This window comes from Nocardiopsis oceani (assembly GCF_054777395.1).
Window position 1 is genome coordinate 1 of sequence record NZ_BAAHAR010000007.1, and the last position, 57,671, is coordinate 57,671.

At 69.7% G+C, this 57,671-nt stretch carries 47 protein-coding genes and 2 pseudogenes (1 of these 49 running past the window's edge); 21 read left to right on the top strand and 28 right to left on the bottom strand.

Annotation, left to right across the window (positions count from 1 at the left end):
• The first annotated feature begins 292 nt into the window (after window positions 1–292).
• Window positions 293–475: a hypothetical protein gene (locus ACYVDG_RS05135; RefSeq protein WP_460747137.1), complete on the top strand. Its 183-nt coding sequence runs from the start codon at window positions 293–295 to the stop codon at window positions 473–475.
• Window positions 476–591: 116 nt separating this feature from the next.
• On the opposite strand, the gene ACYVDG_RS05140 is transcribed toward ACYVDG_RS05135, so the two are convergent.
• The 5 genes from ACYVDG_RS05140 to ACYVDG_RS05160 form a co-directional block, all read right to left on the bottom strand.
• Window positions 592–1,890, bottom strand: coding sequence for a purple acid phosphatase family protein (locus tag ACYVDG_RS05140; protein WP_460747138.1), 1,299 nt, complete (start codon window positions 1,888–1,890; stop codon window positions 592–594).
• 198 nt (window positions 1,891–2,088) lie between these two features.
• Window positions 2,089–2,718: a hypothetical protein gene (locus tag ACYVDG_RS05145; RefSeq protein WP_460747140.1), complete on the bottom strand. Its 630-nt coding sequence runs from the start codon at window positions 2,716–2,718 to the stop codon at window positions 2,089–2,091.
• A 395-nt stretch (window positions 2,719–3,113) separates the two neighbouring features.
• Window positions 3,114–3,377 (bottom strand): hypothetical protein, encoded by a 264-nt coding sequence (locus ACYVDG_RS05150; RefSeq protein WP_460747142.1) that lies wholly within the window; start codon window positions 3,375–3,377, stop codon window positions 3,114–3,116.
• Window positions 3,378–3,569: 192 nt separating this feature from the next.
• On the bottom strand, window positions 3,570–4,301 hold the full coding sequence (locus ACYVDG_RS05155; RefSeq protein ID WP_460747143.1) for a class I SAM-dependent methyltransferase: 732 nt from the start codon (window positions 4,299–4,301) through the stop codon (window positions 3,570–3,572).
• A 599-nt stretch (window positions 4,302–4,900) separates the two neighbouring features.
• Window positions 4,901–5,965, bottom strand: coding sequence for a hypothetical protein (locus tag ACYVDG_RS05160; RefSeq protein WP_460747145.1), 1,065 nt, complete (start codon window positions 5,963–5,965; stop codon window positions 4,901–4,903).
• A gap of 234 nt (window positions 5,966–6,199) precedes the next feature.
• Here ACYVDG_RS05160 and ACYVDG_RS05165 point away from each other — a divergent pair, with 234 nt between their 5' ends.
• Window positions 6,200–6,415: a hypothetical protein gene (locus ACYVDG_RS05165; RefSeq protein WP_460747146.1), complete on the top strand. Its 216-nt coding sequence runs from the start codon at window positions 6,200–6,202 to the stop codon at window positions 6,413–6,415.
• Window positions 6,416–6,519: 104 nt separating this feature from the next.
• Here the strand turns inward: ACYVDG_RS05165 and ACYVDG_RS05170 are convergent, their stop codons facing one another.
• Window positions 6,520–7,767: a metal-dependent hydrolase family protein gene (locus ACYVDG_RS05170; RefSeq protein ID WP_460747148.1), complete on the bottom strand. Its 1,248-nt coding sequence runs from the start codon at window positions 7,765–7,767 to the stop codon at window positions 6,520–6,522.
• Between the two features lie 152 nt (window positions 7,768–7,919).
• Between ACYVDG_RS05170 and ACYVDG_RS05175 the strand changes: the two genes are divergently transcribed.
• On the top strand, window positions 7,920–8,753 hold the full coding sequence (locus ACYVDG_RS05175; RefSeq protein WP_460747149.1) for a MurR/RpiR family transcriptional regulator: 834 nt from the start codon (window positions 7,920–7,922) through the stop codon (window positions 8,751–8,753).
• Between the two features lie 219 nt (window positions 8,754–8,972).
• On the top strand, window positions 8,973–10,418 hold the full coding sequence (locus tag ACYVDG_RS05180; RefSeq protein WP_460747150.1) for a sodium:solute symporter family protein: 1,446 nt from the start codon (window positions 8,973–8,975) through the stop codon (window positions 10,416–10,418).
• A 39-nt stretch (window positions 10,419–10,457) separates the two neighbouring features.
• Here the strand turns inward: ACYVDG_RS05180 and ACYVDG_RS05185 are convergent, their stop codons facing one another.
• The 3 genes from ACYVDG_RS05185 to ACYVDG_RS05195 form a co-directional block, all read right to left on the bottom strand.
• Entirely contained in the window at window positions 10,458–11,447 is a 990-nt protein-coding gene (locus tag ACYVDG_RS05185; protein ID WP_460747152.1) for a TerC/Alx family metal homeostasis membrane protein, read from the bottom strand.
• Window positions 11,448–12,025: 578 nt separating this feature from the next.
• Window positions 12,026–14,014, bottom strand: a complete 1,989-nt coding sequence (locus ACYVDG_RS05190; RefSeq protein WP_460747153.1) for a sigma factor-like helix-turn-helix DNA-binding protein — start codon at window positions 14,012–14,014, stop codon at window positions 12,026–12,028.
• Between the two features lie 80 nt (window positions 14,015–14,094).
• The gene (locus ACYVDG_RS05195) at window positions 14,095–14,628 is read right to left on the bottom strand and encodes an NUDIX domain-containing protein (protein ID WP_460747154.1); all 534 of its coding nucleotides are present in this window, start codon (window positions 14,626–14,628) and stop codon (window positions 14,095–14,097) included.
• Window positions 14,629–14,730: 102 nt separating this feature from the next.
• Between ACYVDG_RS05195 and ACYVDG_RS05200 the strand changes: the two genes are divergently transcribed.
• Window positions 14,731–15,147, top strand: coding sequence for a YchJ family protein (locus ACYVDG_RS05200; protein WP_460747156.1), 417 nt, complete (start codon window positions 14,731–14,733; stop codon window positions 15,145–15,147).
• 421 nt (window positions 15,148–15,568) lie between these two features.
• On the top strand, window positions 15,569–17,257 hold the full coding sequence (locus tag ACYVDG_RS05205; protein WP_460747158.1) for a hypothetical protein: 1,689 nt from the start codon (window positions 15,569–15,571) through the stop codon (window positions 17,255–17,257).
• Window positions 17,258–17,334: 77 nt separating this feature from the next.
• Here the strand turns inward: ACYVDG_RS05205 and ACYVDG_RS05210 are convergent, their stop codons facing one another.
• Entirely contained in the window at window positions 17,335–18,723 is a 1,389-nt protein-coding gene (locus ACYVDG_RS05210; protein ID WP_460747159.1) for a hypothetical protein, read from the bottom strand.
• A 216-nt stretch (window positions 18,724–18,939) separates the two neighbouring features.
• Here ACYVDG_RS05210 and ACYVDG_RS05215 point away from each other — a divergent pair, with 216 nt between their 5' ends.
• A complete protein-coding gene (locus ACYVDG_RS05215; RefSeq protein WP_460747160.1) occupies window positions 18,940–20,751 on the top strand; it encodes a serine/threonine-protein kinase in 1,812 nt (603 codons plus the stop codon).
• Window positions 20,752–21,212: 461 nt separating this feature from the next.
• On the top strand, window positions 21,213–22,688 hold the full coding sequence (locus ACYVDG_RS05220; RefSeq protein WP_460747161.1) for a sodium/glutamate symporter: 1,476 nt from the start codon (window positions 21,213–21,215) through the stop codon (window positions 22,686–22,688).
• Between the two features lie 215 nt (window positions 22,689–22,903).
• On the opposite strand, the gene ACYVDG_RS05225 is transcribed toward ACYVDG_RS05220, so the two are convergent.
• Both ACYVDG_RS05225 and ACYVDG_RS05230 read right to left on the bottom strand, forming a co-directional pair.
• On the bottom strand, window positions 22,904–24,286 hold the full coding sequence (locus ACYVDG_RS05225) for a hypothetical protein (protein ID WP_460747163.1): 1,383 nt from the start codon (window positions 24,284–24,286) through the stop codon (window positions 22,904–22,906).
• 274 nt (window positions 24,287–24,560) lie between these two features.
• A complete protein-coding gene (locus ACYVDG_RS05230; RefSeq protein ID WP_460747164.1) occupies window positions 24,561–26,717 on the bottom strand; it encodes an N-6 DNA methylase in 2,157 nt (718 codons plus the stop codon).
• Between the two features lie 227 nt (window positions 26,718–26,944).
• On the opposite strand from ACYVDG_RS05230, the gene ACYVDG_RS05235 reads away from it, so the two are divergent.
• Complete coding sequence (locus ACYVDG_RS05235) at window positions 26,945–27,574, top strand: DUF4352 domain-containing protein (protein WP_460747165.1); 630 nt, start codon at window positions 26,945–26,947, stop codon at window positions 27,572–27,574.
• Window positions 27,575–27,910: 336 nt separating this feature from the next.
• Here the strand turns inward: ACYVDG_RS05235 and ACYVDG_RS05240 are convergent, their stop codons facing one another.
• The gene (locus ACYVDG_RS05240) at window positions 27,911–29,029 is read right to left on the bottom strand and encodes a DUF418 domain-containing protein (RefSeq protein ID WP_460747166.1); all 1,119 of its coding nucleotides are present in this window, start codon (window positions 29,027–29,029) and stop codon (window positions 27,911–27,913) included.
• Between the two features lie 310 nt (window positions 29,030–29,339).
• Here ACYVDG_RS05240 and ACYVDG_RS05245 point away from each other — a divergent pair, with 310 nt between their 5' ends.
• Window positions 29,340–30,311, top strand: a complete 972-nt coding sequence (locus tag ACYVDG_RS05245) for a TetR/AcrR family transcriptional regulator C-terminal domain-containing protein (RefSeq protein WP_460747167.1) — start codon at window positions 29,340–29,342, stop codon at window positions 30,309–30,311.
• A 10-nt stretch (window positions 30,312–30,321) separates the two neighbouring features.
• On the opposite strand, the gene ACYVDG_RS05250 is transcribed toward ACYVDG_RS05245, so the two are convergent.
• Window positions 30,322–31,059: an SDR family NAD(P)-dependent oxidoreductase gene (locus ACYVDG_RS05250; RefSeq protein WP_460747168.1), complete on the bottom strand. Its 738-nt coding sequence runs from the start codon at window positions 31,057–31,059 to the stop codon at window positions 30,322–30,324.
• Between the two features lie 344 nt (window positions 31,060–31,403).
• Here ACYVDG_RS05250 and ACYVDG_RS05255 point away from each other — a divergent pair, with 344 nt between their 5' ends.
• From ACYVDG_RS05255 to ACYVDG_RS05275, 5 genes and pseudogenes are all read left to right on the top strand, one after another.
• On the top strand, window positions 31,404–32,309 hold the full coding sequence (locus tag ACYVDG_RS05255; RefSeq protein ID WP_460747169.1) for a hypothetical protein: 906 nt from the start codon (window positions 31,404–31,406) through the stop codon (window positions 32,307–32,309).
• Window positions 32,310–32,382: 73 nt separating this feature from the next.
• Window positions 32,383–32,582: pseudogene (locus ACYVDG_RS05260) on the top strand (hypothetical protein); the annotation flags it as partial.
• A gap of 328 nt (window positions 32,583–32,910) precedes the next feature.
• Window positions 32,911–33,093, top strand: a complete 183-nt coding sequence (locus ACYVDG_RS05265; protein ID WP_460747288.1) for a hypothetical protein — start codon at window positions 32,911–32,913, stop codon at window positions 33,091–33,093.
• 316 nt (window positions 33,094–33,409) lie between these two features.
• Window positions 33,410–34,630, top strand: coding sequence for a chymotrypsin family serine protease (locus ACYVDG_RS05270; RefSeq protein ID WP_460747170.1), 1,221 nt, complete (start codon window positions 33,410–33,412; stop codon window positions 34,628–34,630).
• 19 nt (window positions 34,631–34,649) lie between these two features.
• The gene (locus ACYVDG_RS05275) at window positions 34,650–35,084 is read left to right on the top strand and encodes a hypothetical protein (RefSeq protein WP_460747171.1); all 435 of its coding nucleotides are present in this window, start codon (window positions 34,650–34,652) and stop codon (window positions 35,082–35,084) included.
• Window positions 35,085–35,167: 83 nt separating this feature from the next.
• Here ACYVDG_RS05275 and ACYVDG_RS05280 read toward each other — a convergent pair whose 3' ends face one another.
• The 8 genes from ACYVDG_RS05280 to fdh form a co-directional block, all read right to left on the bottom strand.
• Window positions 35,168–36,436 (bottom strand): Gfo/Idh/MocA family protein, encoded by a 1,269-nt coding sequence (locus tag ACYVDG_RS05280; RefSeq protein ID WP_460747172.1) that lies wholly within the window; start codon window positions 36,434–36,436, stop codon window positions 35,168–35,170.
• Between the two features lie 66 nt (window positions 36,437–36,502).
• Window positions 36,503–37,483 (bottom strand): ABC transporter permease, encoded by a 981-nt coding sequence (locus tag ACYVDG_RS05285; protein WP_460747173.1) that lies wholly within the window; start codon window positions 37,481–37,483, stop codon window positions 36,503–36,505.
• Window positions 37,480–38,496 carry an ABC transporter permease gene (locus ACYVDG_RS05290; protein WP_460747175.1) on the bottom strand — a complete coding sequence of 339 codons (1,017 nt, stop codon included), beginning with the start codon at window positions 38,494–38,496 and terminating at the stop codon, window positions 37,480–37,482. The genes ACYVDG_RS05285 and ACYVDG_RS05290 overlap by 4 nt, the downstream gene beginning before the upstream one ends.
• On the bottom strand, window positions 38,493–40,175 hold the full coding sequence (locus ACYVDG_RS05295; RefSeq protein ID WP_460747177.1) for a sugar ABC transporter ATP-binding protein: 1,683 nt from the start codon (window positions 40,173–40,175) through the stop codon (window positions 38,493–38,495). Before ACYVDG_RS05295 ends, ACYVDG_RS05290 begins: the two co-directional genes overlap by 4 nt.
• Before the next feature lie 93 nt (window positions 40,176–40,268).
• Window positions 40,269–41,375, bottom strand: coding sequence for a substrate-binding domain-containing protein (locus ACYVDG_RS05300; RefSeq protein WP_460747178.1), 1,107 nt, complete (start codon window positions 41,373–41,375; stop codon window positions 40,269–40,271).
• A 298-nt stretch (window positions 41,376–41,673) separates the two neighbouring features.
• A complete protein-coding gene (gene nrfD / locus ACYVDG_RS05305) occupies window positions 41,674–42,714 on the bottom strand; it encodes an NrfD/PsrC family molybdoenzyme membrane anchor subunit (protein WP_460747179.1) in 1,041 nt (346 codons plus the stop codon).
• Window positions 42,711–43,634 carry a 4Fe-4S dicluster domain-containing protein gene (locus tag ACYVDG_RS05310; RefSeq protein ID WP_460747180.1) on the bottom strand — a complete coding sequence of 308 codons (924 nt, stop codon included), beginning with the start codon at window positions 43,632–43,634 and terminating at the stop codon, window positions 42,711–42,713. The genes nrfD and ACYVDG_RS05310 overlap by 4 nt, the downstream gene beginning before the upstream one ends.
• Before the next feature lie 2 nt (window positions 43,635–43,636).
• Window positions 43,637–46,891 (bottom strand): formate dehydrogenase, encoded by a 3,255-nt coding sequence (gene fdh / locus ACYVDG_RS05315; RefSeq protein ID WP_460747181.1) that lies wholly within the window; start codon window positions 46,889–46,891, stop codon window positions 43,637–43,639.
• Window positions 46,892–47,106: 215 nt separating this feature from the next.
• Between fdh and ACYVDG_RS05320 the strand changes: the two genes are divergently transcribed.
• Together ACYVDG_RS05320 and ACYVDG_RS05325 are read left to right on the top strand one after the other, a co-directional pair.
• Window positions 47,107–47,523, top strand: a complete 417-nt coding sequence (locus ACYVDG_RS05320; protein ID WP_460747182.1) for a ChaB family protein — start codon at window positions 47,107–47,109, stop codon at window positions 47,521–47,523.
• A gap of 54 nt (window positions 47,524–47,577) precedes the next feature.
• On the top strand, window positions 47,578–49,386 hold the full coding sequence (locus ACYVDG_RS05325) for a thiamine pyrophosphate-requiring protein (RefSeq protein WP_460747183.1): 1,809 nt from the start codon (window positions 47,578–47,580) through the stop codon (window positions 49,384–49,386).
• Between the two features lie 71 nt (window positions 49,387–49,457).
• Here ACYVDG_RS05325 and ACYVDG_RS05330 read toward each other — a convergent pair whose 3' ends face one another.
• The 3 genes and pseudogenes from ACYVDG_RS05330 to ACYVDG_RS05340 form a co-directional block, all read right to left on the bottom strand.
• On the bottom strand, window positions 49,458–50,312 hold the full coding sequence (locus ACYVDG_RS05330) for an SDR family oxidoreductase (RefSeq protein ID WP_460747184.1): 855 nt from the start codon (window positions 50,310–50,312) through the stop codon (window positions 49,458–49,460).
• Window positions 50,313–50,464: 152 nt separating this feature from the next.
• Window positions 50,465–51,316, bottom strand: coding sequence for an MFS transporter (locus ACYVDG_RS05335; protein WP_460747186.1), 852 nt, complete (start codon window positions 51,314–51,316; stop codon window positions 50,465–50,467).
• 40 nt (window positions 51,317–51,356) lie between these two features.
• A pseudogene (locus ACYVDG_RS05340) lies at window positions 51,357–51,782 on the bottom strand (hypothetical protein); the annotation flags it as partial.
• Between ACYVDG_RS05340 and ACYVDG_RS05345 the strand changes: the two are divergent.
• Window positions 51,781–52,749: a LysR family transcriptional regulator gene (locus ACYVDG_RS05345; RefSeq protein ID WP_460747187.1), complete on the top strand. Its 969-nt coding sequence runs from the start codon at window positions 51,781–51,783 to the stop codon at window positions 52,747–52,749. The pseudogene ACYVDG_RS05340 and the gene ACYVDG_RS05345 sit on opposite strands and share 2 nt — an antisense overlap.
• A gap of 76 nt (window positions 52,750–52,825) precedes the next feature.
• The gene (locus ACYVDG_RS05350) at window positions 52,826–53,218 is read left to right on the top strand and encodes a VOC family protein (RefSeq protein WP_460747188.1); all 393 of its coding nucleotides are present in this window, start codon (window positions 52,826–52,828) and stop codon (window positions 53,216–53,218) included.
• A gap of 24 nt (window positions 53,219–53,242) precedes the next feature.
• On the opposite strand, the gene ACYVDG_RS05355 is transcribed toward ACYVDG_RS05350, so the two are convergent.
• Together ACYVDG_RS05355 and ACYVDG_RS05360 are read right to left on the bottom strand one after the other, a co-directional pair.
• Complete coding sequence (locus ACYVDG_RS05355; RefSeq protein WP_460747189.1) at window positions 53,243–53,905, bottom strand: GntR family transcriptional regulator; 663 nt, start codon at window positions 53,903–53,905, stop codon at window positions 53,243–53,245.
• A 48-nt stretch (window positions 53,906–53,953) separates the two neighbouring features.
• On the bottom strand, window positions 53,954–54,532 hold the full coding sequence (locus tag ACYVDG_RS05360; RefSeq protein WP_460747191.1) for a hypothetical protein: 579 nt from the start codon (window positions 54,530–54,532) through the stop codon (window positions 53,954–53,956).
• A 301-nt stretch (window positions 54,533–54,833) separates the two neighbouring features.
• Between ACYVDG_RS05360 and ACYVDG_RS05365 the strand changes: the two genes are divergently transcribed.
• Together ACYVDG_RS05365 and ACYVDG_RS05370 are read left to right on the top strand one after the other, a co-directional pair.
• The gene (locus ACYVDG_RS05365) at window positions 54,834–56,081 is read left to right on the top strand and encodes a CoA transferase (RefSeq protein ID WP_460747192.1); all 1,248 of its coding nucleotides are present in this window, start codon (window positions 54,834–54,836) and stop codon (window positions 56,079–56,081) included.
• Window positions 56,082–56,121: 40 nt separating this feature from the next.
• On the top strand, window positions 56,122–57,276 hold the full coding sequence (locus ACYVDG_RS05370; RefSeq protein WP_460747193.1) for an acyl-CoA dehydrogenase family protein: 1,155 nt from the start codon (window positions 56,122–56,124) through the stop codon (window positions 57,274–57,276).
• Window positions 57,277–57,323: 47 nt separating this feature from the next.
• Here ACYVDG_RS05370 and ACYVDG_RS05375 read toward each other — a convergent pair whose 3' ends face one another.
• Window positions 57,324–57,671: the final stretch of an MFS transporter gene (locus ACYVDG_RS05375; protein WP_460747194.1), read on the bottom strand. Its footprint extends 993 nt past the window's final position; the window shows 348 of its 1,341 coding nt (coding positions 994–1,341); its start codon lies beyond the right edge, outside the window; the stop codon is at window positions 57,324–57,326.

Below are 57,671 nucleotides of genomic sequence, written 5' to 3' on the forward strand. Positions count from 1 at the left end.
GCTCCTATGTAGCGACCGCGGCCAAGCACGGCATCGGTATGTTCGACGCCCTGGTCCACCTGGCCGAGGGCCGGTGCTGGATGCCCGAAACCGTCTGATCCTTCTCCGGGACACCTGAACAGTCACCAGTACCCCTGCTGACATTTTCTGGCCGGAGCCGGACGCATTCCTGAGGGGGAACTGATCAATCCTTATACTCCTTTTTCATGGTGCGGTGATCGCACCATTGACCATGATTCCCTATCAGGTCGCCCTCAAGAACGCGCCCTCAAGGGTGCAGAGAGGAATACGCGTGGAGAGAACGAGTTCTCTGTCCCGTATCGCAAAGACGGTCGCCGTTGGCGTCGCAACCCTCGCTGGTGTCGCCGTGCTGGCGCTCCCGGCCCAGGCCTCCGAGCTGAGCACTCCGAACGCCGACTCGGACGGTGTCACCGTGCTGGCCGGACCCGGGGTCCACGGCGGCTTCGCCCTCTGATCCGGACGAAGCCCTGAACGGCGGGCCGCGGAGTCCGCCCCCCAGCGCGATCCGCGGCCCGCCATGGCGTTGGGGGCGGCATCGGTCCGCCCCCAACACGTGCGTTCCGGCAGAACCTAGCGCTGGTCGTTCTGCTCGGTCACCAGCTTCCCGCCGTCGTCCTTGGTGATGGTGAAGGCGTCGACAGTCTCGCCTGCGGCGGTGGTGGCCTCGTATTCCAGCGTGGATCCGTCCACCGAGACCGTCTGGTAGGTCTGGGTGTCGGTCACCTGGACCCGGGCCTCGGCGCCGTTGTCGGTCCAGTTCTCGTCGGTGGCGTCGTACATCTTGGGGCCGGCCACCGAGACCACGTAGACCGGGCCGGTGTGGGCATCGGGGTTCTCAGTGCGGTTCTCGACCAGGTTGCCGCGGCTGTAGGAGTGGTCGTGGCCCTGCAGCACCAGGTCGACGTCGTAGTCCTCAAGGGTGTCCAGCCAGGCGTCGCGCAGCGGCTCGTTGTCGCGTCCGGGGCTGTTGGAGAAGAGGGGGTGGTGGAAGGTGACCACGGTCCACTCGTGGGGGTTGTCCTCCAGGGTCTGGGCGAGCCAGTCCTGCTGGAGCTCCAGCCACGCGTCGGTGTCGTCGATGTCGGCGTCACGGTAGTTGGAGCTGAGGCTGATGTAGCGCACACCCTGGTAGTCCGTGGAGTACACGGTCTCGTTCAGGTCGGTTCCCTCCTCGGGGCCGTTGCCCGCGCCCGGGAACTGCAGGGGCCAGTGCCCGCTGAGGGCGTTGTCGGCGTACTCGTGGTTGCCCGCTGCGGCCACGTGGTTGATGCCGCCGGTGGCCTCCGGGCCGAAGGCGTCGTACCACTCGCCCCATTCGGAGTCGTCGTTGGCGTGGTCGATGAGATCGCCGGCGTGTACGGCCAGCTCCGCGCCGGGCTCGGCCTCCAAAGCGGCTTGGACGACGGGGGCGGCGTGCTCGGTGATGTCGTTCTGGATGTCGCCGAAGTAGAGGAAGTCGTAGGGCGCGGCTTCGGTGTCGGCGGTGGTGAAGGTCTGCCAGGGACTCGGCTCGCCCTCGCTGGGGACGATCCGGTACCGGTACTCGGTGTCGGCCTCCAGCTCGGTGAGGGTGACACGGTAGTAGTGGTGGTCCGCGGCCTCCCCGGTGGACTCGGCCGGGATCTGCTCGACCTCGTCCGTGCCACCCGCCGGGGAGATCTCCAGCTGGGCGTCCTCGTCAGCGTCGGCGGAACGCCACGTCACGTGCTGGGACGCGGCGGGGTCGTCGGTGGGGGAGAGCAGGATGCGCTCGGGGCCGGACTCCGCCAGAGCGGGAGTGGGCAGAGTCAGGGCGGGGGCCGCGGCGAGAGCGCCGAGGGCCAGGAAGGTGAGGCTGCGGTGTGCCGTGGAACGGGCGGTGACCGACATGGCCGATCTGCTTTCCGTGTGAGGTTCGGGGCACGGCGAACCTAACCAAGGCAAAACAACGCGCTGTGAATGCACCATAGCCGGGGGTGTGTGGCTGGTGAACGTGGGAGTAAGCGGGGCAGGACCCTGGGAACGCGCTGGGGCGCCTACTTGGGGAGTGCCTGGGTGCGCATCTGGGGCGGGACCTACGGGGCGGGGTCAGGAGTCGGGTTCCGCGTGGATCCTGGAGACCTTGCGTGCTTCCTTCTGGGCGGCGGCCACGGAGTCCGTGACCTCGGGAGGGAGATGGGCGCTGTCGGCGGGCAGGTCGACCGTGATCGGACGGTGCTCAGCCGCGCGGTTCCACCGGTCCAGCAGGCCTTGGGCGTGCTCGACCCGTTCGGCGTAGGCGTGGAGCGCGGCGGCCTGTTCCTCGGCCCGGCCCCTGATCCGCTGAAAGACCTCCGCCGCCTGCTCGTACGCCCTCCGGTCCAGATCGCCCCCGGTGTAGGGGAGGGCCGTCTGAGCGAGGTCCCGCTCAGCCGCCGAAACGCGGTACAGGTCGCAGGCGATCCGCCACTCGAGCCCGCACAGCAGTGACGTGTTCCGCGTGGCCTTCATCAGGTGGCCGGAGCGGTGCAGCGGAGTTCCGAGGATGGTGTCGACCGCGTGCTGGGCGCGGCGCAGTGTGGGGCGGTCCCGGGGTGCGAGCATGTCCACCGTGATGTAGTCCCGGCCGCAGGAATCCCGGAGGATCTCCATGTGCCTCCAATGTTTCTGCTCCCTGGAGTCCAGCGTGAGGTAGTAGGTGAACACCGTCGCGAAAACGATGACGGCAGCTGGAACCACCGCCGCCGAGATCGTGGGGCCGACCAGGAGACTGACGAAAAGGAAGAATATTCCCGCAGCCGCGAAGCACCCCGCGGAGGGCCTGGACCTCTCTCGCGGCCCCAGGCCCTCAGTACTGGGCTGGACCTGCGGTCTCGGAACAACGAACCCTGGTCGTGCAGTCTCGCGGTCGGGCATGGGACCCCTTCGGGTGTTTCTTCCCAGCTCGGCTGGAGCGGCAGCTTTCGCTAAACTACTCCCGGGCAATTTGCGGCATGCATCTGAAGTGGACATTATTCCGGACTGCCGCGCCCAGCGAATAAAGTGCGAGTTTGATTCTCGCAATTGATAGTTTTGCTGGTTTTTGGCCAGGATTTCTTGACCGCTCTTCGGTCGGCTGGGCCCAGCCCAGTGCTCTACTCCGCGCCCTCGTACCCCTGGTTCTCGGTGAGGAGCTTGCCGCGCGTGTAGCCCCCGTGGAGGGCGTAGAACAGGTGGAACCGGCAGACCACGAACCCGCCCACGTTGGACGCGCCGCAGTGCAGCTCCACACCGTCCGTCACACGAGCGACCACGGCGTCGCACTCGTCGTTTCCCAGCTCATCCCGGGGTATCGCCCGGCACTCCGAGCGATCCGGGGCCGGTCCGTGGATGAGGTCCTCGACCTCTTGGTGGGTCATTTCGCTCCTGGACTGGGGCGCGACGGTGGGGCTTCCGGCTGCGGCGCGGGAGAACGCCGTCGGACACCCCCAGCCTAGAAAGTGCCGACCTTCGATGTGCGCGTTTTGCGGAATTCCGGCCGCGGTGACGTGCGGTGTCCCCGCTGCCGGTGCCCCTGTGCCGAAAGCAGGGGCACCGGGGCCGGCGTCGGGTCACCCGGGTTTGCGGAGTTGGGTGACGCAGTCGCGGTACTTGTCGACGGTGTACTGGTCCTCGGAACCCCACGACGTGCGCTGGTTCACCACCTGGAGGCCCGCTGCGCCGACCCAGCGGGCGAAGGCCTCGGGAGAGACGTCGGAGCGGTTGCCGTCGTCGCGCCAGCGGCGCTGGCTCAGCCACCGTTGGGCGACCTTGCCGACCCGGCCGGTGCGCCGGGTGAGCGGGGAGAGCCGCAGTGTCCAGTCCGGTTTGCCCGCGTGGTGGATGACCGCGGTGGCGCCGGGAGCCATGACCCGGCTCATCTCGCTGAGGTAGCCGCAGATGACGTCCGGGTCCAAGTGCACGAAGACGTCGAAGGACCAGACGAACTCGATCGAGGAATCCTGGACCGGGTCCATCGAGTATCCGTGGGTGTGGTGGATGTTGAGCTCCGGCCGGTCGGCGAAGCGCTCGCGGCACCGGTCGAGGCAGCTCTCGTTGACGTCCACGATCCAGACCTTGGGGGAGTGCTCCAGGAGGTGCTCGGTCCAGCGGCCGTGGCCCGGGCCGATCTCGAGGGTGTCGCCCCGGGCGGCCCAGGGAGCCAGCAATGTGTCGACGAGGGACCCCTTCCACTCCGGGTAGGGCTGACGGCAGTGTGCGGCCATGAAGGCCCATTCGTCACCGCTCTGCTCCCAGGAGTGCGTTTTCCCCCAGGTTTTCCGGTTCCACTCGACAGTGGGCATTTCTCCACATCCTCCTGAATAAAGGCGCTTTCTGGGTCCTGTCCGGGATGGCGAAGGGCCAGATGAAAGCCTATCCCGACACGAGTGACCTGCCGTTTTCGGGGCGGGTGAAATGCGATTTCTGTGCAGTTTATCTATCTGGTCCGCCAGTGGTCGTGCGGCGCCAGGTGTGCGGGCTGCTCGCCGGTGCGTCATCGCTCCAGGTCGTCGTGCACAGTGACTGCGGCGATACTGAGCGTCGCGCGGCCGAGACCGTCCGGTTCCGTCCTGTAGTCCTGTGTGCTCGGGACGTTCGGGGGTAATTCCGTCAATATTCCCACTCGGAGTTCTTCCGAAACCCGCGCAATAACGACGACCAGGTGAAGAATTCCAATGCGAATATCGGCTTGCGAAATGTGGACCTTTGTGGATATCTTGTCCGAGGAGGGTGGGCCGTGCAGTAGGTCGGGAGCCCGCCCGGGGAAGGGAAGCATGGACAACGGCGAGTACTAGGCGGCCATGTGCGGGGCGCCCGGGGCGTGTGGCACCCCGGGCGCGTACTGCGGACTCTAACCGTCGTTTTCCATGACCGTACTTTCGTTGCCGTCCGAATATGGGATTCAGGCTTCGCTTGGCCAGATCCACGAGATTCCGTACCGCAGGCTCGGCGTGATGTGCTCATGCTCGAAGATGCGGTAGAGGTACCGTCCCTCGTCCAGTAGCTGCAGGTGGCGACCTTCGTGGGCCGGTGGCTCGATCTCACCCTCGACATCCCGGGATGACTGGAACCACCAGGCCCTGGCCGGCTTATGAGAGTCGTGAAACCTGAGATGGAACTCGATTCTCCTCGTGAAACCCGACCTCGGCCTCCATGTGACCACCGGTCTACACCGGGTGTCACTGTTGATGGACACCCGTGTAGCGAAAGCGTAGATACCGTCTGCCGGATCAAGATCACGGTGGATGCGGAGTTTCGCGATGAAGTCGCCGCTCACCGTTTCGGCCTGCGAATCCACAAGGCAACCATACAGGCTCTCGACGCGGATCAACCCGGATTTGTTCTCGTTGAAATAACGGTGTGTCACGGTGAGCTCGGGGTTTGTCACGGATGATGTCGCCCTCACCCATCTGTGCACGTCCTGGGAGGTCATGACCCCGGTCGGGGAGAAGCTGCACGTCTGTGAGATGGCCTCCACCGCGAGTTCGCCCTGGGGTGCGATCGGGCGGAGCGGCCAATCCCGTTGGGGGGCCTCGGACGTGGTGTCCCGGTGTTCGTCCAGGTAGCGCGCTACCAGGGCGATCGCGCGGTTCTCTCGCCGCTCCATCGTGCGGGCGCTGTCGACGTGGAGCTGGCGTAGTTCCGGGTCGTGGGCGTGTTTCAGGTCCTCGTTGTAGTTCCTTCGACGGTCCGTCAGCGCGCGCTGCTGGTAGCGCAGGTCCAGTCGGAGTGCGACCAGCAGGGAGTCCCGGTACTTGGGGTCATTGATGGCCTCGATCAGGTTCGTGATCTCCATGATGATGAGATCATCGGTCACCTTTTCGCCCTTGGACTCGACTCTTCGTCTCATAATGCGGTCGAGTTGAGCATTCTCGGCCAACCGGTCCACGGTGCACCCGATACCCCGCCTGAGTTCACGGAAAGCCCGAACGTACTCTCGCTGTGCCTGGGGGGCTTCGTCGTTCACCAGGTGTACCCTCCGCGTCCCCTGGGTCCCCTGAACGTCCACTGAAAGTCCTCAAATTGGACATTTCCAAGAGGAAATCCAGATTCTAACCTGAGGATGGGCCGCGGGAGAAGGCCCGGCGCAGAACGTTTCTTTCGTCGCTGAGGCGAGAGACTGGCAAGTTTCGGATGAGATATCGTCGGGCTCCGCCAGCGGGCGGGCCCGGCAGACGAAGGATCATCGGAGGTCGGTGCCGTGAACGCCACCATCATCCTGGTCGTCGCGACCGCCATCACGTTCTTCCTGGTCGGAACGGTGATCGTCGCCATCTTCGCGATGGCTGCCCTGTCCTACAACCAGAACCGCATGCAGCGGAAGCTGCGCCACTGGCAGGACGAAGTGGTCCGCCTCAACCGCGAACCCCAGGGCGGGCAGGACCAGTGGTCCCGCTTGTTCGAGCCGGCTGACTGATGCAGACCGGGGCGGATGCGTGCGTTCGCGGGGGCGCGCACATCCGCCCCTCCGGGATTGAGCAGCCCTACGTGGCGCGGGCGCGTCACGAATTCGGGCGCCCGCTACACCCCGGCTCGCTGGTGCCGGACGGCACCGCCGCGCAGGACCGTGCGCACGGCCCGCTCCGGCTCCGCGAGCAGCGACAGGTCGGTAAGCGGATCCCCGTCGACCACGATGAGGTCCGCACGCGCCCCCTCGCGCAACGTGCCCGCCCTACCCTCCAGGCCAAGGAGGCGGGCCGCCTCAGACGTGGCGGAGCGGATCACGTCGGCGGTGGGCTGCACCTGCCCGCGAATGGCGAACTCCGCACTCTGGTGTTCCTGCATACCGCCGAGGAGATCGGTCCCGAACACCAGTCGCACACCGCCCTCGTGGGCCATGCGCAGCGCGTCCAAGCCCCGGTCGAGCACGGTGTCCACCTTTGCCTGGCTCTCCGCGGGCAGACCGTTGCGGGCACCCTGCCGGGAAAGCTCCCGGTAGGTCACCAAGGTGGGGACCAGGAACGCGTCGTGTTCGCGGAAGAGCTCGACACTGCTTTCGTCGATGAGGTTTCCGTGCTCGATGCAGCGCACGCCCAACCGCAGTCCTCGGTTGACGGCGCGGGCCGTGTAGGCGTGTCCGGTGACGTACCGGTTGGCGGCCTCCGCCTCCTCCACCACGGCGCTCAGCTCGTCCACCGAGGACTGGGTGGAGTCGATCCGGTCGGTGGGCGAGGCCACCCCGCCGGAGAGCATCACCTTGACGTGGTGGGCGCCGGTCCGGAGCTGCTCGCGCGCGGCCCGGCGGAACTCGACCGGGCCGTCGCAGACCAGTCCCGCGCCTGGGCAACAGCCGTGCTGGTCGGTGCCGTGGCGCCCGCGCGGGCGGAAGTCGCCGTGCCCGCCGGTCTGGGAGAGGGCCTTGCCGCCGAAGATCAGTTCGGGGCCGTCCAGGAGGCCCTCGTCGACGGCCTGGGCCAGGCCCCAGTCGGCCCCGCCCACGTCCCGCACGGTCGTGAAGCCTCGGGTGAGCATGGCTGACAGGGAGTTGGCGGCGAAAGCGGTGATGTACGAGGGGGAGTGGTCTGCTGCGGCGCCGAGGTCGGCGCTGAAGGCGGTCACGTGGACGTGGGCGTCGATGAGTCCCGGCATGAGTGTGGCACCGGCGAGGTCGACGGTCTCGGCCGCGCTGTCGGCGGGCGGCGCTCCGCTGCCCCGGGCCGCGATCTCCCCGTCACGGACGAGGAGCCAGGAGTCCGGGGTGGAGGTGCCGGTCTCCGGGTCGAGGAGCCGGGCGCCGGTGAAGCGGACGGGTCGGGCGGGCTGGGTCATGGGGATCCTCCGAAGGGTCCGGGGCGAGGACGGTCCGCACCCCACGTGTGCAATATATGTTGCATATCAGTTCCGCTCACGGAGCGGGGGTGGTATCGCTGAGAGGGGCGGGGCGGGTGGTCCGGCGCGCTCGGACGGAGACGGAGGCGCGGATGTCCGACTGGATCGAGGAGGCCTTGGCGGGAGGGCGCCTGGGCAAGGCGTCCGAACGGGTGGTCCGCGTCCTGCGCGATGAGCCGCGATTCTCCTCCTACGCCTCCACCGCCGAAGTCGCCGAGCGCGCCGAGGTGAACGTCGCCACCGTCGTGCGCGTCGCGCAGCAGCTGGGGTACTCGGGCTGGCCCGCGCTGCGTGTGGAGCTCCGCTCCCGCTACCTGGCCTCCCTCAGTGCCGGGGAGGTCCTGGCCGAACACGCCGGGTCCGACGCCGACCCGGTGAGCGCCGCGGTGCGCTCGGACCGCGAGAGCCTGAGGCTGCTGGAGCAGACCCTCGACACGGAGCGGGTCCGGGCGGTGGCGGCCGCGATCCACTCCGCGGGCCGCACCCTGGTTCTGGGGTCGGGGACCTTCGCTGCCCCGGGGATCCAGCTCTCGCACGCCGCCGGGACCATGGGCTACGACGTGCGGGTGCGTGACACCGACGGAACGGCGCTCACCAACGAGCTCGCCCGGATGGGGCCGGACGACCTCGTGGTGGTGTGCGACCTGTGGATGCTGCCGCTGGCGCTGCGGCGTGCCGCCGGCATCGCGGCCCAGCGGGCGGTGCCGATCGCCGTCATCACCGACCGCCGGGACTCCCCGCTGGTGGACCTGGCGTCGGAGGTGGTGGTCGTGCCCAGCGAGGGGGTGGGGATGTTCCCGTCCCTGGCCGCGGCGATGACGGTGGTACACGCTGTGCTGGCCGATCTGGCCAGGGTGGGGGGCGAGCGGGCCCTGGATGCGGTGCACGAGGCCGAGCGGCTCTGGCGGTCCGCAGAGCTGTTCTGACCGGGGAGTCGGAGCGGCCCTTGTGGCGGGATCCGGGCTCTGCGCTGGGGCCGACGGTGCGGTCGATGGAGTGATCGGCGCCGTGCGGCAGGTTGTGCGACGAGTTTTTGGAGTGATCTGGATCACTTGATGCAATAGATATTGCATTTTCTGTCGGGTGGCTGCTTTCATCTGTGCCCAGGCCCTTGCCACCCCACTACGTCCCTGCTGAGGCGGCCCATGCAAACGACCCACCTCGTCATTCTCGGTCTCTACCTGCTGGCCATGGTCGGGATCGGCCTGTACTTCTCGCGCTCCGCCAAGGTGCGCAGCGGCGACGACTTCCTCTTCGCCGGCCGTAGCCTGCCCACCCCGGTCATGATCGCGACCCTTCTGGTCACCTGGGTCGGATCGGGCACCATCATCGGCGGCGCGAACTTCGCCTACACCTACGGCCCGATCGCCGGAATGGTGTTCTTCGCGGGCACACCCCTGGGCATCCTGGTCCTGCTGTTCGCGGCCAGGCGCATCCGCCGGGCCGCGCGGCACACCATCCCCGAACTGCTGGAGGTCCGCTTCGGAACGGGGGTGCGCACGGTCGCCGCGGTCGTCACCACCATCGCCTACGTCGGCCTGGTCGCATCCCAGTTCGTCGGAGGCGGTTACGTCGTCGCGCTCACCACGCCCCTGACCCCCACGCAGGGAACGCTGCTCGTCGCGCTGGTAGTGACCGTGCTGACCGTGACCGGAGGTCTCTTCTCGGTGGCCTACACCGACTTCGTCTCCGCGATCCTCATCCTCGGCGCGCTCATCGTGTCCGTGCCGATCGTGTTCGCCGCCATCGGCGGACCCACCGCCTACTGGGAAGGGCTGCCCGAGGTGGCCACCACCCCGTCAGGCGGACTCAGCCCCCTGCAGCTGCTCGGCTTCTTCCTGCCGCTGTTCCTGCTCCTGCTGGCCGACCAGAACCTCTACCAGCGCCTGGCCGCGGCCAAGGACGAACGCAGCGCCCGCATGTCGACACTCGGCATGCTGGTCTCCTGCTTCTTCGTCTTCGTCCCCGTGATCCTGCTGGCCACCGCCGCGGCCGTCATCATGCCCGGAATCAACGGCGACGAGTCCGTGCTGCGGTTGGCTTCGGAGGGGCACCTTCCGTCGGCACTCGGCGGGCTGCTCCTGGCCGGAGCGGTCGCGTTCGTCATCACCACGGGGTCCTCGTTCATGCTCTCCGCGGCTTCCAACGTCGCCTTCGACCTCTTCGCGCGCTTCGGCCGCGGAAGAGGTGTGGACGGAGGGACCGGGCAAGGCGCCGAACCGGGCGGCGACCGGGGCACACTCGTCGTGCAGCGCGTTGCCGTCGTGGCCATCGCGTTCATCGCCGTCGGCCTGGGGCTGTACTTCCCCACCGTCCTCGACCTGCAGATGTACTCCTACACGATCTACGGGGCGGCGATCACCCCGGCCGTGTTCGCGGTGCTGTTCTGGCGGCGGGCCACCACCGCCGGGGCGGTCGCCGCACTGGTCGTCGGTGCGGCGTTCACCATCGGCTGGGAGATGATCGGTGCCCCCGGTGACCTGAACGGGGTCATCGTGGCCCTGCCCGCCGCCGTTCTGGCCCTGGTCGTCGCGAGCCTGCTCACCAAGGCGCCGGACCCCCGGACCCTGGAGGCGGTCGGCGTGGACTGACACCGCACCGAGCGGCCCCCGGAGGTCCGCGGAGAAGCCCTACCGGGGGTCCGGTTCGGGGTCGTGGGAGGGCTCGTGCTGCTGGCCGCCGCGGCTGACCACCAAGCTGGCGACGGTGACCACGACCAGAATGCCCAGGACGATACCCAGGGACACCAACTCGGGCGGGGAGCTCACCGGAAGGTCGGTGGTGTACTCCATGGCGTGCAGGATCAGGGTTACCCCGATGTACGACAGGATCAGCGCCAGGCCCTTGTTCAGGTACACCAGGCGGTCGAGCAGGCCGCCGATGAGGAAGTACAGCTGGCGCAGGCCCATCAGGGCGAAGGCGTTGGCGGTGAAGACCAGGTACGGCTCCTGGGTGATACCGAAGATCGCCGGGATGGAGTCCAGGGCGAAGACGATGTCGGCCATGCCGATGGCGATGACCACCAGCAGCATCGGGGTGATGTAGCGCTTGCCCTCCAACCGGACGGTCATCCGGGCGCCGTGGTAGCGATCGGTGGTGGGCAGCACACGCCGCACCCTGCGCACCAGCGCGTTCTCCTTGTACTCGGCGTGGCCGACATCGTGGTCGGAGGAGACCAACAGCTTGATCGCGGTGATGAGCAGGATGGCGCCGAACAGGTAGAAGACGCCGACATAGGCCTCGACCGCCGCCGCGCCCGCCACGATGAACAGGGCGCGGAAGAACAGTGCCAGGCCGATCCCGATGAGCAGGACCCTCTGCTGGTGCTCCGGCGGCACCTGGAACGAGCCGATGATCAGGATCAGGACGAACAGGTTGTCGATACTCAGCGAGTACTCGACGACCCAACCGGTGTAGAACGCGATGCTGTGTTCGGCCCCCGCGGTGAAGGCCAGGGCGGCGCCGAACGCCACGGCCAGCACCGCGTAGAAGCTGACCCACAGTGCAGCCTCACGGGTCGAGGGCTTGCGTGGATTGCGTGCCACGATCACGAAGTCGACGCAGATGAGGGTGACGATCACGACGACGGTCGTGATCCACAGCCACAGAGGGACGTTCACGGGGCTGTACTCCTTGTGAGGGTGCTTGGTTGGGGGACCAGGAGGCCCCGGGGGTCGCTCGGGTGGTGGGGGTGGGTGGGGAACGAGCGGGGAAGGAGAGGACCGCACGACTCTGGTGCGACGACTGCTCCCCCCCCACGGAACCCTCTCCCGTAACGCCTAGCAACTCGGCGTCCCACCACGCCACCCGTGTGCCACAAGTGGCCACCGGTATCACTGTGGTCCGCGCCGCTGACCGGTTTCGCCAGTTCGCGGGCTGCCAGACCGAAAACTCGCCGGTTTCGCGTTTCGTCCCCAACGGGATTCTGGGTACGAATCCTGTGGATGGAGATCGCAGCCCCATACGGAAAGGCCCTGCCAATCCCTCGCCCGCGTCCCGCACCCGATGACGGTCCGCCTCCCCGGTGGCTTCCGCCACCAGGACCGCGGCGTCCGGGACGTGCGGCCTGAGAACCGCGTGCCCCTGAACCGGATACCGGTGCCGTAACGGTCGAACGGCCGCGTTGGATCCCCTCGTCCGACGCGGTCGGTCGTGCGCTGTGGCGGTGCCCAGTCCGGTACGGCGGGGCGGGGCGGGCTCAGCCATGCCCGGCGTCGGTGCCCAGGACGGCCAGGATATCGCCGTCGCCGCGGTCGGTGAGGTGCCGCTGGACCTGTGTGCGAGAGGACTGGGAAGCCAGGCCGACCGCATCGGCCAGGGCGGCGAGCGGATCGGGCGTGGGGTCGGCGATCCCGGCCAAACGCAGGGCACGGCCCAAGACCCCGTCCGTGGCCGGCTCGGCGGGGGACAGGACCCGGCAGCGCACCTCGCCCTCGGTGATGGTGAGGAAGGCGAGGTCGCCCTGCGCGGCGTTCTCACGTAGGAGCAGGGCCCGGATCGAACTCATGAGCGGCTGGTTCTTCCAGGTCACGGTGGTCTCGCGCCCGTCGATCCGCACCGGCATCCGCACGCCCGGGTACATGCCCACGTTGGCGGCGAAACCGCTGGGGACGGGGAATCCCGACCCGCGCAGGTGTTCGGCGTTCAGGTCAAGGCGCAGCCACCAGGTGCCCTCGCTGTCGCGGAAGCACCGGCGGGTCCGCTCCACCCCGCGACGGGGGCGGTACGAGGTGTTGGTGGCTGGATCCGGGCCGTCGAGGACCGCGACCCAGCCGGTGCGCGGCCGGTCGAACTCGCTGCCCGCCGCCAGGGAGCGCACGGAACCCTCGGTCACCTCGAACCGGCCGGAGATGAGCTCGGCGAGTTCGGTCACGCGCATCTCACCGCCTGCCCGCTCGAGTTCGCGGCGCATCGTCGCCTCGACGCCCAGGTACTCCTCGCCGCCCCAAGAACGCAGCCCGAACACGCGGCGGTCCCGCCGCATGAGCCGGGCGTCGTTGTGGATCCGGTCGCGGAAACCGGCCTCGTTGAAGTCCCCGCCGATGTGCGAGACCAGTTCGTCGACGTGCAGAGGGCGTTCCAAGGCGGACAGGACCGCGTAGGCCTTGTCGGGGAGGCTGCGCCCCCAGTGGACGAGGCTGTCCGCCACGACGTGGGCGTGCGGCTGGGACTCCAGCCAGGCACGGGCGTGCCGGGGGACGACCCCGCACTCGCGGGCCAGTTCCAGGGCCTCGGAGAGAGGGAGTGCGGTCTTGGACTCCAACAGGTCCGTCAACCGTTCGGCGAGGTCGTGGACGTCCCCGGTCAGCAGCCAGTCCTCGTTCACGCGGTGCTCGGGGAGCAGAGCGAGGACGATCTGACCGAGGGGGACGCCGAGGGAGGGCACGGCAACGGAGTGTTCGGGGTGCGAGGACCAGAAGGTCTCCACCGGTGCGGCGGCGCCGAGTCCCTCGGCGACGGCGGCGACGTGGCCCCCCAGTCGCGCACCGGAGGGTGACTCGGACCAGGCGTGCAGGTCCTGCACGACCTGGCGGTGGATCTGGCGGATCCGCTCCCGGGTCACCCCGAAGTCCGCGCCGATCGTGTCCAGGGTGTCGGGGGAGTCGGTGAAGACCCGGCGGGAGGAGACGGCCCGGCGCCGCTCGCCGAGGTCGGCGAACCAGGCGTCGACCGAGGAGAGGAGAAGATCGCGACCGGATCGACCGTCACCCGCCGCCGAGTACTCCCGGTGCCCGGGGCTTTCCAGGTCGAGGGCTGTGGCCGGAAGGGACGGCGCGGGAGGTTCGTGCGGATGCTCCTGGGGGATCCTGCCCAGGGCGGTGCGGAAGGCGTCCCGGATCCGTCCCAGGGCGGGGCCGTCGCCGAGATCGTCGGCGAGTGACCCCAGCGGGGCCGCCAGGAAAAGGTGTCCCGCCGAGCCCTCCTCGCCGCCCTCGGACCCCGATACGTACAGGGCGGGCATGACCTCGCCGAGCGCCTGCCCCGACCAGCGCGCGAGCGCGAGGTCGGCCAGCCCGGAGGCGATGTGGTCGGCGCCGACCCGGCCCAGGGCGAGGGGCAGGCGCAGCTTGCGCCACCACTCGTCCGGCAGTATCGGGTGGGCGAGTGCTCCGGCGGCCAGGTCGTCACAGGTCCGGTCGAGGGCGGGGACGAGTTCGGTGAGCCGGAAGTCGACAGGCCGGGGCACGGAGGGGCCTCCCACGTTGTGGAACGGGATCGGTTCCCACGTTAGAGGTGGTCGCTGACAGTTCGCCTTCGTTTTTCGGTTCAGGTTCGGTTGCGGTGAACACCGGTGTGGTCGAGGTGGAGTACGTGCTCCCGGATCCGGTCCCGGTCTTCGGGGAACGCGCCGTCCCAGGGGGCCGCTAGCGGAAACCACGCGGTCGGCTGTCCGGACTCTCCGGACAGGGGGAGTGAGCGGTCGACGATCGTGGTGTAGGCCAGTCCCAGAGTGGGATCCCAGTCCGCGCGGTAGGAGCGCACGCACGCTACCGCCGGTAAGGTCGACGGCTCCGCGGGCAGGCCGGTCTCCTCGTGGAACTCCCGGGCGGCCGCTTCGCGCGGAGTCTCCCCGGGGTCGACGGAGCCGCCGGGACAGACCCAGCCGCGCCAGCGGTGCCGGACCAGCAGCACGTGTTCGAGGTCGCGGTCCAACGCCCAGACCTCCGCTGAAACCGGGTTGAGGGTGCCCTCGAGAGCCCTGACCAGCCACGTGCGCGCGTCGTCGAACTCTCTCCGTGCCTGGCCCGTTGCGGCCAGTACCGCATCGGCGGAGCGCTGTGCCAGGGGGTCGCGTCGCATACGCGGCACCCTATCCCGGTGGGTGACTCTGGCTCTGGGCTGGTTTCCCCTCTTTCCCCTCACCCGGACCGTGGGGTGGCGGACAGCCGCCACAATGGTGGGATGTCGAAGCACAGCCCGCGTACCCGGCCGTCCCGTTCCAGCGCCGCGTCCTGTCCCTGCGGCAGGCCGAAGGGGTTCGATGACTGCTGCGGCCGACTGCACGACGGTTCCGCCAAGGCGGTCACCGCCGAGGACCTGATGCGTTCGCGCTACAGCGCCTTCGCGGTAGGTGACGAGGCCTACCTCCTCCGCTCCTGGCACCCCTCGACGCGGCCAGCCGATGTGGGCTTGGACCCCGCGACGGAGTGGGTGCGCCTGGAGATCGAGCGCACGAGTGAAGGCACGCCTTTCCACAACGAGGGAACGGTCGAGTTCCGCGCGGTCTTCCGTGAACGGGGCCGCGAAGGTGAACTCCGCGAGCACAGCCGGTTCCTGCGCCACGAGGGTGCCTGGACCTACCTTGACGCACTCGACTAGCGAACCGGTGCCCGGCCACCGCCGGGGCTGACAGCGGGGGTCGGACCGCTCTGTTCCCGTGGCCGGGGACAGGTGGTGTGCCGGGCGCGGGCACACTCGAATCGGGCGAAGGGGACCATCGGGAATCTACGTCGTAAAGATGCGCGGTTGAATCTCATGCAACAGTTTCATCGCCGACCCGTCGAGAACACGTCAAGGGACCACCGGATCGTTCGGAACGGGCCCAGGAGCGGGGAAAACTGGGCCCCACAACCAACATGCCACGAACGCCGCGATCCCGCTGAAGGCCTGTGGACAACCCGCCGCGGCGGTGTTCGGGGCCGGTCGCCGGGATGTCCCGTGGTCTACCGGGTACTGACGGTCCGCTGAACCCGGTAGGAAGGACTCGGGAACACCGCCGAACGGACACGGAGCCACCCATATGGACCCCCGCAACCTCAGCCCCATGGAACAGGGCGAGTGCATCCAGGACCTCGCCCGGTCCCTGGTATCGGCTGTACCGGAGGGCTGGCAGCAGCTCACGTATCTGGCCCGGCCGATCGGCGCCCTCGACGACGGCATGCTGGCAGTGCAGGGGGCGGACGGCCAGGTCCGGCAGATCCAGGTGCCAGACGACGTCCCCGGCAAGGTGGACGTCCTCAAGCAGGCGGGCTTTCAAGAGGGCAAGGGCACCTGGCTCTCGATGCTCGTCTCGGTCCACCACTCCGGCCAGATGAACGTCGAGTACAACCACGACACCCAGCCCGAGATCTCGCCCGAGCCGAACCCGCTGGTCTACCTGCAGGAGATGCGGCGCTTCCCCCGCGCGGACGACCAGATCCCGGACTGGATGCGCTCCCGGTTGCACCAGGCCCAGCAGATGGACGAGGGGAGGATGGCCGCGGACTTCGGTGCCGCGCTGGTGGAGGCCTGCGCCCGCGAGGGCCTGCACGCCGAGTACCTCCGGCCGACCGGACTGCGGGTGTCCGTCCCCGGTGCTGGCGTCCTTCTGGAGAGCGGCCTAGCCGAGACCTTCGACAACGCGATCGTCTCCCCGGAGGACCGGCGGCAAGGGCTTGCCGCCCACTTCGCGGGTTTCATGGCCCGCAACGCCCGGGAGCGCGGCCTCCTGGGGGGAACCCCGGGTGCCCAACCCCAGGGCGGTCAGGGCCAGCCGTCCCCCGAGCCCCAAGCTCAGGGTGGTGCGGGCCAGCAGATCTCCGGCACCCAGGGGCCGGAGGGCCCCGGTGACCCCGTGGCCCACGCCCTGGTGGCGGCCTTCCGGGAGGCCGGGGTCGAGGCCGCGTTCCAGGACGCGAACACCCTCGTCATCCAGCTCACCGACGGCAACAGCGCCAGCACGGATATCAGCGGCTTCCGCTCCGCGCTGGACGCAGCCACCCCCGAACAGATCGCCCAGCACGCGTCAGGTTTCTCCCGTTCTGCCCTGGATCAGCTCGCGCAGGCCACACAGGACAGCGCGGCCCAGCCCGCCGGGCAGCTCAGGGTCCGGCTCTACCCCGTCAACGCCTTCCCCGAGGGCGTGATGGAACAGCTGGTGACCCGGGAGGTCGCCCCGGGGCTGTGGCAGACCGTGGTCATCGACAGCCCCGACTCACTCCAGCCCCTGCCGCGCGCGGCCCACGAGCAGTCGGGGCGCCCTGACGGCCAGGTCTTCGCCGAGGCAGTGAGCGGCGCGCTGAGCGAGCCCGTGGAGGTGAGCGAACACGAGTACAACGGCGCCAAGGTCATGCACATCGGCGGTCAGCACCCCTACGTGGCTGCCCACGCCCACGCCCTGGACCGCTACCTGGGCGAGTCGCCCTACGGTGCCATCGTGGCCTTTCCCGTGCCCGAAGTGATTCTCGCCCACCCGCTCGGCCAGGGGCACCCGGTCGCGGCGATGGACCATATGCAGCAGGTCGCCGAGCGCTTCGCAGCCGACGCCGAGAAGCCGATCAGTGCTCAGCTGTACTGGTGGCACCCGAACTCGCGCGGGCGCGGCCAAGGGGAGCCGCTGGACCTGCGTGCCGTGGGCGTCACGCTCGACCACGAGGCCAAGTCGGTCTCGCTGCACACCGCGGACGAGGAGTTCGGCCCGATGCTGACTTCCCTGGCCCAGCGCGGCTGAGCACGGGATCCAGCGCGGCTGACCGGGGCGCATCCCGGCGCGGTCGGGTGCGGGCCGCCCGACGCGGTCAGCTGCGCTCAGGACTCGTGGCGCAGCCGTGCGGCCAGATCGCGCGCCTTGGCGGCGGTGGCGGGATCGGGGTGCTGCCGACCCAGGGCATCCAGGACGGGTAGGGCGTCGGGGTGGGTGCGCAGCCGGAGGTGGTCGGGGGCGTCCAGAACGGTCTGTTCGACGTCGGGGGTGCCCTCCGAGGAGAGGAAGTCGGCCAGGTCGGCGTTGTCCGGGGCCATCCCCGCGGCGACCATGTCGATGACCACCCAGGGGCCGTGTTCGCTGAGGAGCCGGTCGATGCCGCGTTGGCTGAGCATCCCGGAGGAGAGCAGGACGACCGCCGCCATGCTGGCCACGGCGGGCAGGGGCGAGTGCAGCAGGGAACGCAGGTCCGGTTCGAGTTCGGAACTGGTCGTGTTGAGGACCTGGGCGCCCACCCAGCGGCGCAGGGCCAGGCCCGGGCCGGAGACCACCGCGGAGATCTGGCGTAGGGCCTCGGGGGGACCGCGCAGGTCGAGCCACGGGCCGGCCTCGGCGAGCCGTTCCTCGAAGGGGAGGACGGACAGGGCGTCCAGGAAACGGGCGGCGCCGGTCTCGGCGAGGGTGTCCACGAGCGGGGCGTGGATCCCCACTTCGAGGAGGAGCCTGCGGACCCCGTAGCGGCCCAGTGCGGTGAGCTCGGCGGTGCAGCGGTCGTGGCCGTCCCGCGCCGGTGTGCTGGACGGGTGGTGGTCCAGGGCGACGGCGCCGGTGTCGGAGAGCTGCCACAGCACGTGCAGCAGATAGTCGGTGACGCGGGGTGCGGCTGGGTCGGGTGAGGTGAGGGCCTCCGGCGCGAGGGTGTCGAGGCTGGGCCGGGCGCCGTCGGGGGCCTCGTAGAGATAGCGCAGGACACCGGGGAGGAGGTCGGGTCCTGTGGTGCCGGGGGTGGGGTTTTCGGGGTGGTCGAGGTCGCCGCGGGCGTTCTCGATGGTGTGCTCGAACTCCCGGAACCACCAGTTCAGGACCTGGTGCGAGTCGCGTACCCGCTGTTCCAGGTCGGGGACGGGGCGTGCCTCGGAGGAGTCGATCTCGATGAGTCCCAGGCGCAGGGCGGTGGACCAGGGGACGACGAAGTGGGCGACGTCGGTGGCGGAGTGCAGGCCGCCGAGCCACGTGGTGCGCTCGGCGGCCCGCCCTGGCAGGTCGTGCGGCCACAGGGAGAATCTGGTGATCGCGGTGCGCGCGTCGTCGATGCCGGGCACCCCGTGGTGGGTGACCGGTGTGCCCGGTGCGCTCCAGCGGGCCAGGCTGAGGGCGTCGCAGAGCAGTGGGGTGTCCAGAGCCATGCGGGCGAGGGCGTCGACGGGGAGCAGTGACACGGGCCTGGCGGAGAGGGGTGGGTGCTCCGGGTTCGACGGGTCTTGAGAGGGCACGTCCGCTCCCGGTTTCTCTTCTGGGGTAGTGCTTGAACACCTCTTCTATCGCCCTGGCGCGGGGTGGCGGGACGGTTTCGCGCAGATTGGTACGAAGCCGGGAGCGGGGCTTTACGGATGTGCCTCGGGTCCCGTGGGGGCCGGGGGCGGCTCGGGGCGTTCGGCGGCCCTGTGGACAGCGCGTGCACCTTGTGCGCGGGTGTCTAGAGTGAACACATGGATCGTCGTGCAGCGTTGGAGTCCCATATCCGCTCGATGCCTCCGGAGCGGATCGCCGACCTGCTCGCTTCCCTCTCGGAGGGGGCGGTCAGGTTTGACTGGGCTACACCTGAGACCGTCGTGGACCTGCTTTCCTTCGTGGCTTTCCGTCCCCTCGTCTTCGAGCGGCTCACTCTGGCGGAGCAGCAGCTCATCTACGCGGTGGTCGGGGTGGCGGAGGACCACAGGGATCTGCGCTTGGAGTTCGGCGATATGCCTCCCCGGCAGCTGCCCGGAGGGCATTTCCTCATGACCGGTGGCAGTTTGGGCCCGGTGAGCCATGAGGACGTCCTGGCGGGCGTGGGTGCCGACCGGCCGGGGCTCGCGCGGGTCCGGGCCGAGGAGGCGATCGAGGTTCTGACCGGCCTGGCGATCCTGTGGCCGGACGGTAAGGGCGGGTACCACTTGCACGATGACGCCGCGTACCAGTTCGGTGTGCCCGCGGCGCCGCCCGAGCTCGAGCAGGGCCTGGACGAGTTCGACTTTCCCAGTCTGCGCAGGGTCGCCCTGACTCTGGGGCTGGACCCCACCGGGGACTGGATGGCCCTCCACACCGCGGTCAGGCGGTTCCTGAGCACCCCGGACCGGGTCGAGAAGGTGCTGCGCAGTGCCTCGCACGACGTGTGGCACCGCTTGATGGGATTCGCGTTCCTGGGGTCAGAAGTGGAGGCCTCCGACCTGTACGGCAACGGTGACCGCCTGCAGATCCCCGTGGACGGATCGGAGGACCCGGAGATCGACTGGATGGTCGAGCGCGGCCTGCTGGTGCCCTGGGAGGCGGCCAGCCGCATGATGCAGATGCCGAGGGAGGTGGCGCTGGCCATCCGGAGCGCCCACCCCTGGCCGTTCAGCACGGCCCCGCAGGCGGTGGTGGGCGTTCCGCTGGACGAGATGCTGCGCTATGGGGAGGAGGGCCTGGCCGAGGGTTCGCGTTGGGCCCTGACCGCTCTGGCCGGGGCGGACACCAGGCTGTTGGCCGCGTTCGCGGAGCGGCCGCCGCGCCTGCGCAAGGACGGGCTGCTGATGGTGCGGGAGCGCCAGCGGCTCACCGAGGCGGCGGGTGGGAACGCGGACCTGGCCCGGGTGTGGGTGGAGGCGGGGGCGGTGCTCGGGCTTTTGGCCGCCGAAGGGGACCGGGTCGGGCTTTCCGATCAGGCCGACGTCTGGTCGGCCTACTCCACGGAGGTCAGGTTGGCGTCGCTGGTCGAGGCTTGGTCCCGGTTGGCGGACGCCGCGTTGTGGTGGCCGGCCCCGGAGGATCCTTTCCCCGGTGGTCACGCGCGGGAGCCGCGGGGCGCTCGAGTGCGGTGGGCGTTGGCCCGTGCGTTGAGGGACCTGCCGTGGGGGACCAGTACCGGGGTGATCGGAGAGCGCCTGGTGCAGGAGCGCGCGGCGGGGATGGAACTGCGGTCGGGCGCTTCGTGGCTGGTGGCGGCGGCCCAGTGGTACCAGCCGATGGTCGAGGCCGAAACGGATGCGGTGGACCGGGTCCTGCGGGCGCTGTGTGAGGCGGAGGAGCTGGGGCTGGTCTTCTCCGGTGCGGCCACTGAGGCCGGCTGGGCGCTGTCGACGCACCTGCGCGAGGGGGTCCCGGACGGGACCCCTGCCGGTTCCGGGTCGCTCGCCGCGGTGCGGGCCACACTGGGGCTGGTTCCGGACGGTGCCGACCGGAAGGGGGCGGACGCGGTGGCCATGGTGGGGCCTGAAGAGGCGCGGCACCGAAAGCTGGTCGAGGTGGCGCGGAGGCTGTTCGAGGGTTCGTGGGACTGAGGTCGGTTTCTCGGTGGCGGCATGATGATCCTCACCGTGATTTCCGGTGGTCGCGGTGTGTGGCCCCGGACTTGGGGGGAAGGCGCCTCGGGACGGTGTGGACTTGGCGGAGCGTGAAGGTGCCAACCGCAGTGCTTCCCGCGGTTGCGCCGATTCCCTACCTGTTTCCGGGGTGTTTGTGCTTCCCTGATGCTGCATCAGGTGTTCATCACGGAACGTCGGCAAAGGGTGTCTTTGCCACTTCATCACCGTGTGTAGGATTCCCCGAGCGTTCGCGTTAGTTGAGCCACTTCCGTTCGCGATCTACCTCCCAGCCACAGCCCCTGTGCAAGCGCGCGTTCCGCGCAGCGTCGCCGTGCCGCAGTGCGCGCACGGGGGCACACCTATGCCCCGGCACCTGCGGGTGTGCATGGGCACACCTGTGCCGCCGCACGACCGCGGGACCGTATTGAGAGGTAGAAATGTCCCCTGACACCGTTGGCCTCGCGCTCCTCCTTCTGGGGGTGTTGCTGCTGGTCTCGAAGCTTGTACGGGTCAAGTGGAAGCTGACGCAGAAGCTGTACCTGCCCAGCTCGATCATCGGTGGCGGTATCGCGCTGCTGTTGGGTCCTGACGTCTTCGGCTGGGTCATGGGACTGCTCGCCGACCGGGGTATCGCGGTCGACTTCGCGGAGCGGGCCGCCGAGGGCGGGCTCTTCGGGGTCGACATCATGTCGGTCTGGGCCGCGCTGCCCGGTCTGCTCATCTCGGTGGTCTTCGCCAGCCTCTTCCTGGGCAAACGGATGCCCAAGATGCGCGAAGCGGTCGATCTGGCCGGACCCAACCTGTCCTTCGGCATCACCGTGGCCAGCGGACAGTACGTCATCGGTCTGCTGCTGGCCCTGCTGGTCCTGGCCCCGTTCTTCAACGTCCCGGTGATCTCCGGCGCGCTCATCGAGATCGGCTTCCTCGGGGGCCACGGCACCGCAGCCGGGCTGGGCAACACCTTCGAGCAGGTCGGCTGGGCCGAGGGGCAGGACCTGGCCCTGGGCATGGCCACCATCGGACTGCTCTCCGGTGTGATCATCGGCATCATCCTCATCAACTGGGGGGTGCGCCGTAACAAGACCTCCGTCATCTCCGCCGACAACAAGGGCACCGCTCGTGAGCAGGCCGGCCTGGTCGAGCGTGAGAACCGCACCTCCGGTTCGACCATGACGGTCCACCCCTCGTCGATGGACCCGCTGACCCTGCACTTCGGCCTGGTGGGCCTGGCGGTCATCATCGGGCAGCTGATCCTGTCCGCCCTGCAGTGGATCGAGCAGGTCGTGTGGGCCGACGCCATCGAGGTCATGGCCTACGTACCGCTGTTCCCGCTGGCCATGATCGGCGGCATCATCGTGCAGATGTTCATCGACCGGTTCGACAAGAACCACATCGTCGACGAGAAGTCGGTGGAGCGCATCCAGGGCCTGTCCCTGGACGTTCTGATCATCGCCGCCATGGCGACCCTGTCCCTGCAGGCCATCGCCGACAACATCGCCACGTTCGCGATCCTGTCCGTGTCGGGCATCCTGTGGTGCCTGTTCGCCTTCCTCGTTCTGGCTCCGCGGATCATGCCGAACTTCTGGTTCGAGCGCGGCATCGGTGAGTTCGGCCAGTCCCTCGGCGTGACCGCCACCGGCATGGTGCTGATGCGCGTGGTCGACCCCGAGGTCAAGACGCCCGCCTACCCGGCTTTCGGCTACAAGCAGCTGGTCTTCGAGCCGTTCTTCGGCGGTGGTCTGGTGACCGCGGCGGCCATCCCGCTGATCGTGAGCCCGCTGGTCGGACCGTGGGGCTTCCTGACCATCATGGCCGTGACCATGATGGCGTCCCTGTTCTTCGGGCTCGTGGTGCTGCGGCGCAGGCGGCGCAAGGCCGAACAGAGGCAGGAAGAGCGCGCTTCGGTCTCCTGACCGGTTCCCCGGCCGGTGTTCCGACCGGGTTTGTGACCGGGGTGTTCCCGGTGGCGGGGCGGTCGACCGTGGTGGTCGACCGCCCCCCGCACGGATCCGGCCCCGCCTGGCCGGGGAGGAGGCCGCGTTGGTGCCGGGACCGTGCGGTTTCATGGGGGAGGTCTTGGGCGGGCCGGAGCCTGGTGGAGGTCCCCGGGCCGGTCCGCTCCGCGGGATCAGGCCGGTGGGGCGTGGGCCTGGACCGCGCGGGCCCTGGCCGCGATCGACGGGTCGGGGTGGTGCTGGCTCAGGATCCGCAGGACCTGGCGGGTATCGGGGTGTTCCGGGTGCCAGAGCCGGTCGATGTCGTTGAGCAGGAACCGGTCGATGCCCTCAGCCGCTTCGGAGCTCAGGAAGGTCTTGAGCCCGGTCTCACCCAGCGCGGTGGCCGCCGCGAACATGTCGATGGCGGTCCAGTGGCCGTAATCGGAGGTCAGCCTCGCCCGTTCGGGCTTCGAGAGCATCTGCGACGCCAGCAGGACGACTGTGGCCATGCTCGCCACTGTCGGGTCGCGTTCGTGGAGCAGGCTGCGCAGTTCCGCGTCGACCTGGGAGCTGATGGTGCCCAGCGCCAGGGTGGCGTTCCACCGGCGCAGGGCCAGCCCGGGCCCGGAGGCCACCGAGACGATTTCCCGCAGTGCGCGCTCCGGAGGCCGGGCGTCCAGCCACGCGGTGAGCGCGACGAGTTGGCCGTCGGGGGAGAAGCTGGACAGGGCGTCGAGGAAGGCGTCGGCGTCGAGTTGGACGAACTCCTCGGTCAGCGGTGCCGGGTGTTCCTGCGCGAGGAGGATCTGACGGATCCCGAACCGCCCCAGGTCGGTGAGCTGAACCCACGCCGGCCCCGGACGGTGGCTGTGCGTTGGGGCGGGTCCGGACCAGGGCGCGTCCCATCCCATGGCGACCGCCCCGGCCTCGTTGAGCTGCCACAGGGCGCGGGTGAGCAGCGCGGTGCTCCAGGCGTGGCAGCGGAACGGAAGGTAGTGGGCCTCCTGCGCGGGCAGGACTTCCTGGGTCGCCAGCTGCAGTGGGACGAGGGCCCCGTTGGGCGACTCGTAGAGGCGGCTCAGCGTGGTGTGCGGTTCGAGCCCGGCGGTACCGCGCAGGGAGCGTTCGACGCACTCGTGGAAGGCAAGAGTCCACCAGTGCAGGATCCGCCCGGTGGAGCCGACCCAGTCCTCCAGCTCCGGGGCTGGCCGGGCTTGGCCGACCGCGCATTCGATAAGGCCCAGGTACCGGGCGACCCGCCAGCAGACGAGGAACTCCTCCGCTTGGCTGATGCAGGTGATCTGCCGGACCCAGGCTTCCCGCCGGTTGGTGTCCCGGCACAGGGCGCGGGGCCACAGCCCGACCTCAGCGATCGCGGAGCGTGCGTCGTCCAGGTCCGGTACACCGTCCGCGTCCACGGGTGTGACCGGTCCGCACCAGCGCGCCAGGGCGATGACGGAGCTGAGCAGCGGGGACTCCAACGCTCTGCGGGCGAGTTCCTCGGTGGGTAGCAGGGACACCGGCCTGGCCGCGAACCGGCGGTGGGACGGCCTCTCCGGGCCATGGGATGCCATGCGTGCCCCCCGATATTCTCCTCGCGCTGCGTGCCCCTCTCTTGTACAGCGCGACCGCGCGGCTGTGGTGCGGTTTCGCGGACATCGTGGGAAGAAGGCCGCCGAAAGGCGTTTTTGGGCGTTGGCCAAACCCTCGTGGTCCATCGGAAAATCCACCGTTCATGCGCCCTTAACCGGCGGTTCATGCTTCCGCTTCCCGGATTTACGGAGGTGAGAGCCGTAGCTGCCCGGAGGCGAAGACCGAGGTTACGGTCCGGTGGTGTTCCGGCTGATCTCAGCCCGTTTCGGTCCCCGTCTGCCGGGCGATGAGATCCACGGCTCCGGCCCCCAACTCCTCACCCAGGAGGGCCACTTCGCGCACGGCGGACTCGAAGAGGCGCACCCGGCGGAAGCGTTCCCCGAGGCGCTGCTGTTCGGTCAGGGGCAGGACGGGCAACCGCATCTGGGAGGGATCCACGCGAAGGTGCCCCCGGGTACTGCTCACCCGCGACAGGTGCTCGGCCTCGTCGCCGCTGGTCACGAATCCGGCCAGGAACCAGGGGTCGACCGCCGCGGGGTTGGTGCGCACCACGTACATGCCGGGCGCCGGGTAGGCGCCGACGTCGGCCTCGGTAGCCACTCGGGCGATGGGGCGGTCGAGGGAGCCGGGAACCAGGACGTCGCCCTCCTGGACCGGGGGGTTGCGCATCGGGTCGGCGTCCACGGGGCGGACGCGGGAGGCGGGGCTCCCGGTGGCGACGTCCTCTGGTTCGATCACGCGCGCCGACACCGTCTGGGCGGGTTCCGAGCCTCCCCGGCGCGCCACCCTGCGGATCGTCACCGAACCGGCCTTGGCCAGTTCGCCGAGCGTGACCATGCCTGAGCTTGAGCCGGTGCCAGATCCTGGGCCCGCGCCTGAGTCCGCGCTGTTCGTGGGGGTGGGAGTGGTGCCGCTATCAGGGGCAGACCCGGGCCGGTCATGGGGAGCGGCGAGCTCGGAGAGGTGGTCGCGCAGGCGCTCCATCGCGCTCTCCAGCAGCGTGCGCCGCTCGGTGAACTCCCGGGCGGCATCGTGCGGAGACCGGCGCACGGGCAGGTGGACCCCAGGGGTGAGGTCGACGTCTTCGTCCACCAGGTCGGCCGCCTCGACGGCGCGGGCCAGACCGGGGTGCTCGGGAAAACCGGAGGGGTCGTGGCGGAACCGGGTCCACAGGTCGTGGATCCGGGCCAGGACCTCGTGTTCGGAGTCCTCGCCGGAGGCGTTTCCGGGTGCGGTGGCGTAGTCGACGAACAGGACCGGGCCGGGTGGTGCGGATGCGTCCGCGGGCCGGGTCAGGATCCACAGCTGCAGGGGGACCGTGTGGTGGGCGGCCAGGCCGGCTGGCAGGGACACCACTCCGGCTAGGGCGCCCGCGCGCAGCAGGGTGCGGCGGATGCGGCGGCCGGAGGGGCGGCGGGCCGCGGCCGGGGGCATCAGTACCACCGCGGTGCCGCCGGGACGGACCTGGGCCAGGCAGTGCTCCACCCACGCCAGGTCGGACTCCAGCCTTGGCGGGACCCCGTAGACCCAGCGGGGGTCGTCAGCGCCTCCGTCCGAGCCCCAGTTGCGGTCTCCGAAGGGGGGAGCGCACACCACGCCGTCGGCGGCGCCGAGTGTGAACACCGGTTCGCGGAGCGCGTCGGCGGTGTGTATATCCACGGCGGGGGTGTTTTCGGTGAAGGCCAACCGCAGGATCGCGATCCACAGCTGGGCGGCGTCGCGGTCCTGTCCCCATAGGGTGCGCGGTTCGGCCCGGGCTGCGGCGAGCAGGAGCTCTCCCTGGCCGCAGGAGGGGTCGGCAACGACCCCGTCCGGGGCGTCGCTGAGGTGGACCATGAGGTCGGCCAGGGCGGGGGAGAGCGCGTGGGAGCCGGTGCGCATGGCCTGGTCGAGCCGGTGGCGCAGGGAGTCGAAGGTGGCTTGGGCGCCGTGGGCGGCCGAGGTGCGCCCGGCGGTGAGCAGCAGGGTCACCAAGCGGGGTGTGAGGGTGGGGCGGGGGCGGGAGACGGCCGGTTCGCGTACGCCCTCTCCCAGGGCGGCGAGGAGGTCGTCCTCGCCCGAGTCCAACAGGCCGCTCAGGCCTTCGGGTGTGCTGGGGACTTCGGCGCCGGGGCGTCGGTGCAGGTGGAGGAGGAGCAGGCCGACCAGTCCTAGCGCGTCCCCGGCGTTCAGGTCGCCGCGTACGGATTCCAAAGCCTGCCACAGGCGCTGTTCGGGCTCGATGGGTGCCTGGTGGCGTGCGGAGAGCCAGTGCTCCACGGCGACGAGGTCGAAGCGCGGGCTGCGCTCGGTGCCTCCGACGGGGCGGGGGAAGTCGTCGTGGCGTCGGCGCCAGTTGCTCACCGCGGTCGGCTTGACCCCGGCCAGCCTGGCGATGTCAGCCGAGGTGACCTCCACGCCCTCCGTGTCCACAGTGCCCCCTGTCCGTGTTCTGCGGTCGTGACCACACGACTATACACACCGTGGATGCCCGTCTACTTCAGCGAGTGTTCACATGGCTACTTAAATAGTGGTTGGCAATATTCACAGACTATGATTAACTCCGTGAACATGAACGAGAGGTGAGGGGTGGACCAAGCGCAGCCCCTTCGCGCACATCGCGCACGTCTCGTGCGTCCCACACACGAACCGGAGCACCCATGACTTACCCCAGCGGCCCCCAGCAGCCCCCCTTCCAACCTCCGAAGAAGGGCATGTCCACCGGCGCCAAGATCGGCCTCGGGTGCGGCATCCCGACCGCGCTCGTCGTGCTGCTGATGGGCGGGTGCAGCGTGCTGATGACCGCCGGCACCGACACCGACAACGGCGAGGAGGCCACCGAGGTGGCCGAGGCCGACAACGGCGATGGCGGCGACGGCGAGGAAGAGGGCGATGCCGCCCACCAGCTCGGCGACACCTTCGAGCACGGATCCTTTGAGTTCACCGTCCACTCCATCGAGTACGGCGTCACCAGCATCGAGGACGAGTTCGGGCTCACCCAGGAGCCTCGCGGCGAGTACGCCGTCGTGGAGCTGACCGCTGAGAACATCAGCTCCTCGGCGGAGTACCTCAGCGGGAGCGACCAGGTCCTCATGGATGAGGCGGGGTCGATGTACGAGTACGACATCAGCGCCTCCGCAGACGCGACGTTCATCGACCAGCTCAACCCCGGCCAGGCCGCGGAAGCGACCCTGGTCTACGACATCAGCGAGGACACCGAGATCGACCACATGCTCGTCAACGGGGAAAGCATGTTCGAGGACGGCGTACGCGTCGACCTCGACACCTAAACCCCACAACGGAAGCGGCCCCAGGCCGGTGCGCGAACACCGGGCCGGGGCCTACGTCCACCACCTGTCATCACCAGGATCCGTCCGCCCGCAGACCCGCGTCCGGCCATCTGCGGCGCCACCGTGCCCCTGGGCCGGGGTGGGCTTCCCGGTGGACACCCGCCCGGCCACCTGGGGCTGCTGGGGACGTGGCCATGCCCGCCCCGCTGGTCGGCCTCCGGCCGCCGCATCCTCGGCGCCGTCCGGATCCAGGGCGGCACCGGGGCGATGGCCCGGTTCACCTTGGAAAGCGGCGGTCGAGTCGATGTCGGCGATGCGGCCCTGCGCCCCGGCTTACTATGCCTGGCGATACAGCAGTCGGCGCAGCGCCGTCTCGGCCGGTCCTCGGATGCCCCGGCGGGCCATCTGGTCGGCGGCGACCAGGGTGGCCAGCCAGACCGCCACGGCGACGGCCGCAGCCAGAGACGGCGATGTCACCTGCAGGTGGAGGGCGTAGGAGGAGAACAGTACGGCCCAGGCCAGCGACTGTGCGAGGTAGAAGGTCATCGACCTCTGTCCAAGGGCAGCCAGTGCGTTGGTCACCGGCCGTTCCCTGCCGACGAGGCGGGCGGCCGCGAGCGCGATCAGGGCCGCGTATCCGAGGCCGCAGGCGTAGCCGGTCACCTGGTGCAATCCGCCGGCGAACAGTCCGTCCAGCAGTGCGTAGTCGGCCCACTCGCCGGTTTTGGCCAGAGCCAGAGGCAGGCCGCCGAGCATTCCGACGGGTATGCCCGCGAACGCGACCCATCGGAGAAGGCGAAGGTGTCGCTCCGGCTCCTCCAGGATACGGTGTCGCGCCGCCAGGATTCCCACCAGGAACGGGAACACAGTGCTGATGAGTATTCCGGCCCCGATGACCGCGAACATGCCGAGGCGCCAGAGGAGTTCGGCCAGGAACCCGTCGGGCAGGGGTAGCGGCGGTAGGCCGTTGGTTCCGGCGTTGGCTGCTTCCGCCTGGGACAGGGCATGGAGGACAGCGCCTAGCGGTAACCAGGCCGCGGCCATAGTCGCCACTGTCCGCGCCCGGAGGCGCACCGCCCCGACCAGTACCAGGGTCACCAGGCCGTAGACGGAGAGGATGTCGCCGGGGAAGAGCAGGATGACGTGTATCAGGCCGAAGGCGACGAGCCAGCCGGCCCGCCGTCGCAGGAGGGAACGGACCTCCGGCCATGAAGTGCCGTCCGCGGTACGCCGCAGGTAGATCTGCCCGATGCCGTAGCCGAACAGCGCGGCGAACATCGGGTAGCCGCGCAGTTCCACGAGCATCGTGTTCCCCGCCGTGACCGCGCGGTCGAGGGTGGAGTCGACGTGCACTGTTCCGCCGATCATCGTGGCGAAGAACTGGGCGTGCGCGAGGGCGATGACCAGGAGCATGACGCCGCGAGCCAGGTCGGGCGCGAGGTGGCGGAGGGACATGGGCACCGGTCCGCTCGTGGCCGATGGAGGGGTTGGTGCCGACTCGACTTCGTGAGGCATGGCGAACTCCCGGGACGGATCTGATTGAGTGTGTCGCGTACACGATACACTTAGATGTGTAAGGCGTAAACTCTCTTATGTTCAGCCGCATTCTAGGCCTGCGAGTGCGCATAATAGGGCGGTGAGAGCGTACAAACATGGCGAAAACTCTCACCCAATTGCCTGTAGTCGAAGTTAAGTGCACTAGTGCACTAAGATGATTAGTGGACTAGTGCACTGCTAGGGTTGGGCTTGAGTAAGGAGGCCAGGGATGCCAGAGCCGTCGGATCATGGGAAGCCGCCGTACGCGCGCATCGTCGACTCCATCCGCGCGAGTATCCGCTCCGGGGAGCTCGGCGTGGGTGACCGGGTGCCGTCGACCCGTGAGATCACCCGGGAATGGGGCGTGGCGATGGCCACGGCCTCAAAGGTGCTCTCCGTACTGCGGCAGGAGGACTTGGTAGAGGCGGTGCGCGGGGTGGGGACCGTGGTGCGAACCCCACCGCCCCCTTCGGTCGTGCCTGGACGTCCCGAGAAGCCGCAGCGCAGGAGTTCATCGAGCACGGGGGAGCGCCGCAGCCGTTCTGAGGCGGCATTGACGCGCGCGTCCATCGTCCGCGCCGCGATCGCCGTCGTGGACGCGGACGGTATCGACGACTTCTCGATGCGCCGTGTCGCGACCGAGATGCATGTGAGCACGATGGCGCTCTACCGGCACGTCAGCCACAGGACCGACCTGGTCTCGGCGATGATCGAGGCGACCTACCGGGAGGCCGCGTTCCCGGACCTGCCCGAGGCGCACTGGCGAAGCGCCCTCGAGACGGCCGTGAAGTGGGAGTGGGGGATCCTCCGCAGGCACCCCTGGGTCGTCCAGCTCGCATCCACGGCCAAGCCGTTCATCACTCCGGCCGTGATGGAGGCCACCGATCAGATGATGGGTGTCATCACCGACGAGGGGTGCTCCCCGGACACCGCACTGGAGATCGTCACCATGCTGCTCGGCTTCACGGGGGGTATGGCCGCTCAGGGTCTGGTGATGGAGGCGCCGGACATGCTCGGCGGCTCTGAACCCCAGCAGTGGTGGCAGGAGCGCGCACCGGATCTGGTCGGCCTCGCGGGCCGGGGCGAGTTCCCCGCGGTGTTCCGTGTCTCGGGGCCGCCCGATATCGACGGCATCTTCAGCACGGGCTTGGCGCGACTCCTCGACGGCCTCGCCCCGATGATCGAGGCGGGCCGGGGGTGAGGGCACGGGTTCAGCGCAGGTGCGAGGCGCCGTTCAGGTCCAGGACGGCGCCGGAGGACCACTCGGCTTCGGGAGAGGCCAGGTACAGCACCGCCGAGGCGACTTCCTCGGGGCCCGCGACGCGCCCGAACGGGCTCTGGGCGCGGACCTGGTCGGTGAGGCGCTCGGAGACGCGCTCAGTCTCGACGAAGCCGGGGGCCACGGACGCGACCGCGATGCCGTGCGGGGCCAGGGCCACCGCCAGCGACTGGCCCATCGAGTGCAGGGCGGCCTTGCTGGCCCCGTAGGCCGGGTGGTCCGGTTCGCCCTTGAAGGCGCCGCGCGAGCCGATGTTGACGATGCGGCCCTTGGTGCCCCGGTCGATCATGTGCCGGGCGGCGAGATAGGAGACGTTCGCGGCCCCGTACACGTTGACGTCCACGGTCTCCGACCAGGCAGAGAGCCATTCTTCGTAGGAGGTTTCGGCGATGGGGTGCGGGCGGTTGACCGCGGCGTTGTTCACCACCACGTCCACCCCGCCGAGCCCTTCGATGGCCCGATCGACCAGGGATGCGGTGGATTCGGGGTCGCGCAGGTCCGCTCCGACCAGGACGTGTCCCTCGCCGGACAGCCCCCGCAGCGTGGCCTCCGCCTCCGAGCGTCGGGTGCCGTAGTGCACCGCCACCCGGTCGCCCGCCTCGGCGAAGGCGGCCGCCACCGCCCGGCCGATGCCCCGGGCGGCACCGGTGACCAGCACACTGCGACTCATGGGGGCTACCTTTCGACGGGGTGGAGCTGGGCGTCCACGAGATTACCGTCCCCCGTGGTGTGCCGACCCACCGCCTCCCGGAACCCCCTTCCTCCCGCGCTGGGCGCGGATGGGCGCCCGGGCCGGGGCGGCCAGCCGAAGGCCTCCGCGGGGGTCGCCCTGTCCGGCGTCTGCCGGATGTGCCCGAAATGGCCGCGGTGAGGGTCTGGTCCCCGGATTCGGGGAATCCCGTCGGTAACGGTCCGGAGGCCGGGGCGGGAGATCGGGAAACCACCGGGCTCTCCCCGGCTACTCAACAGCGACGGGCGCCGGGAGGGCACGTCGGGTGAGGAAGGCGTGCCGAGGTGGACGAGCGGTCGGAGTCCGGACGGGAGGGCACCGCGGGGGTCGGACCCCGTCGGGTGAGCGTGCACCCCGAGCTCGGCGACGGGGACCGTCGGCGTCTGGCGGAGGGGCTGGCACAGAAGGCCAAGGAGGCCGGCCAGCCCAGCGATTTCGCGGGGTACGGGAACCCGGGCGCGGAGCCGGTCAGGGATTCGTCCGCTGCCCTGCGGGTTCTCCTGTTGTCCATGGGCATGGTGTTGGCCGTGGTGCTGTTCAACGATCCCGCGGTGTTCGTTCTCCTCTTGGTGTCAAGCATGGCTGTCGGCGGCGCCGCTTACTTCAGACACGGACGCTTGCGCGCACTCCGCGAACACCAGGCCGCGCGCGAGACGGTCGAAGACGCCGTCGATGAACTCCAAGGGTTCTTCGTCAGCGGTGACATGCTCGACACGTCCGCCCGTTGGATGCTGGGGCGGACCCAGCGGGCAGTGGATTCCGTGCTGGGCTCGGACGCGCACCGGCGCGGCCTGCTGCTCGACGAGGTACGCAACAGGGTGGTGTTGGCGGACGCGGAGTGGGCGGTGGCCCAGTGCCTGCGCCGGCAGTCCCGGACCCGGCAGCGGATCGAGGCCACGCCCCTGGTCGGTGAGCGCAGCCGCCGGGCGGCCGAGCGGGCCCGAGGTGTCCTGGAGGAGGACGTGGCCGAGGTCGGGCGGCGGATCCGCACCTTGGAGGACTACGCGCATCTGGTCCGCGCGGCCGAGCTGGAGGAACAGGACCGCCGCACCGCCGCCGAACTCGACGCGCTCGCCGACCGTACCGCCGAGGCCGGGGCCGCGCACCCGCACCAAGAGGAGGCGCTCTCCCACCTCGTCCAGGCCCAGGCACTGGCCCTGCGCGTGGCCGCCCTGACCACCGACCCCTAGGCCCCTGACCACCGATCCCTAGGTCTCGCCGGTGGGCCGCTGGGCCCAGGCGGGTTTCCAGGTCTCGGCCGCGCCGGGGCGGGAGCGCCACCACGAGACCGCGGTCGAGGGGATGATCAGCTCCAAGGAGCAGGAGGCCCACGGTCAGTTCGACCTGTTCGGTGGTGGGGACGACGACGGCGATTCCACCCCGATCGGGTTGAACATCCAGTGGGGTGATGAGGAGTGGGACCGCAAGACCAAGCTGGCTTATGAGCGACGGGACCGGCCTTCGGCCGGGAACTGCTCCGGCCGTGGTCGGCCGGGCGAAGCCCGGCCCACCGGGCCGCAGGGCCGGGGCCCGACCACACGTCCCCCGTTTCCTGATAGCCGCCAACCCGCCGTCGCAGCGAGGTCAAGGTGGAGCGCCTGCGATAGCGCGCCAGCGCTTCGACGACGACGACGACCTTGAGGCGCGCAGCGGAGACGGCCACCATCAAGCGGCAGGAAACGGGGAAACCACCCGCACCCAACAACAAACCCCAGCCCGCGCGGACTCCCCACCCACGCGGAAAGCGGCCCCAAGGGCTGGGTAGCCAAACCCCCTTTGTCAGCAGGCTCCATGACGTATCCGTTGTATGTGGAGGCGTTGTTGGAGGACACCGCGGTCACGGTCAAGGGTCGGCCCAATGATCGGGACGGGAGGTACTCGATGTTTGCTTCGGAGATGTCCCTTCTGGATATCTCGCACATCACCGAGGCGGAGCCGTCGGTGTTGCTGACCGTCGCGCCCGTCCGCCGTTGAGCAAAGGCCTCTCCCGAGATGTATTCGCGTGTTTCGGCCTTGTCATAACTCCCTTTTGTGGCTGGTTTCAGTGGCCGGATGAGTGGCACTTGGAAAGGCTGGTGAGAAGGTTCCCTACCTCGCGCTCGAGTGAGTTGGCAAGATGATGCGCGGCCGGATCCGGCCCCCCGGCATTATGTCCTAAGTGAAGAGTTCAAACGCAGAAAAAGGGAACTGGGTACCTTTTGGATCGTTTTGCCATAGTTTTCTCATTTTGCCCTTGGGAAAACCTCCCGTCGCTGATGTTCAGCAACAGAAGCAAGGGAGAGATGTCAATATGCAGAGCCGTTCCGTATTCGCCGGTCTGGGGGCCCTGGCCCTGGCGCTGAGCCTCGCTCCGCCCGCCCAAGCCAGTGCGGCGGCAGCTCCGCAGGAACAGGGGCCGAGCACCCTGGTCGCCTCCGGTAGCACGGAGGTGGAGGTCTCCGAGGCGGACTTCGCGCGGGCCGAGGAGCTCGGCAACCCCGATGCCGCACCCTACGCCGCCGAACACGACCTTTCGGTGGAGGAGTCGGTGGACCTTCTGCAGACACAGCAGCTGGTCGGAGAGGCCGGCGAGGAGGTCGCGCAGAGCCTCGGCGAGGATGACGCGGGCCTGCGGATCGAGCACGAACCCGAGTTCCGCGTGATCGTGTCCACCGCCGGTGACGCCGAGGACGTGGAAATCCCGGAATCGCTGGCCGGACTCGACGTTCCGGTCGAGGTCGTGGAGGAGGAGTACAGCCTCGCCGACATCGAGCGGTACCGCGGCCAGGTGCAGGACGCGCTGGAGGCCGAGGGGATCGCCTTCGACTCCTACGGTGACGTCGCCGCCAACCAGGCCGTCGTGGACGTGGCGGAGGACGTACCCGAGGAAGTCCTGGACGCCACCGCATCCTCCCGAACCGAGGGGGAGGCCCCGGTCCTGATCAACGCCGTGGACCAGCTCGGCGAGGCCGAAGCCGACCTGAGCGGCGGTGTCGGGTTGACCACCTGCACGGCGGGCTTCGTCGTCATCATCGACGGAAGACGCATGGTCACCACGGCGGCGCACTGCCAGGACGACCAGCGGATGCTGTCCGCCGACGTCGCGCTCTTCCACGAGGACGAGTCCCACGGGGGCTCCCACGACGTCCAGGCGCACTTCACTTGGCTCTGGCACGACTTCCTCAACCGGATCTACGTCGGCACCAGTGCGAACGACTACCGGACGATCACGGGCACCGTCAGCCGCGGTGACTCCAGCGTCGGCAACTACAGGTGCAAGCGCGGCAAGAACAGCGGTTACGGATGCTCCTACATCGACTCGCTGACCGTCAGTCCCAGCTACGTCCCCGACGCCAACGAGACCTTCATCGGCATGGAGGACCACAACACCGAGCGCGGTGACAGCGGGGGCCCCTGGTTTATCGTGGGCAATGCCGCGGGCAGCCACGTGGGCAGTGCCTCTGGTGGGTCCGTGTACATGTCCGTCAGCTACTTCGGGGGCGCGATCGATGCCACAGTCGCCACGAGCTGAGCGGCGCGGGCGCGCACGCGTGCCCGTCTCAGCCCTGTGCGCCGCGGTCGGCCTGCTCGCCGTGACAGCGGGGTGCGCCGACGGGGGCGCGGACGGCGGTGCGGACGGCGGTGTCGACAACGGTGCGGGCGGCGGGGTCCTTCAGCTCAACACCTACGCCGCGGAGACCGGAGACTACGCCGAGGCCCAGCTCATCGGTTCTCTGGAGGCCACGGTCGAAGGCGGTACCGCCTGCTTCGCCGTGCAGGGCAGCGATACCCGGTACCTCATTACCTGGCCCGAAGGCTATTCGGCCCTGGACGACCCCCTCCGTGTGGTCGATGCCGACGGCGAGGTCGTGGCCGTCGAAGGGGACGAGGTCGAGGTCGTCGGTGGCGAGAGCGGCCAGGAGGCCGACTGCGGGGGTGAGCGCGCTCCGGAGTGGCTCGCCGGTCCGGTCTTCGTCACGGAGTGACCCCCGTCCTTCGGGGCCCCGGCCGGGAACCGCGTCGTGCGCCACGGGTCGCCCCTGTGGCGCACGGCGCACCGGTGAGGCCCTCAGGCCCCCGAGCGCCAGGTCCCCTGGGCGACGTCGGGCACGAACTCCGCGACCCGTTCCCGTGTGGCCGGGTCGGTGAGGTCGACCCTTCGGCCCTCCTGGGCTGACAGGTAGGCCGCCATGAGGAGTTCGGTGACGTCCCGGCCGTCGTGCAGGTCCTCCCGCGGTTCCTTGCCGTCCATGAAGCGTTCGGCCATGTGCCGGTTCTCGTCGGTGTAGCCGTAGGTTGCGGCCTCGTCGGGAACCACCGGCATCAGCCCGCCTTCGGCGTTCTGCTTCTCCACCAGGTCCTCGCCGGACCGGCCGGCGATCTCGCGGCTGAGGAACACCCGCGACTCGGTGTCCAGGCTGTTGGAGGACATGGAGTACTCCGGCCCCAGCAGTTCGTAGCTGAGCCGGAGCCCGGCGCCCACGTAGCTCCAGGACGTGGTGGCCTCGGCGACCACGTCGTGGCCGTCGCCGTTGCGGTAGACCACTGTGGCGCGCGCGTAGTCCTCCGCGGGGCGGTTCCGGTAGTCCACCTCCGGGCCGTAGCGGCTGACCAGCTCGTCGGCGTAGTGGGGGCGCGTCCACTTCAGGCAGGCGATGGTGGCTTCCACACTCACCGGCCGCAGCCAGTCCCGGGCGCGGGTGCCGGGCGGGGTGAGGAGGTAGCGGGCGGCCTCGACGCTGTGGCACATCATGTCGTTCAGGACGCCGCCGCCCTGCTTGTCGCCCTGCCAGAACCACGCACTGTGCGGTCCGCTGTGCTCCTCGGCGCAGCGCGCCAGGTAGGGGGATCCGGACGCGGCGGCGCCGCGCGCCCACACCAGTTCGTGGGCGCGGGTGACCCCGGGCGCGAAGACCTGGTTCTCCAAGTAGCCGTGGAGCAGCCCGGCGTCCTGTACGAGGCGCAGGACCTGGTCTGCTTCGGCGACCGTGCGCCCCAGGGGCTTCTCGATGGCGATGCCGCGCAGACCGGCCCGGCCCGAGGAGACCTCTTCGCAGATGGCCCGCACCGTCTCCAGACGCACGTGGTTGGGCGTGGTCACCCACACCGCCTGCACGTCGGGGTCGCGCACCATGGCGCGTACGTCGTCGTAGCCGACGGGGTCGCCCACACGCAGCTGCCGTGCGAGGTCGCAGACCTGTGCCACGGTCTTCGCGTTGCGGCCGCACACCGCCACCACGTCGGCCTCGCGCACCCCGCGGAAGGAACGTGTGTGGAAGTCGGCGATGAACCCGCTGCCGACGATGCCGACGCCGAGTCGGCCGTTCTGTGATGTCACGTTGGAGTCTCCAAATCCGGTGGTTGGCCACGCTGGCGTCGGGTGGGGCGCATGTGGGGGTACGGCTTAGCCGCGTAGGCGCTTCTGTCTGCCGTAGGCGGTCAGGACGATGATCAGCACGATGCCGAAGAGGATCTGGCGCGGTGCGTCGCCCCATTCACCGCCGCCGATCTGCATGGTGCGCAGCAGCGAGTCGAGGACGGTGAGCAGGATGGCGCCGATCACGGTGCCCAGGTAGCCGCCGACGCCGCCGATCAGCGCGGTGCCTCCGATCACCGCGGCCGCGACGCTGTTGAGCATGTAGTCGGCGCCCAGGTTGGTGTAGACGTTCTGGGTGTAGCCGAGAAGCAGCAGCCCGCCCACCCCGGCGAACAGCGAGGACAGCACGTAGGCGGTGAATTTCACCGCGGAGGGGTTGACCCCGGACAGGTACGCCGTGGTGCGGTTGGCCCCCACGGCATAGAGCCGCCATCCGAACGAGCTGCGCCGCAGCAGCCAGATCACCAGGATGGTCAGGCCGAGCCACAGCCACAGGACCCCCGGGATGCCGAAGACCGTGTCGCCGGTGACCAGCTGGTTGAGCAGGGGAGCCGCCGAGCCTTCGGGACGGCCGCCGGTGTAGAGGCGGATGAACCCGGTGACCACGGCGATCATGCCCAGGGTCATGACCAGTGGCGGGACCCTGAACACGAGGACGCCGATCGCGTTGACCACGCCGATCACACAGGCCGAGGCCAGCGCGGCCAGTACGGCGAAGGTGAAACCGTCGTTGCTGCCGTCCATGAAGCGGGACGCGACGATCGCGGACAGCGTCGCCGCAGATCCCACCGACAGGTCGATGCCCTCGCCGCCGGCGATGATCACCAGGGTCTGGCCGATCGCGATCACGCCGAGGAAGGAGGCGACGGTCAGGGTGGTGACGATGTGGCCCCAGCTGGCGAAGGCGGGTGCGTAGAGGCTGGCAGCCGCCCACAGCACCAGGGTGACGGCGCCGGAGATCACCACCGGGTCGCGGGACAGGCGGCGCAAGGGGATGGTGGTGGTCATCGGTGTCCTCCCGTTGCCCCGAGGGTCTTGCCGTTGCGGGCGGTGAGCAGTCCGGCGAGCGCGATCGCGGCGATGATGATGCAGCCGTAGACGAATTCGCGCGCGTTGGTGGGGATCCCGGCGAAGAACACCAGGCCTTGGATGAGTGAGAGGACCACAGCGCCCACCAGGGCACCGCCGACCCCGCCGGATCCGCCGCGCAGCCGGGTCCCGCCGATGACCAGGGCGGCGATCGACCCGAGGGTGAGTTCGGTGCCCAGGGTGGGGTCGCCGGCCCCGGCGTCGGCCAGGAGCGCGACGCCGGCCAGGGCCGCCACCAGGCCGCCCAAGGTGTAGGACAGCACCCGCACCGTCGACACCGGCACCGCTGAGGTGTAGGCGGCGTCGGCGTTGCCGCCCACGGCGTAGAGGTGCTGGCCGAAGCGGTGGCTCCGCAGCAGCCGCCAGCCGAGGAAGAGGGCCAGCAGCAGCACGGCGGGGATCGGCACGTACAGTGCCAGGACCATGCGGTAGGTCTCGGTGAGGACGGGGGACGCCTGGCCGCCCGGTGTCGGCAGTACCAGCAGCGCCAGGCCGCCGAACACCGAGCTGGTGGCGAAGGTCGCCACGATGGGTTGCAGCCGCAGGACCGCCACGACGAGGCCGTTGAACAGTCCGCAGGCGGCCCCGGTGGCCAGGCCCGCGGCCAGGGCCAGGGGCAGGCGCCCGTCATCGCCCTGCATGAGTACCACCGACACCGCCGAGGAGAGGGTGACGATGGTGCCGATCGACAGGTCGATGCCGCCGCCGAGCACGATGATGGTCTGCGCGGCGGCGACGGTGGCCAGGGGGAGGAACGTGGCGAAGCTGGCGCTGAGTCCGTAGGGGGAGAAGAAGCCGGGTTGCAGGGTCGCCGAGGCCGCCACCGTGATCAGTAGCAGGAAGGCCACAGCCAGGGTGGGCATGCGTACGGACAGCACCGCTTGCACCGGCCGCGGCCGGTGTGCCTGCTGGGGGCCGGTCGTGAGGTTCATGGCCGCCCTCCGTCCGGTCCGTCGTCCGTTCCGTGGTCCGGAGCGGGGCCCGGTTCGGGGCCTGGACCCTGCTCCGGGTCGGGCATTTCCGCCGCCGCCTCTGCGCTGTGTGCGGCGGCCACGTCGCCGCCGGTGATGTGCATGGCGCTTGCGATCAGCGTGTCCTCGGTGAGCCGGTCCCCGGAGACCTCGTCGACCACCCGGCCCTCGAACAGGACCAGTACCCGGTCGCACACCTCGACCAGTTCCCGGTCGTCGCTGGAGCTGACCAGCACCGCCGCCCCGGAGGCCGCGAGTTCGGCCACCACCTGGAACATCTCGGCCTTGGCGCCGACGTCGATGCCCTTGGCGGGGTCGTCCATGAGCACCACCGACGGTTCGGTGGGAAACCACTTGCCCACCACGATCTTCTGCTGGTTGCCGCCGGACAGCGTGGAGACCGGGTCGTCCAGTGACCCGTAGCGGGTGTTGATCCGCTCGGCCACCGCGCGGGCGGCGGCGACCTCCCGGCGTCGGAACAGCGCCACCCCCAGGGCCGCGCGCCGGCCCACCGAAGGCAGGGCGAAGTTCTCCAGGATGGGCCGCCCCAGGGCCAACCCCTGGCCGCCGCGGTTGCCGGGGACGTAGCAGAAGCCGGCCCGTACCGCCTGTTTGGGCGAGCGGGGGCGCACCTGTGCTCCGTTCAACAGCACGGTGCCGCCGGTGCGGCGTCCCGCGCCGAACAGGGTTGCCATCAGCTCGGACTGGCCCTGGCCTTGGAGGCCGCCGAGCCCCAGTACCTCGCCCGCGCGGACCTGGAGGGAAAGTCCGTCGAGCCGCGGACCGGTGAGTTCGCGCACTTCGAGGCGCGGGGTGGAGGCCGGTTCTTGATCGGGTGCTTGGCCGGCCGGCTCCTGGTCGGGCGCTTGGCCGGGTGCCTGGTCAGGGGCGGGACGGGAGGCGGCTTCGCCCGACATCAGTTCCACCAGTTCGCGCTCGGGCGTCTCCCCGACCGTCACCGTGGCCACGGCCGTCCCGTTGCGCATCACCGTCGCCCGGTCGCACACGGACAGGATCTCGGCCAGCCGGTGGGTGATGAACAGGACCAGCACGCCGTGCTCACGCAGTTCGGAGACGACCTCGAAGAGCACCTCCACCTGGCCGCGGCGCAGGGAGGCGGTTGCCTCGTCCAGCACCAGGACCTGGGGATCGCGCACCAGCGCCTTGCACACCTCGACGATCTGGCGCTCTCCGGGGTCCAGGTCGCCGGTGCGCTCCCGGGCTGGCACGCGACCGCGGAAAGCGGGGGCGAACCGCTCCAGCCAGGGCAGGGCGCGGGCCAGCGCAGCCCGCCGGTCACGCAACCCGAACCGGGACGGTTCCACCCCGAGCACCAGGTTGTCCAGGACGGTGAAGTCCTCGACCAGCGACAGCTCCTGGTAGACGGCGCTCACCCCGGCGGCCAGGGTGTTGCGGGGCCCTCGGGGCCGCAGGCGCTCGCCCCGCAGGAGAACTTCGCCCGCGTCCGGGGCGACCACCCCGGTGAGTACCTTCAGCAGTGTCGACTTGCCCGAGCCGTTGGGGCCGAGCACGGCGTGCACCGTTCCCGCGTCGGCGCTGAAATCGGCTCCGTCCAGCGCGGTCACGCCTCCGTAGCGTTTGCGCACGCCGCTCATCCGTAGAAACGGCGGTGTGTCCAAGAGTCCTCTCCCTGGTTCTGGGGGCGCGTTCGGCGTCCGGCCGTCGCCTCCGCCCGAGTGGGCGGCCGCGACCGGAGGGTGGCATCCGGGAGGTCACTCGAAGTAGGCGTCGGCTTCTTCCGGGGTGAGCCCGTGGTCCACCGCGTAGGCGTCGTTCTCGTCCTCGACCTCGGCGAACTGCTCGTCGAAGTTGTCGTCGGTGACCGTGTCGGGGATGGGCAGCCAGGCGTTGTTGTCCTCGATGGAGTCCTCGGCGAACTCCTCGCCCTGCAGCATGCGGATCACCACGTGCAGCGCCGAAACCGAGACCGACGGCGGGTTGGGAACGCCGACCGTGGAGAAGTCGCCGTCCTCGCGCTGGGCGTCCCACTCGCGCATGAAGCCCACGCGGGCCTCGCCGGTCATGGTGACGTCGTCCAGCGCGTCCTCGGCCTCCAGCGCCTGGAACGCGCCGAGCGCCATGCCGTCCTGCACGAAGAGCCCGTCGACGTCGGGGTTGCTGGCGATCAGGTCCCGGGTGACCGTCTGGCCCTGGTTCTGGTCCCATTCGGCGTAGTCGTTGGCGACCACTTCCACCCCGGTCTCGTCGAAGACCTCGCTTGCGCCGCCCCAGCGGTCCTCGTTGGCCGGGTGGCCGTCGATGCCGTTGACCGCGATGATCTCGCCGCCCTCGCCGACCTGATCGGCCAGCCACTCAGCTGAGATGGAGGCCCACTCGCTCTGGTCGATGACGACGTTGACCACGTCCTCGGACTCCACGGCCTGGTCGATGGCAACGATCTGGATGCCCTGCTCGGCGGCTTCGGCGAAGACCTGGTCGAGTGCGGTGGGGGAGTTGGGGTTGACGATGATCGCGTCCACGTCGGACCGGATCAGGTTGCGGATCTGCTGGATCTGGCCGTTGACGTCGACGTCGGCGCTCTCCACCACCAGCTCGTCGACCACACCTTCGGCCTCGTACTCCTCGAAGGCCTCCTCGAGCACCGACAGCATCTGCTCGCGCCACTCGCTGCCGATGAAGCCGTTGCTCACGCCGATGGTGAACGGGCCGTCGGCGCCGTCCCCGTCGGCGTCCCCGGTTCCTTCGGGCGTGCTGCAGGCGCCCGCGACGAGCAGCGTGCCCGCGGCGGCCGCGGCGCCAAGTGCGCGGAGTCCGTGCCGACGCCGCCAAGGCATGATCCGGTGCGCATTCGAACCCATGAGGGCCTCCAAGTGCCTGGTTCGGGGGGGTCAGGTGCTGTCGGGGCTGAGGTGCCGCCTTGGTGGGCGCGGCCGTGGACAGCGCACGGTCGATCTGCTCGGGAGCGAGGACACGGTCCAGGGCCAGGCAGTTCACCCTGTGACTGGGGTCACGAACCTACGCACTCTTGTGTCGATCGTCAATGACCTTTTTGTCCATCATCGATAAAAGTCTCGGTTGATCCGAACTTAGGGCGCACAAAAGCAGGGCCGGCGGTGTGCGCACACCGCCGGCCCCGAGCTCAAACCGCTCCTGGTTCTAGGGGGCGGCCGCCGCGCGCTCGGCCAGGCGCTTCCGTTGCGGAACGACCGTGTACTTCGGGTCGGCGGCCGACTGCACCCCCGCCTGGAAGATCCCCAGCCGGGTCACTGCCGAGCCCGCGAGTAGCGCGGCACCGCTCAGCGCCGATACGGCACGACTGCGGCGGCCCACCAGAGCGCCGACCGCGCCCGCCAGCGTGAGGGCCTTCGCCGAGCGCATGAGCGTCCCGGCGCGTCCGGTCTCGTAGGGTTCGCCGACCATGCCCATCCGGCGCTCCATGTACGTGGACAGCGCCGCCTCGGCGACCGCGCCTGCGACCGCGACCCGGCGTGCGGGCGCGCTCTGTTCGGTGGGCGAGACCAACAGGCCCATGCCGCCCGCTGCGGCCGCCGCCGAGGAAGCGAAGACGAACGGCATCTCCCGGTAGCCGTCATGCCAGGCTGGAACGGCGGTGTCACAGATCAGCGGGGCCGTATAGGTGGCCACGAGCGGGCCCATCAGGCCCGCGCTGACCGTCGCGGCCCGCCCGGTCCGGGGGAACCAGCCGGTCGCGGCGGTCACCGCGGCCACGCCCGCCATCGGGCCGTATCCCATCAGGAACCAGGAACCCACGCTCATCGGCGAGGTCGGTTTGAACACCCGCAGCATGTTGAGGAAGCGCTCGGGGCGGCCGAGGTCGTGGATGAGGGCAGCCGTCGATCCGGAGATCGCCGCCAGCGCAACGTACTTCAGCGGTCGTGCCAGGTCGGGGCGCCCGGTGGCCTCTGCCCCCGCGGCCAGGACCGACGAGCCCCCGGCGAGCCCGCCCAGGAAGAGGTATCCGCCGATGTCCCGGGCCTCCCACACGATCTGGTTCAGGATCGGGCGCCCGTAGTAGGAGCTGAACTCCGCGTCGGGCACGCGGGTCTGCTCCCCGCCTTTACGCCCCCCGCCGCGTCGGCCGGACCCTTGCCGGGGCACGGCCGTGTCGGCCGCGCCGGTGATCGCGTGCCGGCCCTCGTCACTGGCCTTCTCGCCGGACGTCTCGGGTGTCGTCATCGTCGCCTCCCCACGAACGCGGCCGCCGCACCTGCCAGCAACACGGCCGCGGCCGCCCCCGCGTGCCGCCACATCGACGGCAGGTCCCGGGTCGTGACCACCGGGTCCGGCGGCAGCCCGTAGACCTCCGGCTCGTCCAACAGAAGGAAGAAGGCACCCGCACCGTCGACGCCGTTATCGGGGTCCTCCCCGTACAGCTGGGCGGAGGAGACCCCCGCGCCGTGTAGATCCGCCAACCGCTGGTCGGCTCGCTCCCGCAGCTCGTCCAGGTCACCGAACTGGATCGAGTCAGTGGGGCACGCTTGAGCACAGGCGGGCTGCATACCTTCACCGATCCGGTCGTAGCAGAGCGTGCACTTCCACGCCCGGCCGTCGACCTCCCTGCGGTCGATCACCCCGTAGGGGCAGGCCGGGACGCAGTAACCGCAGCCGTTGCAGATGTCCTCCTGGACGACCACGGTGTCGAACTCGGTGCGGAACAGGGCACCGGTGGGGCACACGTCCAGGCAGGCCGCGCTCGTGCAGTGCTTGCACACGTCCGAGGACATCAGCCACCGGAAGTCTCCCGGGCCCTCCGACGGGGTTGCGGAGTCCTCTCCGGCCTGTTGACCAGGGAGGGAGAACGAGGGCATCCCCAAGTCGACGGGGCCGGCGGCGGTGCGTCCCACCCCCGGATCCTGGTGACCCAAGGGCTTGCGCTGCTCGATGAAGGCCACGTGGCGCCAGGTGTCGGCACCCAGCCCGCCGCTGTTGTCGAAGGACATGCCCGTGAAGTCGAGCCCGTCCTCGGGGACCAGGTTCCACTCCTTGCAGGCCACCTCACAGGCCTTGCAGCCGATACAGACACTGGTGTCGGTGAAGAAACCCAGGCGGGGACGGTCTTCCTCCGCCGGTTCCCTTGGTCGGCCATCAGCGGTCATGGTCACGCCTCCGTTCCGGTCTGTTGCGTGATGCCGGCCCGGCGCCGGTACTCCTCGACCATCTCCACCCGGTCCGGGCCTCTGGGACGCCGACCGGGCCTGATGTCGGCGGTGAGCGCCTTGACTTCCTGGATGTGCACGTTGGGGTCCAAGGACATGGACATCAGCTCGTTGGCCGCGTCACCGGTCGCGTATCCGTTGGGACCCCAGTGGTAGGGCATGCCGATCTGGTGGACCGGGCGTCCCTGTACCCGCAGCGGGGCCATCCGGTCGGTGACCAGTACTCGCGCCTCGACGGCGTTGCGTGCGGTGACGACGGTGGCCCACCCGCCGTGCTCCAGCTCCCGCTCCGCGGCCAGCTCGGGGCTGACCTCGCAGAAGAACTCGGGCTGCAGCTCGGCCAGGTAAGGGGTCCAACGGCTCATACCCCCCGCGGTGAAGTGCTCGGTGAGCCGGTAGGTCGTCAGCACGTAGGGGTAGACGTCCGCGCCCGGGCTTCCAGCGGCGGGGTGGTAAGGGTTGAGCTCGTGCGGGAAGAGCAGCCGGGTCGGGTTGCGCTCGTGCCCGTACAGCGGGTTGGTGAACGGGGTGTCCTGTGGCTCGTAGTGCGTGGGCATGGGGCCGTCGTTCAGTCCTGCCGGAGCGAACAGCCACCCCTTGCCGTCGGCCTGCATGATGAAGGCGTCGACCCCGCTCAGCGCTTCCACCCCCGCGGCGTCTTGGGAAGGCCGATAGCCGGGCGCCTTGTCGGGTTCGAAGTCGGCGACGTCGTGTCCGATCCACCGGCCCCGCTCCGCGTCCCACCACACCAGGGCCTTGCGCTGACTCCACGGCCGCCCTTGCGCGTCGGCCGAGGCCCGGTTGTAGAGGATGCGCCGGTTGTCGGGCCAGGACCACGCCCACTCGGCGGCGATCCAGTCCTGTTCCCTGCCGGGCTTCTTGCGCGCCGCCTGGTTGACGCCGTCCTTGAAGACGCCGCAGTAGATCCAGCACCCGCACGAGGTCGAGCCGTCCTCGCGCAGCTGGGTGTAGCGGTCCAGTGCGCGGCCCTCGGCGTCGTGCCCGTTGATCTCCCGAAGGACCGCTTCGGCCTCGGGCTCCTCGCCCTCCTCCAAGGGGTAGTCCCAAGTGAGGTCGAGGATCGGGCGGTTCTTGGGGTCCTCGGACTCGGCGAGCTCTTGGCGGATGAGGCGCCCCAGGTGGTACATGAACCACAGGTCGCTGCGCCGGTCACCGCTCGGGAGGACCGCGCGGTCGTGCCACTGCAGTGTCCTGTTGGTGTTGGTGAAGGTGCCCGACTTCTCCGTGTGCGCGGCGGCGGGGAAGAAGAACACCTCTGTGGCGATGTCCTCGGTGCGCATCTCGCCGGACTCGATCTCGGGCCCGTCCTGCCACCAGGTGGCGCTCTCGATGAGCGAGAAGTCGCGGACCACCAGCCAGTCCAGGTTGGCCATGCCGAAGCGCTGGGCCCGGCTGTTGGCCGAACCGACCGCCGGGTTCTCCCCCATGAGGAAGTAGCCCTTGCAGACCCCCGCGATCTGTTCCATGACCGTGTCGTAGGTGCTGTGCGAACCGGTGAGCCGGGGGACGTACTCGAAGCAGAAGTCGTTGTCCGCCGTGGCGTGCTCGCCCCACCACGCCTTGAGCAGGCTGACCGTGTAGGACCGCATCTGCGACCAGAACCCCTTGTGCGGGTACCCGGCCGCCATGACGTAGCCGTCCAGGTCCTGTTCCTCGTGTGCGTGCGGCATGGGCAGATATCCGGGCAGCAGGTCGAACAGGGTGGGGACATCGCTGGACCCCTGGATGCTGGCGTGTCCGCGCAGTGCCTGGATGCCGCCGCCGGGACGGCCGATGTTGCCCAGCAGCAGCTGGAGGATCGACGCGGTCCGGATGTACTGGGAACCCACGGTGTGCTGGGTCCACCCGACCGCGTAGCAGAACGCGCTGGTCAGGTCCGGCCCCGAGTTCTCGGTCAGGTGGTCGCAGACACGGCGGAAGACGTCCTGAGGGATACCGCAGATCTCCTCCACCATTTGCGGGGTATACCGCGAGTAGTGCCTCTTGAGGATCTGGAACACGCAGCGCGGGTCGGTGAGCGTCCGGTCCTCGCGGCCCGCATCGCGGATCACCGCTCCGCCCGCGCCCTGCTGCTCCGGGCGCCCCGCGTGACTGGTGCCGGGACCATCCTCCTTGCGCGTGCGGTGCAGCTGGTTGCGGTCCCCGGCGGCCGCGGCCACCTCGGTGCCCTCGTAGCTCCAGGAGGAAACGTCGTAGGCGCGGTCCTTCTCGGAGAACCCGGAAAACACGCCGTCCAGGTCCTCGGTGTCCTGGAAATCCTCCCCGACGACCGTCGAGGCGTTGGTGTACTCCACGACGTAGTCGCGGAAGTACTTCTCCTCGGTCAGGACGTGGTTGATGATCGCCCCGAGGAAAGCGATGTCGGTACCCGCACGGATGGGAACGTGCAGGTCGGCCAGCGCGCTGGTGCGGCTGAACCGGGGATCGACGTGGATGACGACCGCGCCGCGCGCCTTGGCCTCCATCACCCACTGGAAGCCCACGGGATGGGCCTCGGCGAAGTTGGAGCCCTCGATCACAATGCAGTCGGAGTTCTGCAAGTCCTGGAGGAACATGGTGGCGCCGCCCCGCCCGAAGGACGTCCCCAGCCCCGCGACGGTGGAGCTGTGGCACACCCGCGCCTGGTTCTCGACCTGGATGACTCCGAGGGCGGTGAGGAGCTTCTTGATGAGATAGTTCTCCTCGTTGTCCAGGGTCGCGCCGCCCAGGCTCGCGATACCGAGCGTGCGGGCCACGCGCTGACCGTCGTGCTCCTGTTCCCAGGTCTCCTCCCGGGTCCGGATCACCCGCTCCGCGACCATGCGCATGGCGGTGTCCAGATCGAGCTCCTCCCAGTCACGGCCGTACGGGGGACGGTAGAGCACTCTGTCGCGCCTGGCCGAGCCGGTGGTGAGCTGGAGGCTGGCGGAGCCCTTGGGGCAGAGCCTGCCGCGGCTCACAGGGGAGTCGGGGTCCCCCTCGATCTGGATGACCTGCTCGTCGCGGACGAAGACGTTCTGTCCGCACCCCACAGCGCAGTAAGGGCAGACTGACTTCACCACGCGGTCGGCCTCCGCCGTGCGCGGACGCAATGCCTCGCTGCGCTCGGACTTGGCCGCTGCACCGAGGCCCATCCTGTCCGTGCCGGTCACCTGCCGAAGGACCGGCCACGAAGCCAACCAGTTCCACACACCCATTGGCACACCCCCGGGCCCGAGACTGGCGCGGGCCATCGACGTGTCCCGCGCCGTTCCGGAAGATCAGGGCACGGCTTCCTACCGTGCGACGGATCGGGGACGGAGGCGAGGCGACACGCCTACGCCGGGCCGACCCGACCGGTGGGGATGGTTTCCCTTGACCGGGGGCCGGGCAGTGCCGCCAGCAGGGACCCAATCATCGGGGGGTGAGAGCGGTGCCTGGAATAGACGAACTCCCGGACACCCTGCGCCGGTCGCCGGAGAAGGCGCAGCGCACCTGGATCGAGGCGCACGACAACGCGGTCCGGCAGTACGGGGAGGGTGAGCGGGCGCACCGGGTCGCCTTCGCCGCCGTCAAGCGCACGTTCGAAAAGGTCGGCGACCGCTGGGAGCCGAAGCAGGCCAAGGGCCCGTCGGACGCGCAGGCCGAGAACCCCAGGGCCGGTCAGCGCGCGGGCGGGGACTTGCCGACCGCTGGCGGGGTCGACGCCAACGCCACCAAGGGCCACCTCTACAAGCGGGCCAGGCAGCTCGGTCTGCCCGGCAGGTCCCGGATGACCAAGGACGAACTGGTGGACGCCCTCCAGAAGGAGAGCGACCGCCGCACCGCGGGGTCCGGTGGATCCGCGTGAACCGCGCTACACCCGTCCCGGCACAGGTGCCGAGACGATCGAGGAGGACGGGACATGGTGCAGAACGTCGCCAACCATCTGCTGCGGCGGCTGTCGCAATGGGGTGTCACCGAAGTATTCGGATACCCGGGGGACAGCGTCAACGGGCTCGTGGCGGAGATGGCGCGAGTAGAGGACGGACCGCGGTTCATCCAGAGCCGCCACGAGGAGATGTCGGCCTTCGAAGCGGTCGGCTACGCCAAGTTCGGCGGCCGCTTCGGCGTGTGTATGGCCACGGGCGGCCCCGGGGCGATCCACCTTCTCAACGGCCTCTACGACGCCAAACTCGACCACGTACCGGTCGTGTCGGTGATAGGCCAGGCCAGTCGCAGCGCCATGGGCGGCGCGTACCAGCAGGAGATCGACCTGCACAGCCTGTTCAAGGACGTCTCCAGCGCTTTCCTCGAGACCGTCAACGTCCCCGAACAGCTGCCCAACGTCCTGGACCGGGCGATACGCACGGCTCTCGCGGAGCGGGCACCGACCACCGTGATCATCCCGGCGGACGTTCAGGAACTCGACTACTCACCGCCGGAACACGCCTTCAAGCACGTGCCGTCCAGCGCACCCGACCGGGTGGCCGGCGGTGGTTCGGTGCTGCCGCCCGACTCCGAGCTGGACCGGGCCGCCGACGTACTCAACGCCGGTGAGCGGATCGCCATCCTGGTCGGCCAGGGTGCGAGGGGAGCCGCGGACGAGGTGCTCCGGCTCGCCGACGCGACCGGCGCGGGTATCGCCAAGGCCCTCCTGGGCAAGGATGTCCTGTCCGACGACCTGCCGCAGGTCACCGGTGCTATCGGGCTGCTGGGCACCCGCCCTTCCTGGGAGCTGATGCGCGACTGCGACACCCTGCTGATCGTGGGGTCCAACCTGCCCTACACCCAGTTCCTGCCGCCCTTCGGCAGACGGGCGGTGGAGATCGACATCGACCCGCGGTTCATCGGCATGCGCTACCCGACCGAAGTGAACCTGGTGGGCGACGCCGCGGGCACTGTGCGCGGGTTGCTGGACCGCCTCGTCCCGGACCCGAAGCTGAAGAAGGGCCGGGACCGCTGGAGGGGGACGGTCGAGGACAACGTCCAACGCTGGTGGAGTGTCCTGGAAGCCCAGGCCGGGGTCAGTGCTGACCCGGTCAATCCGATGCTCGTGGTGCACGAACTCTCGCCGCGTCTGCCGAGCGACGCCGTGGTCACCGCCGACTCCGGTTCGGCCACCAACTGGTATGCGCGCTTCCTGCGGATGGGCGCGCACAACCGCGGTTCGCTCTCGGGCACACTCGCCACCATGGGGTGCGCCGTGCCCTACTCGATCGGCGCCAAGCTCGCCGCCCCAGACCGTCCCGCCGTGGCCCTGGTGGGCGACGGCGCGATGCAGATGAACGGGTTGACGGAGCTGTTGACGGCCCGGCGCTACCAGGACCTGTGGGACAACCCGACGCTGGTCGTGTGTGTCCTGCACAATAACGACCTCAACCAGGTCACCTGGGAGCTGCGGGCGATGGCGGGATCCCCGAAGACCTCCTACTCCCAGGATCTGCCCGACATGTCCTACGCGGAGTTCGCCGAGTCGGTGGGCCTGGTGGGGATCCGCGTGGACCGGCCGGAGGACGTCGGCCCGGCGTGGGACCGTGCACTGGCCGCTGACCGGCCGGTCGTGCTCGACGTGCACTGCGACGGGGACGTGCCGCCGATCCCGCCGGAGGCAGAATGGGATCAGATCGCCGACATGCTCAGGTCCATGCTCGGGGGCGATCCCGACCGCAAGGGAGTGGTGGCCAAGGGGCTGGCCACCAAGATCCAGGAGTTCCTGCCGCACAGCCGGTAGACGCACGGGCCAGTGGGCGCAGGAAAGGGGTGGGGCGTCGGCCCCACCCCCGTGCTCGGCTTCCGCCGGGCTCAGCTCCCCTGGATCTCCCCGCCGGTCGGTGTCAGCGTCTCGCCCGTGTAGAAGGACGAGAGCCGGTCACTGGCGAAGAAGACGTAGGACGGCGCGATCTCGTCGGGATCCGCGGCCCGCCCCATCGGGGCCTGCTTCCCGAAACCCTCGGCGCCCTTGGCCCCGAGCGTGGACGGGATGAGCGGTGTCCACACCGGCCCGGGCGCCACACAGTTCACGCGCACACCCCGGTCCATCAGCACCTGGGACAGTGACAGCGACAGGTTCATGACGGCGGACTTGCTCGACGCGTAGTCGATCAGCGACTTGTTGCCCCGCAGGCCGTTGATCGACCCGGTGATGATGATCGAGCCGCCGTCGGGGATGTGCGGCAGGGCTTCACGCACCGTCCAGAAGACCCCCATCACGTTGACGTCGAAGGTGCGCCGCAGCTGCTCCGTGGTCAGATCGGTGAACTCCTCCACCGGGCTCTGCGTGGCCGCGTGCTCCACGAGGACGTCGATCCCGCCCAGCTCCCCGACAGCACGCTCCACGAGGTGGGCGCAGTGCGACTCGTCGGCAACGTCGCCCCGGACGCCTACGGCGCGGCGCCCCTCCTTCTGCACCAAGCCGACCGTGTGCCGGGCTTCAGCATCCTCGCTCAGGTAGCCGAAGACGACGTCGGCGCCCTCCTTGGCGAAGGCCACGGCGACGGCCCGGCCTATCCCGGAGTCGCCGCCGGTGATCAGGGCACGTTTGCCCTCGAGCAGCCCCCGGCCCTCGTAGCCGCGCATCTCGTCGCGCGGCTGCGGGTCCATCGGCTCGGTCCGGCCCGGATGCGGTTGCTCCTGGGCCGGTGGATGTCTCCCGTTCATGGACGGCCTCCCTTCCTCAGGTGCACCGCTGCCCGGACAGGGCAAGCGCCACACCCGCTTGCCCGACCGATACCGATCCTTTGCCGTGGCGGTTTCCGTTCAGGACCCCGGTGGCCGTGCCACGGGGACGGACCCTGTTTCGCACCAGGGAGTCAGACCTCCACTCGGTTGCGGGAACGCCCGCTGTGCTGTGCCCCGGGCCCGAGGAGGCCGACGGCCAGGGCACCCAGGGCCAGTCCGGCGGCGCTCAACAGCAGGGGCGTGATGCCCGTCGCCTCGACGACGGCGCCGCCGAGGAAGGCGCCGAGAGCGATCGCGCCGGTGAATACTCCGACGTAGAGGCCGGTGATGTGCTCGACACGCTCCGGCACGGTACGGGACATCCAGATCTGACCCGCCACGGACACCCCGCCGTAGGCCAGCCCCCACAGGGCGACGGCGATCCCGGCGACCCCCGGTAGGCCACCAAGCAGGGCCAGGAGCGCCACTGCCGTGCCGATGCCGACGGCCAGGCCGAGAACGGTAGCGCGGGCGCGGCGAGCGGCCAGAGCACCCGCCGCGAAGTTTCCCACCAGGCCGAAGAGGCCGTACACCAGCAGGAAGAGGACGGTGGTGTTGGGGGTGAGCCCGGTGCGGTCCTCGAGGACGGGTCGCACGTATGTGTAAGCGGCGAAGTGCGCGGTGACGAGGAGGACGACTACCGTCAGACCGGTGACCACCGTGCGGCTGAGCAGGGACCGGCCGCTCGAGGCGGCGGACGCGGACGCGGGGCGGGACAGGCGGGGCAGCACCGCCAGCAGGCCGACGGCCAGGACCACCGCGCTCACGGACAGAGTGGCGAAGGCGGTGCGCCAGCCGAAGGCGTTCCCGATCACCGTGCCCAGGGGCACACCTGCTACCGAAGCCGCCGCGACCCCGCTGACGGCGAACGACACCGCCAGCGCGGCGTTGCGGGACTCCACGAGACGGATCGCGACCGCGGCGGCCAGCCCCCCACACCGCACCCATCCCGACACCCAGGATCACGCGGGAGACGACGAGGAGCCCGAACTCCTGGGAAGCGGCGGTGAGCGCGTTGCCGACGGCCAGGACCAGCATCGCCGACGCGAGTACAACGCGCCGGTCGAGGCGGCCGAGCACCCTGGGGGTCACCGGGGCCGTCACCGCCGCAACCAGACCGGTGATGGTGAGGCTGGAACCGGCCGCACCCCGGGAGATGTCCAGGCCCTCGGCCATCGGGGTGAGCACACCGACCGGCAGCATCTCCGAGGTCACGACCACGAAGGTGCTCAGGGACAACACAGCGACTGCCACCCACTGAAAAGGGGTGGTGGTACGCGCTGGACCGGTGTCTGCGACCGCGGACGCTTCAGAGGATCTCATGGACCCCAGCCAAGAGCCTGCGGAGGATGCGAACAACAGTGATCCACTCAGGGATCGTTGAGCTAGGCTGCACGATATGGGGAGCATGAACCAGGTACATGTCCAGCAGATCGAGTGCCTGATCGTGCTGTCCGAGGAACTGCACTTCGGCCGAACCGCCGCGCGCCTAGGCCTCTCCCCGAGCAGGGTCAGCCAGCTGGTCACCGGGCTCGAATGCCGCGTCGGGGTGCGCCTCGTGCAGCGCACCAGTCGGCGCGTGTCCCTGAGCCGGTTCGGCGCCCAGTTCGTCGACGAGGTACGGCCCGCCTACGAGTCCCTGACCGCGGCTTTCACCCAGGCCCGGGACCGGGCTATGCGCGGCGCCCTGCGCGAGTTGCGGATCGGTTTCCACGGCAGTGTCTACGAAGAGGTGGCCGAGGCCTTCCGCCGCCTACGTGCACGTCACGAGGTGACCGTCTCGTTGAGTGAGATCCCGCTCGGCTCCCCGTTCTCCGCGGTGTTGGACGGCCGTCTCGACGCCGCCGTGGTCGAGCTCCCGGTTCATGAGCGTCCGCTGACCGTCGGGTACCGGTTCCCTCCGCAGGACCGGTTGCTCGCTGTCTCCGCCGCCCACCCCCTCGCCGGGCGCGGCCGCGTGCACGTCGAGGAGCTGGCCGAGCTCGACCTCCTCCACCCGAGCGGGGACGCGCCCGACTACTGGAAGGCCGCCCGCCTGCCGCCCGCCACCCCGGCGGGTGTGCCGATCCGCTCCAGCGCGGGGATCACCACCGTCCAGGAAGGGCTGGCCCTGGTGTCCGCGGGTGAGCACGCGATGCTCGTGTGCCGGCCGCTGGCCGAACACACCACCCGCGCGGATCTGCGCTATCTGGGGATCGAGGGCATGCACGAACCGTCGCAGTTGGGCCTGATCTGGCGCACCGCGGACACCACCCCGCAGCTGACCACCCTCGCCCAGCTCCTGGCGGAGGGGTACACGCGAGGGGAGCAGGGAGTGGCCGAGACTTTGCCGCCGGAGTCCGGTCGGCCTCTCCCTGCGGTCGCCGACCGCGCCTAGGTCGGCCCCTTCTTCGGAGGGCCGTTCGCCTGCTCCCTTCTCGTGAAGCCGGGGAGCGGCTGGGAGTATGCGGGGCATGGACATTCTGAGCAGCCGCGTCCTCTTGCGGCCCACCGACCTCCTCCGCAGCCGGGACTTCTACCGCGACGTACTGGGGCTCGCCGTACACCGCGAGTTCGGCGACCCCGAGGCGCCGGGAACGGTCTTCTTCCTGGGCAACGGGCTGCTGGAGGTCGCCGGGACATCCGAGCCGTCCGGGGTGCCCCCGCTCTCGCTCTGGGTGCAGGTGCGCGACGTCGAGGCCGAGTACGCCCGCGTGACAGCGTCCGGGGCCACCGGCCTGCGGGAGCCGAAGCAGGAGTTCTGGGGGCTGGTCGAGGCCTGGATCGCCGACCCCGACGGGGTGCGGATCGTGCTCGTCCAGATCCCCGACGACCACCCCCTGCGCCGCGACCAGCGCACTTTCTGAGCCCTTCGCGCAACCCCGGGCGGTTCAGGGGGAGGGGGAGGCCTCCGGTGCGGGCAGGTCCGCGTGCGCGGCCAGCAGGCGGCCGGCGTGGTTGACGTGGTCGCTCATGGCGCTCCGCGCGGCTTCGGGGTCGCGGGCCCGCAGCGCGTTCAGAACGGCGAAGTGGTCGTGCTGTGTCGCGTCGGGCCACCCGCCCACGCGGTGGTAGTAGCGCAGCGGCACGTACCGCGTGGCGGTCCTGAGGAACCAGGTCAGCTTCGTGGTGGCCGCGGCCCGGTTGATGGTGCGGTGGAACTCGTGGTTGAGGCGCTCGACCGTGGTCAGGTCGTCACGGTCGAGTGCGTCGACGAGCTCGGCTTGGAGGGCGTCGAGCTGGTCGATCTGCTCGTCGGTGAGCAGCGGGGTCGCGCGCGCCGCCAGTTCCCCCGCGATCTGTGCCTGGACCCAGAACAGGTCCAAGAGGTCCTGTTCGGAGAGCGGGGCGACCGTGAAGCCCCGTCGGGGCTCGAGGGTCAGCAGCCCTTCGCCCCGTAGGGCGACGAGCCCCTCGCGTACCGGTGTCACGCTCATGCCGAGCTCCTCGGCGAGCCGCTCGACCCGCACGAACTCACCGGCGCGCAGTTGCCCCGTGAGGACGAGCTCGCGCACGTGAGCCGCCACTTCGTCGCTGAGCTGGGGTCGGGCCATCGGGTTGCTCCTGTCGGGTGCCGCTCTGCAGGTACCGTTGCTGATGTCTTAAGTAAACATCAGCATTCCGTGCGTTTCAGCACGCAAGGTCCGTGACGGTGTCACCACAACCGGGGTTGGGTGTCCTGACGACGGTGCCGGAGCTTCTGTCCGCTTGCGCGGCCTTGCGCCACCGGCCCGCCCCGCACCCGCCGAACGGCGGGTGCGGGTGGTGCGGGTCTTACGGTCGGCTCCACGGGCCTTCAGAGCCCTCGCTCCCCGGTCTCCGGCCACTCCGGTACCGGTACTGCTCACCTGTGCCGCCAGGGCGGCGAGGTTGCGTGCTGCGTTGGACGCCCGCCGCAGGCTGGGCAGCGACCAGGACCGCCACGGGGTGCGCTCAGACTCAGCAACCCCGTAGGAGGCCTCGGCTGCGCGCTGGCCCCAGTTGGCCAGGACGTGGTTGCGTGCCCAGTTGAAGGCCGTCCGGGCCCCTCCGCAGTGCGAGCGCAGCCGTTGCTCGGTCTCGGACCCCGGGTCCAGAGCGAAGGTGAAGGCCTGGACTACGTGCCCGGGGCAGGGCTCGAACTCCCGCTTCTTCTTGCCTTCAGGCTGCTGGTCGGCTTGGTGTGGGGCGGTCTCGGCCACGGGTCCCACCCCCTCCCGGTGTCTCGTTCACACGTTCGAGAAAGACGTTGGCGGGACGGGCGGGCCCGTGTGAGGAGAGTCAGCGAACTCCCCTGATTCTTTCTCCGGCGCGAACCGGTCCGAGTTCCTGGCTCTTCAACGGTGGCCCGCGGTCGTCGTGATCTCTGTTGACAAAAGCGGAGAGTTGCTGATGAAACCCGGAACAGCTCACAACCCCCTGAATCTACCCTCTCCATGGATAATGCATTATATTTTCTATGGCGTGGAAGGCGCGCCCCAACGAAAGCGTGAAGGAGGCGTGGTGGTCGAACACGGACACGACCAACCGCTGGCCGGTTTGAGGATCGTGGAACTGTCCAGCTTCGTGGCGACGCCGCTGTGCGGCCTGGCGCTCGCGCAGCTCGGGGCCGAGGTGATCCGGGTAGAACCGCTCGGGGGTGCCCCGGACCGCGGCCGGTGGCCGCTGAGCGAACAGGGGACCAGCCTCTACTGGACGGGGCTGAACCGCGGCAAGAAGGCGGTCGAGGTCGACCTGTCCCAGCCTGAGGGCCGACGCCTGGTGGCCGAACTCGTCGCTGGTGGCGGCGAGGACGGGGGAATCGTCGTCAGCAACTCCGAACGCCACACTGACCTGGGCTTCGAAGCCCTGAGCCGACTACGCCCCGACCTCATCCACGTCCAACTGGTGGGCAGGCGCGACGGCGGCACGGCTGTCGACTACACGGTCCAGGCGAGCACCGGGTTCCCCCTGGCGTCCGGTCCCGACGACCACGAGGGTCCGGTGAACAGCACCGTTCCCACCTGGGACCTGGCCGCGGGCCTGTACCTGGCCAACGGGCTGCTCGCCGCCGAACGCCACCGATCCAGAACCGGTCGGGGCCGCAGGATCCGGGTCGCTCTCGAGGACGTCGCCCTGGCCACCGCCGGCACACTCGGGCACCTGGCCGAGGCACAGCTGCGCCCCGATTCCGCCCGTACCCCGGACGGCAACCATGTCTACGGGTCCTTCGGACGCGACTTCCAGAGCGCTGACGGCGAGCGGTTCATGGTGGTCGCCCTGACCCCGCGGCACTGGTCCGACCTGGTAAAGGTGACCGGCCTCCGTGAGGTGGTCGGCGCGCTGGAGCACAGCCTCGGCACCGACCTCTCCGACGAGGGGGCGCGCTACACGCACCGCGACGAGCTCGCCGGGCTCATCGCCGGGTGGTTCGCCCGTCACCCGGCCGACCGGGTCCGAGAGGCCCTCGGCGCGACCAGGGTCCTGTGGTCGACCTACCGCAGCTTCGCCCGGATCGCGGAGAACGGGGCCGAAACCCTGCGCGAACACCCCCTGTTCCACCTGGCCGAACAGCCGGGCGTCGGCGCCCACTACGCCCCCGGAGGGCCGGTTGCCGTGGACGGCGCGAACGCCCGCCCCGGCCCGGCACCCCGGGTCGGTGAGCACACCGGCGCCGTGCTCGGCGGAGCACTCGGGCTCGCCGAGGACGATCTGAAGGGCTTGGTGGAGCGCGGGGTCGTGCGGGGCACGGGCGCCGACCCCGCGCCCTGAACGCCCGAACGAGCATCGCACGGAAGACGGGAAACGGATCATGAACGGACTCTCAGCGGACGAACAGGACATGGTGGACGTGGTCGCCACGTTCGTCGACCAACGGGTGCGGCACCGGGTCAGGGACTTCGAGCCGACCGACACCTACCCCGAGGAGTTCATCGAGGAGATGAAGAAGCTCGGGATCTTCGGGCTCCTGGTGCCCGAGGAACACGGCGGGGTCGAGGTGAGCGCCGCGTGCTTCGCGCGGATCACCGAAGAGCTGGCCAGGGGCTGGATGAGCCTCGCCGGTGCCATGGGCGGCCACTCGGTGATCAGCTACCTCATCCGCGAGTTCGGCACCCCCGAGCAGCGCGAGCGCTACCTCCCCGGTATGGCCGACGGCTCCGTCCGCGCCACCATGGCCCTCACGGAACCCTCCGGGGGCAGCGACCTGCAGGCCATGCGCACCCAAGCGCTGGCCGACGGAGAGGCCTACGTCGTCGACGGATCCAAGACATGGATCTCCAACGCCCAGCACGCGGGGCTGATCGGCCTGCTGTGCGTCACCGACCCCGGAGCCGAGCCCGCCCACCGGGGCATGAGCGTCCTGCTGGTCGAGCCGGGGGAGGGGATGACCGTCTCCGGCAAGATCCCCAAGCTCGGCTACCGCGGTGTCGAGGCCTGCGAGGTGACCTTCGACCGGATGCGGGTTCCGGCCGACGCGGTCCTGGGCGGGGAGCCGAACCGGGGCTGGGGCCACATGATGCGGGGCCTGGAGGTCGGCCGTATCCAGGTGGCGGCACGGGCGGTCGGTGTGGCCCAAGCGGCCCTGACCGACGCCGTCTCCTACGCCCAGGACCGGGAGTCGTTCGGGAAGCCGATCTGGAAGCACCAGTCGGTCGGCAACCTGCTCGCCGACATGGCCACGAAGGTGCGTGCCGCCAGGCTCATGACCGTCGATGCCGCCGAGCTCCTGGACGGGGGCGAGCGCACGGACATGGAGGCCGGTATGGCCAAACTGTTCGCCTCCGAGACCGCGATGGAGGTGGCGCTGGACGCCATGCGGGTGCACGGCGGTTACGGCTACTCCCGTGAGTACGAGGTCGAACGGTACTTCCGGGACGCGCCGCTGATGATCCTGGGTGAGGGAACCAACGAGATCCAGCGCAACGTGATCGCCGCGCAGCTCGTCGCCCGGGACGCGGCGGGTTAGGCGGCCGTGCGGACGAGCCGACGCGGGGCGAGCCCGGGCGGCACACCCTACGTCGGCTCGTCCGCGGTCGAGTGCTCGACCGGCGGCGCCGCTGGAGGCCCCAGCAACAGGCCGAACGAGACCAGCACGAGCACCACCGGCCCCGCGTAGACGACGAACAGGTTCCCCAAGGGAAAACTGAGCGCGACCCAGGCGTATCCGCTGGCCAGGCCGGAGAAACGCACCATGTTGTGGATGCCCAGGGCTGTGCCGTGCGTGGCGGCGGTCGAACGCATGACGCCGAGCGCGGCGCTGCTCTGCACCGCGCCGATGGCCGATCCCACGACCACCAGGACCGTGACCGTCACCGCCACCACCGCGACCCGGTAGTCGGCCGTACTCACCGCGCCCAGAGC

Coding starts and splice junctions, on each gene's coding strand:
- ACYVDG_RS05140 (WP_460747138.1), bottom strand. CDS start 1,890: ATGTCGGTCACCGCCCGTTCCACGGCACACCGCAGCCTCACCTTCCTG.
- ACYVDG_RS05150 (WP_460747142.1), bottom strand. CDS start 3,377: ATGACCCACCAAGAGGTCGAGGACCTCATCCACGGACCGGCCCCGGAT.
- ACYVDG_RS05155 (WP_460747143.1), bottom strand. CDS start 4,301: ATGCCCACTGTCGAGTGGAACCGGAAAACCTGGGGGAAAACGCACTCC.
- ACYVDG_RS05170 (WP_460747148.1), bottom strand. CDS start 7,767: ATGACCCAGCCCGCCCGACCCGTCCGCTTCACCGGCGCCCGGCTCCTC.
- ACYVDG_RS05175 (WP_460747149.1), top strand. CDS start 7,920: ATGTCCGACTGGATCGAGGAGGCCTTGGCGGGAGGGCGCCTGGGCAAG.
- ACYVDG_RS05180 (WP_460747150.1), top strand. CDS start 8,973: ATGCAAACGACCCACCTCGTCATTCTCGGTCTCTACCTGCTGGCCATG.
- ACYVDG_RS05195 (WP_460747154.1), bottom strand. CDS start 14,628: ATGCGACGCGACCCCCTGGCACAGCGCTCCGCCGATGCGGTACTGGCC.
- ACYVDG_RS05200 (WP_460747156.1), top strand. CDS start 14,731: ATGTCGAAGCACAGCCCGCGTACCCGGCCGTCCCGTTCCAGCGCCGCG.
- ACYVDG_RS05205 (WP_460747158.1), top strand. CDS start 15,569: ATGGACCCCCGCAACCTCAGCCCCATGGAACAGGGCGAGTGCATCCAG.
- ACYVDG_RS05215 (WP_460747160.1), top strand. CDS start 18,940: ATGGATCGTCGTGCAGCGTTGGAGTCCCATATCCGCTCGATGCCTCCG.
- ACYVDG_RS05220 (WP_460747161.1), top strand. CDS start 21,213: ATGTCCCCTGACACCGTTGGCCTCGCGCTCCTCCTTCTGGGGGTGTTG.
- ACYVDG_RS05225 (WP_460747163.1), bottom strand. CDS start 24,286: ATGGCATCCCATGGCCCGGAGAGGCCGTCCCACCGCCGGTTCGCGGCC.
- ACYVDG_RS05235 (WP_460747165.1), top strand. CDS start 26,945: ATGACTTACCCCAGCGGCCCCCAGCAGCCCCCCTTCCAACCTCCGAAG.
- ACYVDG_RS05240 (WP_460747166.1), bottom strand. CDS start 29,029: ATGTCCCTCCGCCACCTCGCGCCCGACCTGGCTCGCGGCGTCATGCTC.
- ACYVDG_RS05245 (WP_460747167.1), top strand. CDS start 29,340: ATGCCAGAGCCGTCGGATCATGGGAAGCCGCCGTACGCGCGCATCGTC.
- ACYVDG_RS05250 (WP_460747168.1), bottom strand. CDS start 31,059: ATGAGTCGCAGTGTGCTGGTCACCGGTGCCGCCCGGGGCATCGGCCGG.
- ACYVDG_RS05265 (WP_460747288.1), top strand. CDS start 32,911: ATGACGTATCCGTTGTATGTGGAGGCGTTGTTGGAGGACACCGCGGTC.
- ACYVDG_RS05270 (WP_460747170.1), top strand. CDS start 33,410: ATGCAGAGCCGTTCCGTATTCGCCGGTCTGGGGGCCCTGGCCCTGGCG.
- ACYVDG_RS05285 (WP_460747173.1), bottom strand. CDS start 37,483: ATGACCACCACCATCCCCTTGCGCCGCCTGTCCCGCGACCCGGTGGTG.
- ACYVDG_RS05290 (WP_460747175.1), bottom strand. CDS start 38,496: ATGAACCTCACGACCGGCCCCCAGCAGGCACACCGGCCGCGGCCGGTG.
- ACYVDG_RS05300 (WP_460747178.1), bottom strand. CDS start 41,375: ATGGGTTCGAATGCGCACCGGATCATGCCTTGGCGGCGTCGGCACGGA.
- nrfD (WP_460747179.1), bottom strand. CDS start 42,714: ATGACGACACCCGAGACGTCCGGCGAGAAGGCCAGTGACGAGGGCCGG.
- ACYVDG_RS05310 (WP_460747180.1), bottom strand. CDS start 43,634: ATGACCGCTGATGGCCGACCAAGGGAACCGGCGGAGGAAGACCGTCCC.
- fdh (WP_460747181.1), bottom strand. CDS start 46,891: ATGGGTGTGTGGAACTGGTTGGCTTCGTGGCCGGTCCTTCGGCAGGTG.
- ACYVDG_RS05325 (WP_460747183.1), top strand. CDS start 47,578: ATGGTGCAGAACGTCGCCAACCATCTGCTGCGGCGGCTGTCGCAATGG.
- ACYVDG_RS05330 (WP_460747184.1), bottom strand. CDS start 50,312: ATGAACGGGAGACATCCACCGGCCCAGGAGCAACCGCATCCGGGCCGG.
- ACYVDG_RS05345 (WP_460747187.1), top strand. CDS start 51,781: ATGAACCAGGTACATGTCCAGCAGATCGAGTGCCTGATCGTGCTGTCC.
- ACYVDG_RS05350 (WP_460747188.1), top strand. CDS start 52,826: ATGGACATTCTGAGCAGCCGCGTCCTCTTGCGGCCCACCGACCTCCTC.
- ACYVDG_RS05355 (WP_460747189.1), bottom strand. CDS start 53,905: ATGGCCCGACCCCAGCTCAGCGACGAAGTGGCGGCTCACGTGCGCGAG.
- ACYVDG_RS05370 (WP_460747193.1), top strand. CDS start 56,122: ATGAACGGACTCTCAGCGGACGAACAGGACATGGTGGACGTGGTCGCC.